This is a genomic window from Rhodococcus sp. 15-649-2-2 (assembly GCF_002258645.1).
In the GTDB taxonomy this organism is placed as follows: Bacteria; Actinomycetota; Actinomycetes; order Mycobacteriales; family Mycobacteriaceae; genus Rhodococcoides.
In genome coordinates, this window is record NZ_NPFM01000037.1 from 1 (window position 1) to 57,671 (window position 57,671).

Below are 57,671 nucleotides of genomic sequence, written 5' to 3' on the forward strand. Positions count from 1 at the left end.
GGGCTGGGGCTGGGCGCTGCGCGCCCGCCGCTGCAGGCGAAACGGCAAGCCGTTCCGAAGAACTCGCGGACTCGGTCGAAGCGCTGCGCGCCTTCGCGGTTGCATCTGTTATTCGATCGCGCTCAATTTGCAATTTGCAATCGAGAATTTTTCGAGGGCGGTCGAACCGAAACCGGCTCGCCGATGCATGGTGTATTCAGCGAAACCGGTTTCGGATCAATCGCATTCAAGTCATTCGTTACGGGATCGCTCGGATTCTGCATCGAGCGCAGCGGGCCGAATCTGCTCCCACAGCGCCGGGTTGATTCCCGCGTTGTATGCGCGTTCGAGCAGCTGCCCCAAGGAATGATCGGGGGCGAGCCCACGGGCAACGTTCATTGCCTCCCGCGCCGGCACCGCCTCCCGTCCGATCCAGTAACTCAGCGAAGCGAGGACGAAGGCGGGGCCTGCCTCGCTGGCGGGCAACACCGCGCCAACCTGCCGCCACAGTTCGCCGAGGACTGCGGCGTTGGCTTCGGTGAAGTGAACGAACAGCACATCGCGCACGCGCACGTCAGAGGCGGCGGCTGCGAGCATCGCAGCGTGGTAATCCGATATCTCGATTCCGCGGTTGCCTGAATCGAGATACCCGGCGAGTACCTCGCGGTGGATGGTCTCTGCGGCCGAGATCGGCCCTACTGCCGGGAACGCCCCGCGTGCAGCCCGCATCATGTCCACCACACTCGCGGCGCGTTCGGCACCGAACTGTTCGGCAACGAAGCCCGCGCGGATTTGGGCGCGAGAGGCCAGACGTACCTGCCCCTCGAGCAACGCTCCGACCACGTAGGGGTGAGCCGTCAGGTCGACCGCCTCGCCGACCTCGTGCGGTCCCGCCAGTACCCCGTTCATCAAGTAGCGGCGCGCACGTCCCTCGTGGAACTGGAACACAGCAACGTCATCGCCCGAGAACTCGTGGAGAACGGCCATCGATGCCGCATCGGCGTGTGTGTCACTGCCGAACACGACCACCACGCGCGGTCCGGATAGATCACGCACGGGGTGACCGCTGGGCACCAGCAACGGGGCACCACCGATCGGCGCTTCCTCCCCCAGCGGGCAGGCCATGACGGCCCCGCCTGTCGAGTTTGGGGTGAACACCACCATTTCGTTCTCGGGAACGTAGCGGACCAGCATCACGGCCACGGCAACAGCATCAGCGGGTGAGGAGATACGAAAAACAGAGGACATCGGACAAACCCCTTTCAGGGCACAGGGGCAGATGGTCAGTCCGCCCGATCAACAGAACACCCACAATCTAGCCGAGACCACCGACAAGAACGGCTCACGCGCAACACATTTGGTCCCCGGCGCACTCGGTGCCGGGGACCGCACCGAGTGCGCCGGGGCTCGGTGGGGAAAGACAACAGGCCCGCCCATGTGTTTCGCTGGGCGAGCCTGTTGTCGAACGTCTAGGGAGAAGCGAAAGGATCAGAGCGACAAAGGCTCTCGCTCTAACTCCTCGGGAGCGGAGTCGGCTTCCGAGGCCCATCTAGGGCTCACGTCCATACCCGACCACACTTTCGGATCGGTGTCGAGCCGATCAGGAGACGTTCGGATCAGCACACACGCCAGCAGCCGACATTGCAAGACGCGCCACACCGTCGATGATCAACGTATGGCATCCGTTCGACGCTGCGGAGGTGACCGGCCCTGGTACCGCGTACACCGCCCGCCCGAGCCTGTGCACTTCCCTGGCCACAGACAGTGCACGTCCGCGTGACCCGGCCTCGGGCACCACTACCGCATCGGAGAGAGCCGCCAGCAGCGCGCCACTCCCGTTGAATCGTTCTCGTCGAGGCTCTGCACCGAACGAGTACTCGCTCACCACCACACCCTGTTCCGCGACGCGCTCGAGCAACCGAGCGTGACCGGACGGATACGCCCGATCCAAGCCGCACGGCATTACCGCTACCGGTCCTGCACCGACCCCCAACGCTGCCCGCAACACCGCTCCCTCGATCCCGAACCCGCTGCCCGACAGGACCGCCACCCCACGCATCGCCAGATCCCCGGCAAATTCCGACGCGACATGCTCGCCGTAAGCGGTCGCAGCCCGGGTGCCGGTGAGCGCCACCGCCGACACATCAGCACCGGGCAGCGCGCCCTGTCCACGAACCCACAGAGCGACCGGAGTCGATCCCTCCAGCCATCCGGCCATCCGCAGCCGCTGCGGCCACTCAGCGTCCGCAGGAGTGACCAATCGTGCTCCCAGCGTTGCCGCCGTCTCGAGGTCTGCCTCGGCACCTGAGTAGTCCCACGAGCGAGCCGTCGCACGCAACAAGTCCTCCGACACCTCCCGATGCCGCACAGCCTCGGCTGCAGCCTCCACGCCCGATAAGGACACCGCCAGATGCACCAACGAGCCCTGCCCCCGCGCCACGTGAGCGAGATACGCCCACGCAACACGCTCACGCCACACCATCTCGCTACCCGACACCGCGTTCTCGCTCGACACACCGCTCACGACGAAACCCTCCCAGGGCTAACACAAGGGCAGATGGTCAGTCCGCCCGATCAACAGAACAACTCGAACCTACCCCGACACACCGACAAAAACAGCACCTGACAAGCGAAAATGTCCCCGGCGCACCCGGTGCCGGGGACAGCGGGTGCGCCGGGCGGTAAGTTCACGAAGCGGCCAAAAGAGCAGACCGAAGTGTCCTGTTCGAGTGATACAAATACCGGAGCAGATCTCACGGGCCGCCGACGAAAAACGCACCAACCGCGACGTTCGAGAGGGAAGCTGCACACATGACCGAGCCCGAGCCATGGCGTCGAAGCAAGACGCCGGCCCCGCTCCCCTCGAATTCCGCCGACGCCCGAGCGATCAGCGAACTGACGGACCCGGAACTGGCTGCGATCATTCGTGACAACCTCCTGCCGCGCTCGAACACCGCCGGCGATACAGCCAATTGGCGTGCATTCTGGAACACCCTCACTTTCGATCCGCAGCTCAACGATCGCGCAAACGCGATCATCGATGTCTACGTCGAGCAAGCAGCAGCAGCGCTCGATACCGGCGAACTCGACGACGCCCAATACAAACGTGCCGGCAAGTTCCACGACCTGTGTATCCACGCCCTCGACAGGCTCGACAAGGTGGTCGACGACCCCCTGGCCTGGGCTGGTGCGCGAGCTGCCGGATTCAATCCACGCTCTCGTGAGGTCATCAACACCCTCGTGCAGGCCATCGCCGATCACCGAGACGACGGCGACGACGCCAAGCTCTGGGCGATTCTCGCCGAAGTTCGTTTGGATCCAGGCCATCGACGCCGGTAAGCGCTCCGCTCAACATGGCCGCCCGCGGAGCCTCTGACCGATGAGCTTCTGGGATTCACTTGCGGCCGGCCTCTCGGAGGAGCCGCCGCGACGGGTGATCGTGTCGACCAGAACGCTCAGGTCGGCGATCGAGGACACCTTGATCTATGGGTTCTCGCGAGCCGCCCTCGAAGTGGTCCTACCCGACGAACTCGACCTGACGTGGGCAGGTACAGGTACCCCGGTTGAGGCCGACACCAAGCGGTCGCTGATCGATGGTTACCTCGTAGGATTCGAGATCCCCCAGCTCGTCGCACTGGCGCGTCGCGTGCTTGCAGAATGCGACGTCGCGGACCACGGGCTCGCGGTGCTGATCGCAGAGTACGAAAAGGGCTCCAGCGGTGTCGATTCTCCCGCAAAGAACCTCATTTTCGCGGCCAATGGTCCCAAACCGGAGATGGTGCTCCGCGACGCGGTCAGCAACGACATCCTGATCACCAAGAATGCTGAGTTCTGCCTGGTCTACGACAGACCGATAACCGAGGCCGGCCTGTCCTTTCAGGAGCTGATTCAGTGGTGGCGTGAGCACCAAGCAATGGCAGACACGGACGATCGCGATGTCGGGCGGTCACTGTACAAACGGCTGCGAGAGAGCCTCGGTAAGAACGAACCCGAGCGGATGGTCTTGGACGTCTACTCACGTCGATACGGAGAGCACGGCTTCGGTATTCCCGCTCTGATCCCGCAGGTCTACCTCCACTACGACCCGTACACCAAGTATCAACGCAAGGGCAGCAGTCCCCTCGAACGCCAACGCATGGACTTCTTGCTGCTCTTCAGTGCAAGAAAACGCGTCGTCATCGAGGTCGACGGTCGTCAGCACTACGCCAACGAAGACGGCCGCGCCAGCACGCAGCTGTACGCCGAGATGGTCACCGAAGACCGACGTCTCCGGCTAGCGGGATACGAGGTCTATCGGTTCGGGGGCAAAGAGTTCGAGAGCCCCGACGCGCCGTCGATGCTCGCAGCATTCTTCGACGAACTGAGCTCGCGAATGAAGTAGACCGACGGGGAACTCATGCCGGGGCGAGGTATCGATCCTCCTCAGAGCCGATCTGGAGTTCGTCCTCGGCGGCTGCGATGACTGCGTCGACGACCTCAATGGGTAGCCCGGTCTTGGTGGCCACTGCAGCGTGCTCGTGGCCTTCGCTGGCCAGTTTCAGGACGTGGACACACAGAACGGCTGTTTCGGCCTCTGTGGAGCTGTTCGGGGCCGAGTGACGCTGGTCGGTGCTGTCGTCTACAGCTGATGCTTCGAGTCGGACCAGCTGGATCATCAGGTGCGTGGTGACCAGCAGCACCAGCGGCGGCGCAGCAGCGGCCAGCGCGGCCACGGTGAAGGTCGAGCTGTAGTCCACCATCGAGACGTGCACGATGTTGCCGGCCGTCGATGCGATCGACCCGAGAATCAGCAAGGCCCACGCGAACCAGCGGTGTGAGGCGTCGACGACGAGCATGAGTGTTGCGAGGATTACCATTCCGTCGAGCACCAGTGGCAGAACCCATCCCAGTGTTGCCGGGTATCCGCTGGCAGTAGCGAGCTGCCACAACGATATTCCGCTCTTTGTGAAGGCGCTGATACCGATCACCGCATTGCCGATCACCGCGCAACGTTTGATGGTTGTCAGATTCCTCATCAATGTCCTTCGCTGGTGGTGATCGAAAAGTGGCCGGCCGCTGCCGTCGGGCGTGCTAGATCGGCGTGCTTGAGGGTGGGTGTGTTCGACAGTCGGTAAATCGACCACAGGGCGGTGAATGCGATACACCCGCCGATCACTATCTGAGCCGCGGTGTAGTCACCATTGTTCGCAATGACGAATGCATTCCAAGCTGTATGGGCCAGAACGAGTCCCGTGAGACTGCGGAGTCGATAGTAGACGTAGACGGCCACAGCGCCCCATACGAACGCCGACAACGCTTGCCCTGTTCCCTGGTACAGATGGATGGAGGCTCGAAACAGAGCTGAGCTCGCGATGACGATGCCGAGCATCCACGGCTGGACGCGCCAGACCAGTCCGACGACCCCGAAGAGCAACAAGACCGGAAGCGCACTGAAGAACGGTTCCTCGGCCAAGCCGGCGACGAGAAGGTGCGCACTGTTCCACCATTGTGCCGGGTTGCCGTAGTCACTGGTGCGCGAAAGGTTTTCGGCATCCTCGGGGGACAGCAACGAGGCCATGCACAGGCCGATGGGGAACAATCCTGCACTCATCAGCGTCCGCGCTCGCCACGTCCCAGGGAAGCTGTTCGGTTCGGTCTCGTTCGGTTCGATGAACCGGCGCACCGCCGCGACGAGAGCGAGACCGGCAACTGCGGCGAAGAAGAGAATTAGGAAGCCAATTTGAGCGCCGGGCATCGTCGGCGGGGTCGACTCGGTGACTACCTCGGATCCGGTACCGAGATGCCTCTGAACCGAGACTAATGCCTCGAAAGGCCAACACACGACTAGGTAGGCGGCAGCAAGCCCGAGCGGAACAGCAGCGATATACAGGCTTGAGTTCCAGTTGTTGTTGCGATTCATCGCGATTCACTCTTTCTTTGACATTCTCTCGTCGCGGCGACACAGGACAGTCATGGGTGCGGATACGAGTACTGAGCGTGGGTACGGCGGTCGAGGCTGATCAGTTGTCGAGTAGGCCCGCACCGCGGGCAATAGCGGGTAGGTCGATCGGTGGTGCCCATGCGGCCCACACGCGGGTTCGGCCGAGCTCGACGACACGGTCGTCCGGATAGAGCCGCCATGGGCCGACGCGGTCGAGCAGTTCACCGACGAGGGCGTCGGCGTGGAAACGGGTGGGAACGGTGACGAAGTCATCGAGCGGGCCCCGCTTATGTAGTGCCGCGACGGGGCGTGGTGCGCCTCTGGCGATCGCTACCTGCCGCAGGTCCGGAGAGCCGTGGGGACGGAGGATCGCCACGACATGGGGGTCCAGCCATCGTCGCTCTCGCCATTCCTTGCGGACACCGCGGCCACGGGGAAGATCGAGCCCGGTCAAGACAGTTCGTGCATTGTCGAGGGTCTGCTGTTCGACACGTCGGATTTCAGGAAGGGGAAATTGAAGTTGCTGCAACCGGCGGACGGGAACGGCCGCTCGAGCGCGAGGTGAGCCCTGCAGCCAACGCTGAACGGTACGGCGAGTCACCCCGAATGCCGCTGCGACATAGTCGATATCGACACCACCGTTGACCAAGGGGCCGTAGCACGCGGTGAATGCGACCTCGAGCTGTCGTTTGGTCCACCGCGGCCGCTTCGGGTTCATGTCGCTCTAATGGAGTGGTCCGAGAAAGACGCCGTATCCCATTTTGGCCTGCACAGCCATGCTGACGAGGATCAGACCCGCCAACGCAGAAACGACGCGGGTCTTCCACTGCTGAGACTTGGTCTCGAACATGTCTTTCTGATCCCTCCTGCAGAGCGCTGCCGTGCGCGATTCCACCGATACCGTAGCGGTTGCACCGGACACTCCGAACACCTGAACTCGCAGACTCTTATGGTCAGACCGGGTCGATGGAGATGTTGTCGATGCTCTCGAAGGTCCATCCGTCGACGTACCGATCGCTGGCGTAGCCGCTGAGCCACTTCGAGAGCGCTTTGTCGCCGCCGCGTTCGTACGCCGACCACATCGACTCGACATCGGATGGCGACATACCACTCTGATCCGGGGGGATCTGGATGGAACGATTGCGAATGTAGAACCCTCCCCCACCGGCGACGCCTTGTCGGCCCTTGATCTGTACGCGCGCACCGTATTTGGCGATCGACTTGCCCTGTTTGCTCTCTCGGACAGCTTTGATGGCGGCGCGCCGGCCCTGTTGCGTCGTCGCTGCCTGCCGCGACTTGGTGGTGAGCTTGCTCAGAGTCTCGGCCTTCGGCTTCGAGATTCGCTGGCGTCCCTCGGCGGCAACCCAGCGTTCCACCGTACGACGTGAGACTCCGAGATCGCGCGCAGCTGCGGCAGTGTTCACCCCGCCCCGAGTGCCCGGGCCGTACGCGGCGAGGAGCATCCCACGCATGTCAGGGGTGGTGCCGGCCTTGCCGGAGACATCGGCACCACGCCTGCCCGTCAAGCCCTGGAACAGTGAGCTGCGTCGGCGTTCGTCTGCTTCCAGGTTCTCTTTGAAGCCAGCATGCTTGCGCCCGGCCATTGGCTATTCCCCCTTGCCTGTCGTGGCATCCCAGTTCATCGTCAGCGCTTCCTTGCCCTTGTAGCGGCCACCGACGAGGAACTCGAGATGATCGCCGAGTCGAGCGGAGCCCTCCCACTTGTATTGGCCGAACCCTCGACCGAGCTGCTTGTCCTCCCCAGGCCAGGACGCGATCGGATCCGGATCGTTGCTGGTGTAGAGAACCGTGTCGTTCGTGATGGCCACCGGCCACCGGTCGGAGACGGTGCCGATCTTGACGATGCGACGAGTGATGTTCGCCCGCGCTTTGGCGATGATGTGATGGCGTCGCTCAGGCGAGAAACCTGCTCGTCCGGTCATATGAACCGAGGACCCCATCTGGCCGATCGTGCGCGTGTAGACGCCCTTGAGCAGATCTCTGGCCAACTGAGCGTCGACGTCGTCGACGTCCAAAGCTGTTCGTGCGTCCCGGATTCGCTCGTACCACGGATCGAGTACTCGGCCATGTTCGTTCCACACGTAGGCCTCGACAGGTTCGAGCTCGTAGCCGAGTTCTCCGGCGACCTGCAGACTCGGTGTGGTCACCCACAGCAGGCCCGGCCGGCCGCCGAGAGGCATCAATGGATGTGGGATGCGCCAGTCCCCTGCCTCGGGAACCTCTACCCGCCAATAGCCCGGCAGCTTCTTGTCGAACGCTCGCCCGTCTGGATGATGAGTGGCCGATCCGATCGGCATCTCCAAACCGGCGATTCCCGCAGCATGCGAGCCTCCTCGGTCGTACGCGTGGACGTAGATCATCGATGTCTCGTCGCTGGTCGGTTTGCGGGACCATGCGTAATCGTCCTCGAGGGAGCTGATGGTGGCCGGGCCGACGGGAGTCTGTGCCCCGAACATCCGCTCGCGGTCCTTGAATCGAGTCGAGATCATCAGGTCGAAACCTGTGGACTGCGGGGTGATCACCCACGGCATCTTCAACGCGCTGGCGAACAGCGACAATCGACGCGCGAGTTTGCTCGGGGACGGTCGGTCTCCGAGAATAGGGATATCGCGTGGATCGGCGTTCATGCCGGCAGCCAGGACGACCCACACACCGCGGTGCTCGCCCTGGGTGCGCCACACACGGGTCCACGCACCGAGCCGGTCACCGGGCTTGCCCAGGGTCCAACCGTCGGCGATTGCATCTGTGACGAACGCTGTGCCGGCAGTGGCCTCGCCGACGTCTTTGCGTCGCTGCGACGGATCGTCGCTCAGCGTGCTCAGATCCACCCCGAACTTCTCGGTCATCGCCGCGGTCACCCAGATCTGTCCCGGTTCGCTCTGCCACGACGAAGTCTGAGTGCCCAGACGCAGCTCCTGCACCAGCGCGGCGACATGACCGACGTGAGAGATGTTCTGTGGCAAATTGATTCGACTTCCGTCGGGCATCCAAATGCCATCGACGTCCAGGACGGCGGCAGGGGCAGCGAACGGGTTGGCCGCGGTCTTCGCGGGAGCTGAACGCCGAGGCTGCGTGGTCTCGAGCGGCGCACTGGGTTGCGCAACCGTAGGAGCACTCGACTCGGCGGCCTCGGAAGCAGCTCGACGAGCAGGTTCGTTCGACGGCCGCGGGCCAGTGGAGGCGGGTGCAGGCGGCTTCGCTGCGGCTGCGGTATCGGCAACCAGTGCAGCGCGGGAGGCAGCTGTGCTTCCGAACCAGCACTGCGCGTGCAGAACGTGGCCATCGAAGCGAAGGCCCGAGCCCACTCCGCACTTCACGCACGGGACGCTCGGCGAAATATGTTCTGCCACAGCGATATGGCCCTCGGCATCGGGGTAGCTTCCCACTGGAATGTCCTCCTGTTCGGAGTTGTCAGACGTAGCTTCCGCGTCGTTGGCACGAGAGCTGCCCGTCGTCGATGAGGTGTCGCTGTTCGATACCGAGAACAACGTCGCGAGGTCGGCCACTGCGGAGGTCGAACCCGGAACGTCGCTCGGTGTCGTACCGTCCGGTGCATCGTCGGGTCCGCCATCAGCGTCGAAGATGCCGATCTGACCGTCGTCGGGGCCGTCGCCGAGGATCGCCCACAGACGGAGAGCGGTCATCCGCTGCCGCCGTTCCTCACAATGGATGGTGCGTTGGACGGTGTAACGGGGTGTCTTGCCTGCGCGTTCCTCGGCGATCAGAACTCCCTCGTCGTAGAGGGCCCGCAGCGCCGTGCCTCGATCGATCTGTGGAGCATCGGACATCGTCGATGCCGCGGCTTTCAGAACCTGTTCGAGGGCAGTCGATTCGATCAACAGCTGCGCTTCACCGTCGCGTGGTCCGGGGTCGGTGAGCACGTACCCCAACCGGATCCCGCGTGCGTCTTCGCGGTACTTCTTGACGTCCTGATAGTCCGAGACCAACGTCCGTCGCCACCCCAACCGGCCGGCGAGCGGGCGGTCGGGTGCTTCACCGGTACGAACGTCGTCGACGTAGGCCAACCCGGTACGCAGTGCGTGCGCAAGGAGCTCGCGCACCCGCGCCCCGGTACGTGAAGGCAGATCGGGATCGGCCGCAGCGACGACCGCGTCGTGCAATCCGCCGTCGACGACGTCGAGAACTTGCTCGACCTCATCGGCATCGAGCGCGCCGACATCGAGCAGAAAAGCGGTGAACGCCTGCCACCCTGCCCACACTGCACCGACCGCTTCGGCCTGGCGCACGGTCTCACCCTGCTCACGTAAGCCCTCGGCGTAGTGCGCGCCCTCGTTGAAGACCTTTTCCCGCAGTTCCTCGAGGCGGGGGCACAACCACTGCAGGAACGAGGCCATCAGCAGGGCGCGTCCATGTCGAGACTGCTCACTGTCGAGTCGAATCAGCTCGTCGAGTTCGATCTCGTCGGACTGCAACGGCACCACCAACATGCGCTGAGCGCCGGACCCTGGTCGAGGCATGACCTCGGAGGTCACCATCGCGGACGATCGGGGGGCGGTGCCGTCGAGGATGCTCAACCCGTCGCGACTGGAACGGCTCCGTTGTTCGCCGTTGTGGACCATGCGCGCGAACTCTTCGAGCGCTTTCTGTGCAGCCCCCCAGTCTCGTGTGGGAGCGACATCATCGGCCCAGTACAGCGCATCTTTCGACGAATTCAGTTTGATGCGAAGCGCATTGAGAGTGTCACCGTTACCTGACATCGACGATGCCGGCCGCCGACGATCCCACAGCTCACCGAAGTGATGCATCGCGATCGACGCGATCGAGGTCTTGTACGAACCGGGCGAACCAATGAGCGAAAGAACCCAGGGGTTGGGTCCCAAGGCCGCGCGAAAGACGTGCCCGAGCAACGGAGCAGCGATTCGCACCGGCAGACGCGTCAGCATCGATCCCGAATCGACCATGAAGGCATCACGCAATCGAGGTGCATCGGCGATCGGGCACGGCAGGTCGTAACGCGAGAGCGGTCCACTGAGCAGAACCGGCGCAACACGGGCACCGGCAGCACTGATAGCGCCACCCGCGTGCACGTAGAACCACTCGTCGTTTCGGTCCTTACGCCAACCGGTGGAACGGAATCGAACCGTCCGGGCAATCGTCACTCCACCCGCCACTTTCAGGGCGTCGCGAAGTTTGGCGATTCCAGAGGGTTTGGAGTCGTACGTCGGCGGCCCGGGAAGAGAATCCGCCCAGGTGCAGTCCCGATAGTCCTGTGCGTCCACCCGCATACGCATGAACTCGCCCGTATCGGGATGGGTGTACCCGATGACGACAGCGGAAAGCTGTTCGGGCGACGGCGGATTGGCTTCCCGCTGCCCGACGATATCTTCGCGTCCGAGCAGGGTCGGTGCGTCGACGTCGAGGCCGTCGTCCTGCGATTCGAGGTATTCCATCTCCACGATCCGAGCATCGATGCTGAGCACCATTTTGGCGGTCTGCTCGCCATCTCGGTTGGTGACGATTTCGACGAGGCTTCCCTCTACGACCCGATACGTCGGTGCAGATATCTGAGCGCCGCGGGTGGCCGCCCCGACCAGGTGCAGTCGGGGTCCGTCAGGGAGCGGATGTGTCGATTCACCGGCGTCGATGTGGCTGGATCCGGTCGCCGGCGGCACCGCGTCGTGCTCGTCCTCGTCGTGCAGCAGCGGTGGAATCGGAGTGCGCGAAATATCGTGTGCGGCACGGGCAGCCGTGCGGGCAGTACGCCACACAGCGGTAGCGGCATCGACCGCTTCTTGCGACCACTTCGTGCCCTCAGCGGCAGCGAAACTACGCACCGCATCGACGGCTTCGCTCAACGGCTCGAACAGGCGCTCCGCCTCGACGGCCCAGCGCCCAGCGAGGCGGATCTCGTCTGCGCACTCATCCTGGTGACCTGATACTCGCCCGCGCTCGGCACGCGCAGCCGCTTCCTGAGCCGCCTTTTCGACCTCGGCGGCCTTGCCGCGCAGCTTGGCCAGCGCAGCATGTGCCGCAACCTCACCGACATGGACGGGAATCAACCCGTTCCACATATCGTCCGGATCCCACAGCTGGGCCTCGACGTGATCTGTGAAGTCTGATTTGTCATCTGTTGTGCCGGGTAGCAGCAGTTGTACCTCGGCATCAACTGCGCCGAGCAGCGACGCCAGTTCGATGCCGCGCTCGTATCCTGCGGCGTCACGATCGAGCACAACGCGCACTGCGGCACCGGCGAACACCTCGGCGAGCTGTGGCGGAAAGTTCAGGCCACCCTGGGCATTCGTGGTCGCGCACAGACCGAGACGCATCGCGGTCTCGACATCCTTTTCGCCCTCGAGCAGCCACACCGGCTGGCCGGCCGACAGCGCCGCTTGCAGCTGCGGCATCGCGAACAGGACCGGAGTGAACACCGCAGGCTTACGTTTGACGTACGTGCGATTCGGACCGACGAACAACTGCCGGAATCGTTTGTGTTTGACGCCGCACGAGGTGCACTCCTCGCGGATGACCTCCTGCACCAATACGCTGTCGGCATCGGTGTAGGGATAGCGCGCAACTTCCGACCAAGAGTGCTCGACCTCGGGCTCCGGCATCGGACCGGCAATCCGAGCAGGCAGACGCCCCAGACGCCCACGTCGTTTGCCCGCTGCCCGTTGCTGCGGGGATCTACCGACACGCGGTGCGCTCGGATCCCGACTCGGCAAGGGTTCGTCGAACAGATCGGACACACCGATATCGAGACGCTCGGCGATTTCTGCGGCCGTCGCTGAGCAGCCATGGCACCGCAGCAGCACCATTCCAGAACCGTGGTGGCCCGGAGTCCAGGTGACAGACAGCGAAGCGTGACGGTCGTCGTGAACGGGGCATCTCGCCTGAAACTGGGTACTCGATGTGGCTTTGAAGCCGCCGAGCTGCTCGAGGCGTGGACGGATGTTGTCCATCGACCACATGTGGCCGCGGTTGGGAGTCGGTGACGTCACGACTCACCGCCGACACGTAGATGTACGACGCGCGCTGGGTTCGGAGCGCAAATCACGGCGAGGCAGGGGTACTGAGCTATGATGTCAATACACCTCCTGTCGTGTTCGTGGTTGTTCCCGGTGGGTGGTTGGAGCGGAGCGATTCGCTCACTTGTGAATCCGGAAGACCCCCCTTCTCGCCGCCAAGCACGAGGGGGGTTTTTCACTGTCTAGGGGTAGGTCATCACGCGCCCAGCTTGTACTGTGCGGGATCGATTCGATCTTGGATGTAATGCGGCATGGGTAGATCATGGTGCAGCGCCATGACATAGACGTAGTAGTCGCTGAGGTCGAGGCCAAGGGCGTCGGCCTCGTTTTTGTAATGCGCATACTGCGTGTCGGGCGTGCGCACCATTGCGGGTATGCGAGGGCCCTTCGACTCTCTCCCAGGTTTGCTTCCAGCCATGCGATCACATTAAACGGATTCGGTAACAGAAACAGGGAGGCCGCGACATCCGGTGTGTCGCCTGCCTGTCGTGCCACGTTCACATGTTCCTCCGCACCTCGTCCGTACCCGCCCTCGCACCACACATGACAGGTAGATCCGTCTCGATCTACCTCTGTGACAGAAGTGGCGAAATCTCTCGACATTGTCTCTGCGGCACCGGACACGACGAACACCCCAGCTCGTCGAACCGACCCGCTGCGCAAGCCCCTTCATCGATATACGCGTGACCTTGGCTCTTTTATGTGGGGAGCATGGGGAGCATGGAGATAAGGGCAGCTCAAAGGCAAAAAAACGCTCCCCACCGGAGTGGGGAGCATGGTGGGGAGCACGGTGGGGAGCCAGGAGCAAGACGCTCTGGCCCGGCGGATCAAGAGATCAGATAGTCCTCAACGACCGCAGCAATCAGCGCGCTTCGTGAGGGGATGAGCGGACTTGCTTCTACCTGCTCGTCTATCCATCGGGTCTGGGCTACCCACAGATGTGGACGCACCTCCACTCCCCCGCTCGCGACCTTCGGGCGGGCCAGACGCGGCATGCCACCGCGTGGCGATTCGACGGCGCGAGGGGCGAAGAGGCGAACCAAGGTTTCCGGGGTGTGCGCGGCGAAGGCATCCTCGACGATCTCGCCGTAGGACTTCTTCTCCCGCTGAGATCGCGTCTTCCAGGCCTCTTTGACCGTCGCGGGAACGTAGACCGCGATCGGGCGCACATCTTCATCACCGACAATCGCAGCCAACGGCTCCGCTGTAGCGGTGTCGGCCCCGGTTTCGGGTGTGGTGGCTACGTCCTCGGTTGCGGCAGTGCTGCCCCCGGAGGGCGAGGCAGATGTAGCAACCTCGGTCGGAGGCTCTGGTGCAGGTGCTGCAGGAGCATCCGGTGCAGATGTCACGTCCGGAGCCTGTACGTGCGGCTCGTCGACGGCTCTTTCGGCAGCCACGTCGGTCGAGCGTGGTTCCACTGCGGCAGGCCTGGCGAGGGAACCCGTTCCATTGCGAGGGAAAATGTTGGCGAGGCCAGATCCACGGGGAGCGGGCTTGTCGAATTGGTCCGCCAGGCTGGGTCGCTTCTTGCGATCAGTGGTGCTCATGCGGGTGCTACCTCTTCTGCGTGATCGGCTTCGGCAGCAAGCTCGGCCAAGCGTTGCAAGACCTCAGCTGCTAGGGCCTCGTAGTCATCCGCCAACCCGGTTGCATCCCGAGAGAGCAGAAGGCTGGGTGGTTTCACCTTGTCCCTCAGCGCTTTCAACCGAGCCTTCTTTGCGCTAGCAGTAGCGCCTTCGAGTTCGTGAGCTAGGAGCCCATGCCGCCGCGCGTCGGCAGCGGCGCTCTCCATGTAGCGGATTGTCGTGCCGAAGATGGGGGCAATGGTGTCAGGAATGGCTTGCGTAATACTTTCCCTCACCTGGTCCTGGAGCCGTTGTGACCTACTGCCGACCGCAAACAGAAGCATGCCAGCCAATCTCAGTTGCGGATTGTGCTCCCGGGCACGCGCGAAGCGCTCGGCGACGCGGTCGAGGCCGTCGAGGCTGCCATCGTCGGCGCGAGTAGGGATGAGAACGGACGACGTGCAGTACAGCACCGCATCACCGATGATCACGTCGCCTGGCGGGGTATCGAAGAGAACAATGTCGTAGTCGGGAACGATCGGGGCAAGGACTTTGTGGAGGATCTGCCCCAGCGATTCGCCCCCGCGGCTGAGCCTGGAGAGCATCATGCCAGCAACGTCGACGAGCGCAGGACCAGCGGGAATGACGTCTAGACCGGGTCGGACGTCTTTGATGATCGGGGGTTGTCCGCCTGACATCAACGACATCAGAAGTTCTTCACCGGACTGCTTTTCGTAACCGAAATCGCGGGCCAGGTTGCCCTGAGGGTCGAACTCCCCGACGAGAACACGGTAGCCGGCAGCGGCGAACAGGCCTGCGAGGTTGGCAACAACCGTCGTCTTGCCCACTCCCCCTTTACCTTGGGTGACTGCGAGGGAATTTGATATTGCCATCGATAGAACCTTCCTTCCAGAGTCCTGGATCCGCGTGCATCTATTCGAGCGCTGCCGTGGAGAAGCGTGACCGGGAGGCGTTCACGGTGCCGAATCGGTACGTGCGAGCGGCTCGACTTGTCCCGCACGCTCTTGTGCGGGCGGATGCGCAGGTTGTCGTGCGTGGTTGTGTGCGCGAGAGTACGCCCAGTCACGCACGTCAGTCAACACGGTCTAAGTCGCGTAACACCATGCGTATCAATGCTCGCACTCTTACGCGGCAAAACACGCGCAATAAAACATGTAGTGCTGCGCCCTAGTAACAGCGTACCAATACGCACGTTAAGTCGCATATCAACACCCTTGTTAACACGTGAAGAAACACGGGCATTGATGTGCTGACCAAAACGGTATTTAACCCGCGTGTTGACGTGCGGAGTTCTACCCGGTATTGCATGCGTAGTATTACGCGTATTAACCAACGGTGTAACAAGCGTATTTGTACGCCCTCAAACACGCGGTTTAGTACGCGATGAAACTAACGCTTTACTGTGCGAGGAGTACTACGAAGTGCTACGCCCATTGTGTTGGGATGATTGCCCGGTAGACGGTAACGGAGGTAGGGGAGCAGAGCACTGGGATGATGAACGGGATCGAGAGTGGGTAGTTATGTCGGATCAACAAAGCGTCGATATGTGCGAATCAGCGTGCGATTCGAGCTGCGATCATGGCCGCGACTCCCAATCCGCAGGCTCTGCTGGCTTCGCGAAGGCTCAAGCGAAGTGTTGAGGGGAGAGGTATCGGTAGGGGAGTGCGAGGATTGCTACGTAGTTCGACGCGAGCCTGGCACGAATTTCACATAAGACGCCAGGTCAACGGGGGACTGTTCGCGTTCCAATCAGCGTAGATCCGAATAGCTCTGACGCAGTCGGCGGCGGGGATCGCCAGGCTCTCCGCGGGTCGTTCGCTGTTCGGCTATCCGTTGTTCCAGACCGATCTTCGACGCCATTTGGGTGGCCCACAGCAGGGTGGCGTCAGGGACTGATTCTGAGAGTTCAACGGTGAGATCTACAAGGGTGTCTTCGAGCAGTGTCTCGGCGGCTCGGTAGAGGCTCCACAGGTGGCTCAATTCCCAACTAAGAATGAGGGGATTTCCGAACATCATGCGCTCACAGGAACGTTGAATGCGCCGGACTTGAGGGTTGCTCAGAGCTGTCGGATCGTGCGGGTCGGCCCAGGTCGCAAGGTAGCTGCTCTGCTCGCATGTCCACGGCAACAGCAGGAGCGCATCAGTCGCGAAAGTCCAGCTCTGCGTGTCGAGAACGTGTTGTGACTGTTTGAGGGCGCGGCCCAGGGCTCGCTGGCAGGTCGTGGTGTAGTCGGCGAGCGCTAGCCGACATCGCTCCAGTTGTGCCAGGTCGTGCACTGTGTGGAACTGGTCCTGTCCACGAGTGAATTCGGTGGCAACGAGCGCGGCCTCGGTGTCCCACCAGCGAAACTGGGACTGACGATGGAACTCGCGGTGCCATCGTAGGTCGTCGAGCGTTCGGGCTGCGACGCCGCTGCCTGGCGCGGTGGCGGTGTCGGAGAAGCTCATCGTTCAATGGTTGCAGGTAAATGGTGGTGTGTCACCACCCCTCTGGCATCAGTTCTATGACTGTGCCCACGGCCGAAGAGGTAGATGTGGTGGTTTTCCTGGTGAGCTCTGCATGGCGATCGGTTCAAGATCGTCGGTGAACGACGCTGCGTTGAAGAAACATTGGCGGCAGATTGTGGACACACATGAAAGCCATCAAATCAAATAGCACTGAGTCACGAGAACCACATCAGTCCGACATGAGTGTCAAACGATAACAAAATCGTGTTGTGATCACGTGGCAGTGATCATAATCCAACTTGTCTTGGAGTCAAGAGGCAGCGCCGAGTGCAGTTCGGTTGAGAGTCAGTCAACGGCCCGTAGAAGTTGCAGAGGACATTGCTTGCGGCACGGACCGTCAGGGGTCGGTGCCGCGCCGCGTTTGCTTCGGAACTGAACGAGTGCGCGATCGACTACCTTGTTACTGAAATGTTATGTACCGCGTGTTGATCACCACTGTTGTTGAGGTGGAGATAGCCTTTGTCCTGGTGGGGAGGGGATGGGGTCCTCTTGCGGGACGAACACGGGGTTCGTTTTGCAGGGTTCGGTTCGGATCGACGCTGTTCGCGGTGTCCGGGAGACCCGGTATATCTCGTACGTCGCACTCAAGCCTGCGACTCAGGTACACGGGGACATCGGAAGGATCGTGAGTGAGGACCGACAGCGCTGAGAGTGCGAACGTGCCGACATCTCCGCCTGCGCGACAGTCGCTCGGGGCAGCCTTCATGCCACCGCCGCCGGCCGGATCGATAAGTGCTATGTCAGCGGAGGTGGTGCAGTTGAGTTCAAACGAGGAGGAGACATCCTCTGGTGCAGCTGAATTGGGGCACGACGACACGATTGTGCCGTCGACGGTTCATCTTGCTGTCGGGGTTGCACACGGTCTGGCGAAGGAGAGCAAACGGACAGGGAGAACCCACGGCGAGGTGGTCATCACTGCTATCGAGGATGTCCACAGCGATCTCGAAAGCCTTCTGTTTCCGGGAGGCAAGGTCGGCGGAGGTCTGTTCCGCGCCAGGGGAGTAGGTGGGAAGCCGTCTGAGGGTAAGGCGGAGAAGAAGGGAGTCACGGTCGGGTTGTACGCCGATGACTGGGTGATCATCGATCAACTGAAAGACCAGTTCAAGGCCCGTTCCCGCAGCCACCTCATCGGAACTGCCCTCAAAGCACATCTCGGCCTCGACGCCACGACACAAACGGAAAGTGACTGAGCTATGCCCATGTTCGGCAATCTCAAAGAAAAGACATCGACCGCCACAGTGGGGGAGCCGCGCAGCGCAAGAGAGGCATCTCCTAAGCCGGGCCATGACTTCACCGAAGTCGTATCCACCACCAAAGTGCGCCGTCGACGGTCGTACTGGATCGCGGGAGTCGCCTTGATGACCGTCGCAATCGTAGGAGCGGTCTTTTTGGTGAACGCCATGCGCGCCACCACGACAATTCTGGTGCTCGCCCGCGACGTGCCACAGGGGGAGACGATCACCACCGACGACCTCAAAACCGCAGAGGTCAACAGCGATGCGACCATCGCGACCGTTCCTGCCACAGACAAAGCATCGGTCGTGGGCCAGAGCGCAGCAGTTCCGCTCCTGAGCGGATCGGCACTGAACCCATCGTCGTTCACCAACGCCGTAATCCCCAGCGGGGACAACACTTTGGTCGGCATCACCGTCGCAATCGGCAAACTTCCCGCAGAGCCACTGCTCGCAGGCGACAACGTCCGGATCGTCGACACTCCCCGAGATCAAGACGATTCCCCGGTGCAGGGTCCGGTCACCGCGAACGCACAGGTCGTTGCCGTGAAGGACATCCCCGAGACCGGACAGACGACAGTGGACGTTCTGGTCAAGAAAGACGAGGCCAGCTGGATCGCCGCCCGAGCCGCCACCAACCGCGTCGCCATCGTCCTCGACTCCCGGGAGCGCTGAGCCATGCTCGTCACCCTGACCTCGATCTCCGGCTCGCCAGGCGTCTCGACGACCGGCCTGGGCATCGCTCTCACCGCAGACTCCCGCAAGCTGCTGTACATCGAGGCCGATCCGATCGGATCGTCCCCGACGCTGGCCGGGTACTTTCACGCGCGCCGCCGGCACGACCGATCGATCATCCAACTGGTCGAGCCGAACAGGCACGGCCGAATAGGCCCAGCCTTCCAGCACCAAATAGTTAGAATCGGGCCGTTCGATCCAGAGGAGCCGACCAAGGCGCAAGGATGGTTCGTCCCCGGCCTGGTCAATGCAGCTCAAACGGAATCGATGAAGTCGACGTGGGGCCCGTTGGGGGCACATCTGGCGTTGTTGTCGAAACAGGGCGGCGGTGACCTGCTCGTCGACGCCGGTCGCCTCAATCTACGGTCCGGACATCAAGACCTGATCCGTCACAGTGACGTTATCGCCATAATGCTCAGACCGACCAGGACCGCAGTGGCAGCGGTTCGTGCTGGCTTGGGCCCACTACAGCAGCATCTGGAGAATACGAAGTCGCCGGCCAGCATCGGCCTCATTGTCAGGGGTACCGAGCCCTACAGCGCAGCCGAGACCGCCGCGGCGACCGGCCTCGACGTCATCGCAGTCCTTCCCGAATCACCGGTACACGCGCAAGTTTTTTCCGAAGGTGCCTCGCTCAGTAATTGGCGGCGACGTCGATCAAGCTATCTACGCGCAATCGACGGAACCTGGCAAAAGATCGAGCGCTTCCACGAAACGCACCAGCCCGTATGGATCGCCAACTCGCCATACAGCTCACAGCCCGCGTAACGAGCCGACAAGGCCAAAGGGAGAACACCCGCATGACCAACAACGCCCCCGACTTCGACTACGACGAGCGACCAGCCCTACCCGACCTACCGATGTTTGCCGCCGATCCGATCATCCTCGACGATGGCGACAACGAGATAACTCGTTACAGGAGCGGGCAATACGGCTCCTCATCTGCAGGTCTGCTCGCCGCAGCCGGCAAGGACGGTCGCCACTCCCACCCGGAACCCGAGCGACTCGAGACGGTCCCGTTCACATCGCCATCACCATTTCCAGCTGAGCGGTCGGACGTCGCGAGGACCAACCACCAATTGGTCAAGCAACTGACCAAAGAAGCATCCGAAATCCTCTCTCTCCGTAAGACCCAACGAGCAGATCAGGCCCTCAACCCTGAGCTGGGCGTCACTGCCATGACCCCGGACGAGGAGCGTGAGTCGGGCAGGCAGATCGTCATAGATCTCGTCAGCAAAGAAGTGCAGTCCGCGATCGACACCGGTCACGAACAGCTGAGCGTCCAAGAGGAACAGACGCTGGTCAAAGCGGTCTTCGACACGCTGTTCGGACTCGGCCCACTTCAGCCGCTCGTCGACGACCCGAACGTCGAGAACATCCTCATCAACGGCGACAGCGTCATTGTGATGTACCCCGACGGGAGTCTGCAGGCACGACCGCCGATCGCGGACAGCGACGAAGAGCTCTACGACTGGCTCACCAACCTCGCGCAGCGCGCACCCGGTGGTGGACGACCGTTCTCGCAGGTCAACCCCAACCTCCGCCTCAATCTGCCCGGCGACATCCGCTTGTCCGCGATGGGCTACTCGGTCCGCCATCCCAGTATCGCCATCCGCATGCACCGCCACAAGGATGTGACCATCGACAAGATGGTCGAAATGGGTGTTATGCCCCAACTGTTGTCCGAGATCCTCAGCGCCGCAGTCATCGGTGGTGCCTCCATCGTGATCTCCGGGCCCATGGGATCAGGTAAAACAACCAACCTTCGTGCGCTCGCCAACTGCCTTCCCCTGCAAACACGGATCGGCACAGCAGAGACAGAGTACGAACTGTTCCTCGACAAACTCGACGGTCGCAGACCGTATGTTGTTGCAGCCGAGGCAATCACCGGCGGCGGCGAACGAAACGAGCTGACCGGAGCGCTACGCGGCGCGACGACGCTGTCCGACATCCTTTACCAGTTCGTGCGAATGCAGCTCGACCGTGTCATCGTCGGAGAGGTAGCCGGCGGCGAGATCATCGACATGTTCAAAGCAATGCAGATGGCCAAAGGCTCCCTGAGTACCACGCACGCCGAGCATGCCGCCGGCGCGATCGACCGCCTCGTCACCTGCGCCCTCGAAGCAGGAGTGCCGGTCGAGTACGCCTACCGCCAAGTGGCACACCACATCAATCTGATCATTCAGCTGCAGACGGACTACGAATTTACCGACACCGGCGAGAGGCGTCAGGTCCGATTCGTCAGCGAGGTCATCCATATCGAGGCCGGCGAAAACGCCATGCCCGCAGTAACCAAAATTTACGAAGGAAAGCCGGGCGGGACCGGCGAATACGGAACTTTGCCCCCAGCTTTGCTCCGCAAGCTCTACGCAGGCGGTTTCAGTCCGAACCAAATCCCCATCAACACGATCACAGGTGGTGGGCTCTGATGTACACGTTCACGGCCGTCGGTATCGTCCTTGTCTTTGCCGCCGGGATGTGGTTTTTTGCCAACGGAATTCGCGATCGCCGCGACCCGACTGCGCCGACACGCCACCGCACCTCACGTGCGCGGATTGCCCGGCGGACAAAATTACTCCTCGCCATCGGAACTGCCGTCGGCCTTGCTGCATGGCTCCTCAGTGGATGGTTCGTACTCTTCCCCATCATTCCGATCGCAGCAGTAGGCGTCCCCTACCTACTCGGATCGTCAGCCGCCGCCGACGACATCGAACGCCTCAATGCCCTCGAAGAATGGGTGCGCAACCTGACTGGAGTGCTCGCAGCAGGATCCGGCCTCGAACAGGCCATCATCGCAACGCACAGGGGAATGCCTCAAGCATTGCGTCCGGAAATTACGAGCCTCATCACGCGCCTGCGTGGCAATGTGTCGATCGACGAAGCGTTGCTTCGGTTCGCAGACGATCTCGACGATTCCACCGGCGACTACGTGGTCGGTGCACTGCGGCAGGCAGCTCGCCTGCGCGGCTCCGGACTCACCGCAGCCTTGAAGCGACTTTCAGAATCGGTGGCAGAGAACGTGCGCAACCGCAGAACGGCCGAAGCGGAACGGCAAGGGCCCCGCACGACCGCTCGCGGGGTCACCGTCATCACCGTCGTTGTCATCGTTGGGTTGTTCCTGTTCACCAACTACATGGACCCGTACAAACAGCCCCTCCTCCAGCCCGTTCTGTTCCTCGAATTCATCGGTTTCGGCCTGGTGCTCGGGTGGATGAAGCGATACACCTTGCCAGTGAAATACCCCAGGTTCATCGGCACCAAGGACCGCGACGCAGCAAACACCGCACGTGAGAGGAGCGCAGTATGAACAACTTCGAGCTCTGGGCGATCGCCCTTGCCGCTCTCGCCGCTCTCGGCTTGATCCTCCTCGTTCTCCGCATACTGCCGGCCGACCCAGCACTCGGCGATGCCATGGAACGACTGTCCGGTGCAGCCCCGGACCCGTACACCGTCGACACCCGCGGCGGTGACGACCTCACCGGTTCGGATGCCCTGTCCTACAAGGTCGGTGCCCGCTTCTACCCGCGGCTGCGATCGCAGGCGTGGTTCAGGATCCCGACCGCGGACCTGGCGATCCTCCGAGAAACTCCACAAAAGTTCATCGGAGACAAAATCCTTTCCGCTGCAATAGGTCTGATCATCGCGCCGATTTCGATCGCACTCCTGGCGCTGTTCGGCATGGCAGTGCCCCTGACTTTTCCCGTAGCCGGTTCCCTCGTCCTGGCGCTGGTGGGATTCTTCGCGCCCGACGCCGACGTCAAGACTCGCGCCGCTAGTGCCCGACTCGAATTCACCCGAGCATTGGCGGCGTTCATCGACTTCGTTTCGTTGAACCGAAGTGGCGGCGTCGCTGCATTCCAAAGTCTCGAACGCGCTGCCGCAGTGGGCGATAGCTGGGTGTTTCTACGTCTGGATGCCGAGCTTCAGAAAGCGTCCCTCGCCGGACAGGCACCATGGGCTGCTCTGTCCAATCTTGCAGCCGAACTGGCGCTGCCGGAGTTGGGAGATCTCGCGGACATCATGACCTATACCGGCGACCAGGGAGCGAGCGTGGCCGACACTCTTGCCGCGCGGGCCGGAGCGCTCCGCAGTGCCCTGCTCTCGAAAGAACAAGGCGAAGCAGGAGCCAAAACGAAGAAGATGGACGCACCTCTCGGCACCTTGGCCGTGCTGTTCATGATCATGCTGATCGTGCCGGCCGGAGTGAACATCATGGGCGGCGTCTAGACCGAACAACCCGAATGCGTTGTCATTCAACGATCAACTACCAAGTTTGAGCTGTGCAAACACCGATCCGTGCACTTCACCTGCTCGAAGTGTCCGGTCTTGGCGATAGTCTGACCGGCATCCAGAACCGTCATAACCAGGGCTTTTACATATCGAAGGGAAACGTCACATGGCAGCATCGCGCACAATCGCAAACCGGATCGCAGCAACCACCGCAACACTGTTCGCATTGGCACTGTTCTCCTATACCCGGATGACCGAGCGCGCCGGCGGACGCAAAAGCGACAAGGGCTACAGCATGGAGACCGTCGTCATCACCGCCGGCCTCGTCATCCTCGCCATCGCTATCGTCGCCGGAATCACCGTGGTTGCACAGCGCTACCTCAACCGAATCCAGTAACCCCACCACTCGCCCAACGAGACAGGGGAGGACCAGCGTTGCTCACCGACACACATGTACCACTACGCGAATGGCTCACCCGCATACGTCGAGACGACCGCGGCGCAGCCCTCGAAACAGTCGTGGTATTCGGCGTCGTCCTACTGCTCTTCCTCATCGCAATCCAGGCAGCTCTCTACGCTCACGCACGGACCGTAGCGATTTCGACCGGTGAAGAAGCTCTACGACAAGCGCGATCGCAATTCGGCAGCGCTGCGGCCGGAACAGCGGCGGGCTACGCCTTCGCATCCACCGCCGGCCCGACGACCCTTCGAGCACCCGTCATTGTCGTCAACCGAGGCTTGCGAGAAGCAACTGTCCAGATCACCGGACAACCCATCCGCCTCATCCCCTTCTTCTCCCTCGACATCAATGTCAGCGAGACGCTTCCCGTTGAACGAGTCACTGCCCCAGGAACCAGATGAACACCGCGAACAAACTGCGCCAGCTGGCAGCCGCAGCCAGAGCCGACGACCGAGGATCGGCCCTGCAGACTGTCATCGTCGCCCCCGCCACACTGTTCCTGATCGCACTGATCGTCACCTTCGGCGTTCTCGCGCAAGCGCACCAGAAAGTAGTCCACGCCGCGAACGAGGCCGCGCGTACCGCCTCCATCGCGCGAACGGCGTTCTCCGCAGCCCCCGATGCGCAAGCAGCCGCGCGAAACGACCTGGCAGCACGAGGGCTCACCTGTTCCGCTCTCAACGTCAACACCGACCTCGGCGGATTCAGAACTCGCCCCGGCGTCACGGCTTCCGTCTCGGCCACCGTCACGTGCGTCATCTCCCTCGACGCACTCGGATTCCCGCAAGTCATGGGCTCACGGACCATCACAGCAACCGCGACTTCACCCGTCGACACCTACCGGGAGCGCGCCTGATGACCGAAGCACTACGCCGGGCGGTGGCCGCCTGCACACGGCGAGACGCGCACAACGACGCCGGAACCATCGCCATGTGGAGCGTCATCACAGCCATGGCGTTGCTGATCATGATGGGTCTCGTCGTCGACGGCGGCGGCAAAGTTTACGCCAAGCAGCGCGCCGAGCAAGTCGCTGAAGAAGCAGCCCGCGGGGCAGGACAAGCCATCATCGAACCACTCGCAGTCCGCGGTACCAACGTCGTCGTCAACCCGCTGACAGCCCAAGCCAAAGCCACCAAATACCTTGCCGCAGCAGGAATCCCCGGCGTCGTCGTGCAGACCGGACCGACAACACTGCTGATCACCACCACAACGACCTACCAACCCCGTGTCCTCGGTTTGATCGGCGTCGGGCCACAGCAGATCATCGGAACAGCCACCGTCAACCTGAACCGCACCAACCTCGGAATCCCCGGCACACCATGACCAATCGACCGCAGAGCAGACGAGTCGCAGAACTCCACGAGAAGACGGAGGACGTGATTCGACAGCTCGCGGCGCAACGCTGCACGACCCCGGCCACCCTGCAGCCATCGGAAAGGACACCCGCATGACCACCATCCGACGGCGCTTGACTGGTTTGCTCTACCTGATCGTCCTACTCGTCCTCGTCGTCGGAATTCCGCTCGCACTGTGGACATTCCGCGGCAACCCAATACCGACGACGCTGCCCGATCTCGACCAGATCAAAACAGCTCTGACCACCCAAGACGACGGATCACTCTTCCTCGGATTCGTGACCTGGATCGGCTGGCTCGCCTGGGCCACCTTCACCTTCAGCACCGTCATCGAACTCGTCGCAGCACTACGCGGCATCAAAGCACCTCAACTCCGAGGCCTCGGCTTCCAGCAGCGAAGCGCCTCCGTTCTCATAGGCGGAGCGCTCATGCTGGTAACAGCGGGCACCGCCACAGCCCAACCCCTCACCGCCACAGCACTACCGCTCTTCGACGCCCCTGCCCACTCGGCACCGATCCAAGTAACGCAACAAAGCCAACCGCATCCAGCAGAAGCCCCCGCCCGCCCCATCAACGGGGAAACCATCACGGTGCAGCAGGGCGACAGCCTATGGAAACTCGCAGAACGCCACCTTGGCGATGGCTTTCGATACACCGAGATCAAGCAACTCAACGCCGACGTCCTGACCGTCGACGGATGGCTGCAACCAGGATGGAAACTTCAGCTCCCCGCCGCCGCACCCACAACCGTCGACGGGGCCTACACAGTTCGAGAAGGCGACAGTCTCTGGAGCATCGCCGAGCAACATCTGGGTGACGGACACCGCTACAAAGAAATCATCAACGCCGACGGAACTGCACCGTCGACAATCATCCACGTCGGCCAGCAGCTCACCGTCAACGATCAAACCGCCGAGACCGTCACGCCCGAACCGGGTCCGGTTGCTTCCCCCGACCCGGCCCCGGTTGCTGCCGCTCCTGTACCTGCTGCTGTGCCCGAACCGACCGTCGCTCCTGAACCGGCCCCGGTCGCTGCCGCTCCCGAACCGGCTCCGGCTGCCGCTCCTGAACCGGCCCCCGCAGCAGCGCCTGAACTGTCCTCCGCTGCACCTCTCCTGGGTGGCACCGACGTTCCGGAACAAGCGGAGATGGTTCCGGGCGGTGACGAACAGGCTCAGGCAGAAGCGCAGGCCGCTGCCGCCGCCGCTGCGAAGATTTTCGGCATCGAACTCAACAGCGCTTCGTCACAGCTACCTGCTCCGACAGCGGCGGCTCCTGAGCCAGCGCCTGCTCCAGCAGCCCCTGAGCAGGCAGAGGCCCCCGCCCCGTCGGCGGTTCCTGAGCCAGCGCCTGCTCCGGTGGCCGCCCCTGAGCCAGCAGAGGCTCCCGCCCCGGTGGCAGCTTCCGAACCTGCTGCTGAGTCCGCGGGCGCAGATGTTGTGGCACCCGGGCCGGCACCCGCTCAAATGCCTGCTCCAGCGCAGACGTCGTCACCCAGTCCTGCTGCAGCTCCCGCCCCGACTCAGCCAGCCACCCAGATCCCACTGAATACATCGACGACAGACCCGGTATATATCGCCGCCACTGCGCAGCCAAGCGATGTCTCCGAGGATCAGAACAGCACATTGTGGCTCGGTATCTCAGCCCTAGCGGCCATCGGACTGGCTGGGGCCTTCGGGCTGCGCCGGCACCGTCAACAGCACGATCGCCGCAGAGGCGAGACCCTCCCTCAAACCTGGGGCGCTGCAGCAGTTGTGGAAGAACAGATTCATTCTGCAGCGGACAACAACGTCCTCACGCGGCTCGACGAAGCACTGAGGACTATCGCCGAACACGCTCGGACACAGGGCAACGCACTGCCGGCATTACTCGGCGCATTCATCGGTCCCGATGCGGTGGAGCTAGTAATCCTTGATGACTCCGTACTGCCGGACCAGTGGCTCAGATCAGAGACCGGCACCTGGACCCTCCCCGCCGACGTCCGGATCGCCCCAGCACCCACCACAATCAGCCCGTACCCCACGCTCGTGACACTCGGTTCCACAGACGACCGAACCCAAGTTCTTCTCAACCTGGAAGAACTCGGCTACCTCGGCGTCTCAGCTTCACCAGAGCACGCCCGCGGCACTCTCCAGGCCCTGGCCCTCGAACTCGTCGAATCCCCGCTCGCCGACAATCTGCACCTGACGCTGATCGGTTTCGGACAGGAGCTCCCCGAACTGTTCGGCAACGGTCGAATCGAGCACACCGACCAACCAGGCGAAGTGCTGGCCAGACTCGCCCGACAAGCCGAACGTGACCAAGACACCCTCGTCGAACAACACATCGACAGCATTGCAGCGGCCCGTTCGATCTACGACACAAGCGAAATGACCGCCCCCGAAGTAGTTCTCATCGCGAGTCAGTTGACGGCCGACCAACAGCAATCACTCGATCAGATCCTGGCCGCCACACCGCGCGTGGCGTTCGCTGCCGCCAGCACCGCCAGCACCGCCAGCGAGAACACCCAGGCCGCGTGGACACTCGACATCGTCGACCGCAACACCGCAAGCCTTGTCAAACGAGACACCGACGGCGGCTTCGCATTCCAGCCAGCATTTCTCGAGCCGGACCAATATGAAGGCATTACCGCCTACCTCGCGACCGCCACACAGCCAGCTATCCCCACAGAGTCGTCCATGCACGACCCCTGGGCTGCAGCCGAAATCGACGCACACCTCACCGACGCCGAAAGCGCTGAGACCTTCCTCGACTCCGTCACCACGATCGACCCCACCGACCAGCTGCTGCTGAACGGAACTACCGCATCGGAGACCGCCCCCGACGTCACAAACGTTCCGACCTACAGCCCGGACGCCGCGCAGTGGACATCCCCAGAAGCGATCAGGTACGACGACCAGGCCCCACCCATCGCTCCTGTCGCTGGTGACGTACCGGCCCCGGGACATCTCTGGCTCCATCTTCTCGGGAAACCAGCAGTCACCACCCCGACCGGGGAGCCACCCAAGGACGGCCGTGAAGTACTCCTAACCGAGATCGCCGCTCTTCTCTCCATCCACCCGGGAATCAAACACGACTCCATCGACAAAAAGATCTGGCCTGCAGACAATTTCGACAAACTCCCTCTGGAGGATCAGCCGAAAAAGAAGGCGACACGACGCCAGAACTACCTCTCGAGACTGCGAAATTGGTTGGGAGAGACAGAGAACGGTGAGCAGGCATTTCCGAAGCACGGCGACCGCACCGGCCGCACCGGCTACCGACTGCACCCCGATGTCCGATCGGACTGGGACTACTGGCAACAACTGATCGACACCACTCCGGCCGCCGCCACCGATGCGGAATTGCGGACGGCTGCAGAACTGGTAAACGATCAACCATTCGCCGGGACACGGTCAGACCGTTACGGGTGGGCACGAAACCTACAGCAGCACATGATCTCGACCCTCGCGGATGCCCTCGAAGAGCTCGCCACCAGACAAATAAAGACCGGAGATCTTTCCGCCGCGCTCACCACCGCAAACCGCGGCGTCACCGTCGAACCGTTCCGAGAAGGTCTCTGGAGACTGGCGATCATCGCTACCCACGGGAGCGACGAGATCAGCAAGACCCAGGAGCTGATCGACCAACTGCTCGCGAACCTCGCCGACATCGATGTCGACCCAGAACCCGAAACCGACGAACTCTTGCGCGCCCTCGCGCAATTCCACAATGGCGGCAACGCCCTCTACCGGATCGGAGCAATAGCCAGTTGATAGCAGTCGCGTCAATCGAGGTGTCTGAAGTGTCCGGTAAGCACGTTACGGTCCAAACAGCCGCACCATTATCGTTATCGCAGTACAACGCACAGAACAACGTAGGGGGTCCACGATGATCAGCACACGACGTCGCACAGGCGCGGCAATCCTCGCAGTAGCAGCCGCTGCAAGCATCAGCGTCGCATGCGGGAGCGGTGACATTGAGGCGACCCCCGTAACGACCACCACGCAGCCGGTCCTCACGGGACCAGAGGGCGTCGAAAAGTCCCCGGAACAACAGGCGACCGAGCAGGCAACAGCAAAGGTGAATGAGTTCTTCGCCGTTCTCGCGAAGGTCGAGAGCGATCCTGCTGTAGACATCAACATGCTGGACTCTGTTGCGAGTGGAAAGATCCTCGATCAGTTGAAGGCAAACGTGAACCTGCGCCGATCTCAAGGAATTGTCTCCACGGGTGCTGCGACTGTCGCAGATGCATTCGTGACGGAACTGCAGGCACCAAAGGATGCTGACGGGAACCCAATTAAGGAAGAAGCGTCGGCAACATTGCGAGTCTGCATCGACAGCTCGAACTATGACCAGATCCGTCCGGACGGCACGAGTGTGCTCCCTCCTGACCGAGTCCGGCGGGAGCTGGGCAAGCCGACTCTGGAGAACGTGGCGTGGCCAGATTCATCAGGCTGGCGCATTGTTTCCGATGCAGTGACTTCTTCGGGTACCCCATGCGACGCACCATGATCGACGGTTTGGCAAGTAGGCAACTGGAATCCATAAGGGCGGTGGGTCATGCGTAAGCCGCTTGGGGTTATCGCATCAGTGCTTCTAGTTGGAGTGTTCAACGCGAACCCAGTATTTGCGCAGCCGGGGATCGGCACCGGAACTGGCGGTGCCTTCGGCGGAGGCTTGGGTGGTTCGACAGTTGTGGTCGAAGGTACGTACACGAGTGTGCCGTCAGGGGGTGGAACGACTGGATCCGCGCCAGCTGCTGTGGGCGGGGGAGGTGGTGGGAGCGCCGCGCCGTCCGGACCGCCGCTCGAGTTCGTTCCGTCGACTGACGCCGCCAATATGACGCTTGTTCGAAATGCTGATAGTGGTGCCCCGATGGCAGTGAACGTCGTTAATGATGACGGCACAACATGGTCCTGCGAAGCGGCCGGTCCGTGTGTTCAAATTCCGGACGTTGGGGTGCCGGCTACGCCTCCGGTGGTCGACGTTATGACCGTTGTCGGCCAAGCGGTTACGGCAATGCAGTTGGATCCGCCCGGAATAGGCATCACCCCGAACCCCGCAAACACAGGTGCTGTCGGCCTGGTTGGTCTACCCGGCTGGTTCTGGGTCGCTGACCCACGGGAATCGACAGTCGGCCCCGTGACCAGAACTGCAGCAGGACCGGGTGTCATAGTTTCTGCTACAGGGGTCAATACGTCCGTGGTCGTCAATTGGGGGGACGGATCCGTGCCGTCGGTGTGCCCAGGTGCGTTACTGCCCTTCACGCCGTATACCGATGTTGCACAAGGGCTTCCAAGTCCGACGTGCGGCAATATCGTTTATCACAAGACGTCCACTACCGAGCCCGGTGGGACATTCAAGGTCTCCGCGACATCGAATTGGCTCGTCACGTGGACAGCGACGACACCCAACGGGACGGTCGGTGGAGTCATACCCACGCCGCTGACTTCGCGTACTGAAGTTCGGATTGGTGAACTGCAGGTCCTGGTCACAAATTAGAGCCGTGCGCCCCCGCTCCTCGGGTGCGAAATTGAGTCACTCCAGGCTTACCGGTTTGTAGGCTGGTGGAATGCCTGAACGGTTGACTGTCAACGTCACGATGCCACCGGAATTGGCTGGGGGGCAAGTGCAGGCCTACCTGGAAGAGTTGGGGTTCGAGGTCGCCCACACGTCCGCGCCCGATGTGTGGGCGTTAACCGAGCCGGCTGCCAGCATGGACTGTGTCGATTTTATGACCGTTCGCACCCTGTCGGGTTCGGAAGCGGACGTCGATGACGAGCTCGTCGACCTCCCGCAAGACCCTTACGTCTCCAGGCTGGACCATGGGCGAGTCGTTGAGGAGCGCCTTCGCGCGATCAGACAGATGAGCGCGGGTGCGGTGGGATCGTTCCTGTACGGACTCCAGCTACCTGTCATCACCGCCAGCGATCGAGCCTTGTCCGCGGCAGTACAGGACGCGAGTAGGGAGTTGGCCGGAACTTCGGACGACGATGACGAGCATCCGTTCGACCGGCATGCTGTCCACGTTGTTCGCTATGGCAACGCCACGCACCGTCGGATCAGGTTTCCTGGTTTCGTGTTACGTCTGAATCAGGACCCCGAACTTCTCGACGACATACGACGCGGGCCGATCGACGTCGATGAGACCATTTTCGCGTCGGGATCGTCGATCCTGAGCAGTGTCTTGATTCCCGCGAGCCATCTCGGTCCGTTGTTGGCCGCACGGTCTCCATGGGTATGGGCGTTTCAAGCGAACAGGGTGTCGGGTGCGGTGATTTTCACTCTCGGCACAGATATTGTCGGGAGGTCTCCTGTTCCGTACGAAGCGCATCAGGTACTTCCCCGATCACCAGTGGGTCGCCTTCCCCAGCGGCAGGAGCCGCCGGCACCGGAGGCGTGGGGTGCGGCCGTCGCTTGGTGGGTTGCTCAGATGAACTCTGTTCTCGGGCATCTCCTGAACCCATGCCTGTTCGCAGATGCTGACGGTGACTACCTCCCCTATGCGCAGCAGAACCGGTTGATGGAATTTGCGGATCTTCTGCAACGAGTTACCTCGACGCTGCTATCGCTGCACGACGACTACGCAGCCGGAGTTCTGATGTGGTCAGCAATGGACCTGATCGAGGCGACCTGGCTTTCATGGGATCTCACGGCACTGTGCAAGCCCTCGGTTGCGGCGAAAGCGCTGCAGCAAGTTCGAGAACGTATGCCTGCTGATGTTCAGTCCGTCCTGCTTCCGTACGCGGCTTTTGGTGTGGAAGCGTTGACCGAAGTGGGGGACGGGTTCTTCATCAAGAATTACCGTAGGTCGGAGAAGGTAATTCTGAAGCTGCCCGGTGGAGCGGACAAATCCCTGTCACTCGATGACGCAGTGAGTCAGTTCATGCGTTTGCGCAGGAACACTACACACGGGTTCGACAAACCTGATCCCGTCCGTGACCGACTTTTCGCGCAACACAACGGCCGGCTGCCGGCGACACTGATGTACCTGCCGCTGCTGTACTTGATGTACATCATGTCCGATCCTGATGACCTGAGACGTCGTCTGCTCCGTCGATCCGCTCGAAGACGCAGGACGCAGTGAGAGGTGTTCACACACGTTGCCGGTGGTGTGCTGAGACAATATTGCGGTGAGTGTCATGGTGCGCCGGCTGATGGGTGCGGTGTGGCCGACGAGGTTCGGCGCAGCCGAAATTGATGTCGAAAAGGGGGCGCTAGCAGTGGAATCGAACGACCGGGGTGGGCGCGAAAATGCTTCACCGGACTCCGCTGCTGGCGAAGAGATGGCGTCCGAGCTCAACCCGGTGAGTGTCGAGCTGAATCCGGCGGCAATCGAGATGGTGCACGCGAGCATCGAACGGACGCTGGATTCTCAGGAACGCCGAGTGACGAGCATCGATCAGCGCGGGGGTGTGCTGCTGGGATTCGCGGGCATTCTGGTGGGGATCGTGTTGCGCAATCCCGCGGGGATCGGTGTGTGGGAGGTTGCGGGTGCTGCCCTGGCCGGTGCGGCGGCAATCATGGCGGCATTCGTGATTGCACCCAATACCGCGTCGGGGCTCAATCCGGAAGTGGTGTTGGAGGAGTATTCGACAGTCGATGAGACGACGGGCCGGTTCGAGATCGCGTCGACACTGGTGTCGATTTATCAGGTGACAGAGATGCGGCTTCGGAGCAAGCTGATGCGGTTGCGGATCACGACGGGTCTGTTGGCTGGATCTGTGCTGGTGTTGCTCGTGACGGCTATCATTCGGATGTAGGAGGACATCATGGCTACGGTGAACGAGCAGCAGAAACCTGATCGACCGGTGGGCTCGGCGAGCCCGGCGACGGCGTCGCGGCGTCGCAAGGTGGCCTTGCGTCCCAATCCTCGGCTGGTGGGCAACTACGAGGGCAGTTCCCGCACGATCGACGAAGTGCGACGCCAGATAGAGAAGCAGCAGGGGGCGTCGGCGTGACGGCCTCGAAAGATCAGAATCCGCCGGCGGGGTCGTCGGCTCCACGTGCCAGCGCGCGCCCTGTGGTGGTGGTCCCGACATCGGCTGCGGGTGATCGCACCATTGTTCGGGCAGCACCCAACGAGAGAGCTATCCGCAGCATCACTGCGGGGGCTGCACCTCAAAATGTGCGGTCCGCTGTCCGCCGCGAGCACTAATTTCGCGCGCACGCCTTTGCGCTGTGTCGTAGATGATCCAAAATTGGGCTAGCAGACGGTGCCAAACGTGTTCGTCCAGGTCGCCGATCTGCAGCGTCGACTGTGTCTGCTCCCGATCACGCTTGGCCGTTACCTGGGCAGCTGTGGTGATCGATGCAGCAGCGGGGGAGGGCTTACGATGCGGCCACCGACCCGCGTCGAGTGCTCGATGTAGTAGTCGAGCATCGGGTGAAACTCGGCAGGGTAATCCCTTAGCCAAAAGCTTGCACGGTGTTCGACGAATTTCGACGCAAACCCCGCGACACTCAGACAGCGGTGGTGTGGGCAACCGGACCGCATGTATGGATCTCATAGCGATACTCCATTGCCGCGTGTCCGAACGGCGAGGACCAAACGTGGCACAACCAGCCATTGCTTACGACTTTGCGACGGACTCCTGTCACGGGCGGCGAAGTAGCCCTGCAGGTGTGGAAGCGTACGCGGGGTCGTTGAACACGGCGCTGTCTTCGCCGACATGCTCCGCAACGCCAGCGGGGGGTGGCCCGAGGATTTCAGTTTTGATGCAGCCTTTGGTCGAGTCGAGCCAGGTACGGGAATCGGCCCCAAGTCGAAATGGATGGGCCATGTCGTTGGAAATGATGTTGCGCATGATGTTGTACACCGCCGAATTGGGTTGCCGGGCCAGGAGCTGATTCATCAGCGATTGCCGGGTGGGCACCAGGTATTGCGGTTTCTTTCCTGTTGGGGACATGCACTCGAGCATCACGTTGGTCGATGCAATCAACTTCACGAGCTGGATAGCCGTTGCTCGCTTTTCCTGGGCGATGGCCACATTGACGGAAAGTGCGTCGGTATAAAGCGGTATCCCCACTTTTTCGATAGGTTCGGAGCTCAGCGGCATGACTGAATAGGTCGAGGCGTCGACGTTGTCGATGAAGTGGAAGATTTCGGTCAAGCCTACGAAGGCTCGACCGATCCGCTGGTTCCATTTCGTGATTCGGTCGTAGCCCGAGTCGGGATATGTCGCCTGGGCGTACCCGGCGATGTTTCGCAGCACCTGCATGTCGGCGAGGCCTTGCTGATCGAGTCCTGGACAGGGGGGAAGGGCGGGAGTGAGCGGAAACTGGCCCGACTCCTCCATGACGGCCTGCTCGTACATGCACGCGACGGTCGTTCCCCCAGTAAAATCCAACAGCATGCCTTGACCCTGCGCGGGCCAGACTGCTTTCGGATCCCCGTCGCCGAGGATTTTGTGTAATTCTTCGACAGTCATCCCCGGCGCACCCAGTGCTGCGTCAGTGAGACGGCGAATCAAAATTTGCATGCACCCTAAATACGGTATTCCTTGATACTCCGAGGATTCCGTTTTCAGCGATGCGAGAGACCACGGGTAAAAGTCTGCGGTGCCGTCGATATCGAACTCGACACAGAACTGACGCATGTGATCAGCGAAGATGCAGTCGTAGGCAAAAACGTCCACAGTGGACGGCGGATCGCCTTTGTAACAGTCGTAGGTGTAGACGAAATTGAGAGCGACATCCGGTTGGACGCTGTGCCACGCGGCTCTGATGGTGGACTCGAACCATTTCGGTTCGGGCGTGTACGGGTACAAGGCGACGTTCAACGTGGATGCGTCGCTGGCTGGAGGTGGCTGGTTGGTGGGGCCGGAATCCTTGTTCAAACTGCGTCCGAACTCGGTACTGGTCACTGCACACTTCCCGTCATCACACTGTCTGCAGGGGAACGGCGATTGCCTCATACAGTCGCATGATTTTCCGAAAGTGGCAAGGATCACATTTACTTACCCTCGATCCACGGACTGAGGTGACCCACTGTGGTCGATGACCGAATTGTGGGGTCGGGACTGGTTGGGCGTGTTTCGTCCGCTGGTCTACCCAGCATTTCCACGATTGTCGTTGCTCGGGCCGAGTCGGCGGGTCGGGTGAGGATCAGGCGGGTGTGGGTGGGCTGATGCCAATGATGTTGCGCCATAATTGAAGCCACGCATCGAGCCACGGCCAGTGTCGCGGCAGGTGCAGTGTGGGTGTGCGTTGTGGCCGCACGAAACGCGCGGCAATGTTGACGATTTGCGCCGTAGCGTTATTCCGCGAGCTTTCGCGTGACGCCCGCCGGAGACGGTTCCGGCGGCGCGCAGCAGGTTGTGGGCGATCGCTGCGCACTGCACCCAGGCAGAGCTCGCGCCAAACGATCCTGACGGCATGTGCGCGAGCGGTCCGTCGATCAGATCCGAGAACACAGTCTCGATGACCGCGTGTGCACGGTGGACGACATCTGCGGTCGTCGTCGGCAGGGTGCTGTTGGTAAAAAACGGGTGATACCGCCACACCGGAAACAATGCATCGCGGTAGCGGGCGTCTTTGACCCGCCGCACGATCAACCGTGCAGAAACAGGATACGCGGTGGAAGAGAAAGCGGTGAACGATGTTTCGGCGACCTCGGCGTCGGAGATCCAGCCGTCGGTGTCGGGGTCGCGGACCGCTCCCGGGTAGCGCACGGGCGTCCACGCGGTGTCAGGGATGGAGGCGATCGCTCGTTGGACGATTCGGTTCTTGATCAGTACGAACGAGAACTTGATGCAGGCGCGTACGACGCGGCTGTTGCCGTAGGCGGAGTCGCCGCGGACCATGATTTTCCCGCTGGCGAGACTGGATGTCGCAGCTCAGCCCTAGTCATCCGGGCGAGCACGGGTGGCCCATTCTAAGTCGACTCTCAGCCCGGTCGCCTGCCCTCCGTACGATCAAGGGGGTGCTGACCGATCCACTGCCGAATTCCGGCTCACTTGAGCGCTATGAGGCTTTGCCCACGATTCTCCAGCTGAGGAGCTACCTCTCGGAGATCCAGGCGGAGCCGACCGAGTGGATCTCGGTTCTACGGAATCGAGGGAGCGGAATCAAGTACAGCTCGCTTCAACCTCTTCTGGTGGCGACATCGGACCAGCGCAAATTCCTCGCCACTACCGATTGGTCCATCAACGACCTCGGCGAGCCCAGTTACAGCTCTGATCGCCTCCCGGCCTTCCGCGACGGCTTGACCTCCAACCCTGATGGCTACGACCTTCATCTGTTCGTCAACGTGTCCTGGGTGCCATCGGCAACCACAGAACCCGTTATCGAATTCACGCCGTCGTTCGTATGGTGGTTGGGCCTGATCACGCGATCGAACGAGACAATGTATCGAACTAATCACGCGGGCCGCGATGAGGAGGTCGTCGAGATCGTCAGACCGAATCCTGGTGAATACGAGGTTCGAGTCAATGCACGGCACCTCCGAAAGTATCTCGCGGCCCGGAGCATGAGCCTGGTGATCCAGCACGCCCATTCTCGGGCTGACGACAGCGTGCATGAAGCTCGGATCGACCTTGAGATTCGCACCAAAGACGCAGCGTTCGCCTACACGGCGTGGGACGCGTATCGGGGGCCTGGTTTCGTAGCGCAGTTGGTTGGGAAACAGGCAGTTTTGCCGTTCGCGTCCGCTGGCGAGCACCCCGACGATCTGCAAAGGCCTGAGCGGTTTCAATCGTTCATCGTTGACATCGACCCCTCGACCGGCGACGAGGTTCGTTTGAGTTGCGAGCGCGATGAAGCGAACTACCTCACCCCAGTCTTCTTCGACACGGATGTTCTGACCCGATACCGCGACAACCCAGACCGCTACACGGTGCTGCGGACCGATGTCTCGTGCCACGGTCGGTGGGCCATCGATGTCGACATCAACGGTGCCAACCTCGTCCAGGTGTGGCTGGGACACCTCATCCGGCTACCCGAGACCGAGCGAGAGCACTGGCTCACACACAACGTCCCGCCGAACGGTGGAATAACCATCACACGTAGCGTGCGGGACCTAGCGGGCCAGTGGGTAGAGGACGAACGCCCTGACCCTGCTCGGCTGAGACGAGCTAAGGCAGAACTCATCGAGGCGTTCACTGGCTACTTCGGTGAGTCGTTGTACAAGCAACTCGGCCCGGCTGACCTCCGTGCGTTCGATGCCTTGGCATTGTGTACCAATCCAACCGAAGGCCAAAGCGACAACGGTGTCATGGTTCTGTCGAAAGGGATCGTGGATGCACTCGATGTCAAGACTCTTCGAGAGTCCTCGGGCGCGGACACGAATAGTCCTTCGCTTGCCTGCCTACAGCTACTCGTCGAGAACTTGGGTGCCGACCCGAATGGTCTCGTCGGACCCCTACGCCAGCTTCAGGGAATCCGATCGGCAGGCTCGGCCCACATGAAGGGCACGAAATTTACGACTGCGCTGTCGGCCGCAGGACTGAATTCTCTTCAGCCGGACAAACAATTCGAGACAATCGTAGATCGGGTTACGATGGCTCTGCAGGGCTTGTCCGAGCTGTTCCGAAGGACGCCCCCGCAAGTGTGATGGTGCCGGTCATTTTGTTCCAGTCTCGCTCTGATCATGGGTTCGCATTGATCTCACCCCACGCGTCTAACGCGTGTTGGTAGGTCGCCACAGCACCCGATTCAGTCGGAGCATCGCAGAGCGCGATCGCAGCCCTGGCAAGCGACGCGAGCGCAAGATCTCCCAGATCCAAGATCGCGTCGTCGCCATGACTGAGCAGAGTAAGCATCGTGGTAGCCATCATCTTCGGATGTTCCAGGACTTCAGCGGGCTGAGGCTGGCCCAACTCGATCAAGGCCAGCGCTTCGAGAAACATCGGTACAGCGAACGCCACCCTCGGATTGATTGCGCTCATAGCGTGAAGGTTAGCAATCGGCCGAATACCGGATGTTCTGGAGAATCTCTGAGACGGTGGAGGTATGACATCGAAACGTACCTCCGCCGGCGACAAACGCGCCCGCAAGGTCCAGCAACGTCGAAAGCGACTTGCACAGCAAGGGGTCTCACGTGAGCAGCACGCTGCGCTGGTGCTCGAGCGCAGCGGTGATCCCTCGTTCGTGCAACGGCGCACCAACGCCGACGGTGGGCGCACTCTGTCGTGGAGCAAGGACATGGTGGGTGGTGCGGAGCTCAACGACTCTCTCGAAGAGCAGCGACAGGCGTTTCGGGACAAGTTCGGCCGAGATCTCGGGCCGAACGATCCATTGTTCTTCGACCCAGCTGCTGACACGCCGCAGGAGATCAGTGAGGAGAACTTGTTGGCGGACGTGGACTCCCTGATCGACAAGGCCCGCGAAGCAGGGGAGAACCCCGCCTACTTCCAAGCATGGCGCGACACCGGGTTCTTGCTCACCGAACACAACATGCATCTGTTCTCCGCGTCGGATATCGACGAATGGAACGCGGCGCTCGAACGGCATTGGGACGAAGCGGCATTCGGGCCGTTCGACGATGCATCTTAGGACCTACGGCATGTTCGGGCGGCTGCAGCGAGTCCGAGAGCGGTGGTGAAATTCCCACGCCGCTGACCGCGCGCACTGAAGTCGGATGGGCGAACTTCGGGTTTTGGTCACCAGTTAGTGCTGTGTCGCGTCGAACGGCAATTGCACCCTCGCACTATTTGCGCTCTAATTATGTACATGACTACTTTGCCGGTCGCGGATGCGCGTGCGCGTCTGTCCAAGATTGTGGACGATGCAGAACAAACCCACGCCCGGTATGAGATCACCCGTAATGGGCACCGGGCTGCTGTGTTGCTCGCTGCCGACGATTTCGATGCGCTGCAGGAGACCATTGCAGTGCTATCGGATCAGGAACTGCTGACATCTCATCTTCGGGGCGTGGCGGAGCTGCCTGAGGGTGACAGTCTCGATGCGAAGGAGTTGGCCGAGGTCATGCGGGTCGCTGGCCGGTCTACCCGCGCGTGAGTGAGCCTGAAGCGCCGTATCGGCTTGTGATTGCTCGATCAGCGTCTCGCGCTATCAGTCACACTCTTCCCGAGAAGGTCGCCGCTGCGGTGTACGAGTTCATCACCGGAGCATTGCTGGAGAATCCGCAGCGGGTCGGGAAGCCCCTGGCCCCGCCGCTTTCGCCCGCCTACAGCGCCCGCAGAGGCACCTACCGGGTTCTCTATCTGATCGACGCCGGGCAGCGCATCGTGCAGGTCACCGCGATCTCACACCGGTCAGATGCCTACCGCTGAGAAGATTGCGTAGCTACCGGATTATGTTGCGGAGATCAAGCCTCGTAGGCGTAAGGCTTCCACCAATGGTGGGTGGGTCGCGGTCTCCATCCAACCAGATTTTCGGTCCGCCTTGCTGCCGAGTGAGTCGGATACTGCGCTTCGCAGAATTCGGAGGGCATCTTCGATCGCCTCGCGATCGGCGTGATCGCGATCGAACCAACTCATGTCCGCGCCGATGACTCGTTCGTACTGCACCAGGGCACCATCCTTGTTCACTCCCGCTGTCTCCATCAGATCTAGTGAACCGATCGAGAAGACCAGAGCCCGAGTGATCGTTGTCGGCATTCCGCGCCGGTTTGCTTGGTAGACGGTCGGATCGACAATCCGGCCCATTGCCGGAATCCACAACACTAGGTGTCCTGTCCACCATGTGTCCGACTCCCATTTCGGTGTGCGGCTTCCCAGCTCCACCCACTGCTCGTCCGACCACGCCACCTGCCCGTACACGACCAACGGCTCAGCCTCGATCCCGTAGTCACGCAATGCCGGAATCAGGCAACGCACCGCAGCAATGCAGGTGCCGGAAAAACCGCCCTCGGTGTAGGCCTGCCAAATCTGGCAATGCCGGTCGATGATCTGCACTTCTGCCGGTGCAGTCACGCCAGGATTCGCAGGGGGACGGATCCCCGCTACCGGTGGTGTGACGTACCCGGCCCGCTGCGCCCATTCTGGCAATGCAGCGGCTCCCGGACCGCTACGCGATCGCCCTGACCCCTTGCCTGCACCCTTGCGTTTCTTGCTCACCGGTGACATTTAGACGCTCCCAACCCACCTCGACTCTCTGCCCCGTCGCAGGAGTTTCGCGTCCCGACCGTACCGGCCAGGTACGACACTTCCCGCACGCTAACGATCACATCCCTGTATTCAGGTTGACATGGTTGACATGACGCGAACAGCCGGGGATGATCAGGGTATGTCCACTGTCGAGAAGGATTTCGAGGTCATGGCGCACCGGCTGGTCGAGGCCAGTGGCGCGCCGGACGAGCGTGATCTGGCGTATGCAATAGCGGGCCTCGGCGGCATCGTCAACGGCCTCAAGGCGCGTCGCGCGTGGAGTGAGCACGTAGGGGAAATCTTGACCCCCAGTCAGGCCCTCGACGTTGCGGGTTGGACGCGTGCTGCCTTGAGCAAGGCTGTGAAAGAGAACCGCGTTCTTCGGTTGACCGGCAGCAACGGCAAATACGGCTACGCCGCCGCAGGCTTCACCGATGCCCAACCGGCGAAGCCGATTCTCGGCATCCAAGAGGTGCTGCGTGTGTGGGCGGGGCAGGACCCGCGTGGATGGTTGGCGGTCGCGTGGCTGACTACCGAACAGCCAGAGCTCGACGGCCGTACACCTCGGCAAGCACTTCTCGACGGGGACGTTCCTACGGCTGCTCGCGCTGCCCGGGCTGCGGTCAGTCGGCTTGCGGCGTGAGCGCTGAACGCGCCGTCGTTCATCTGTTCGAGCCCAAGCCCGTCGGTGAATTGGCGGAGCGATTTCCGTCGTGCGTCTACCCGGCTGGGGCCGAGCTGTTTCGATCGCATCAGGCCAGTCTGGGACCGTGGTGGTACTCATCGAATGGCGGCGGCAGGTTCGACCTCGAAGCCCCTGATGGGACTTGCTACCTGGCCGAAGACGAAGTGGTCACTCTCCTGGAGATTTTCGGTGGCCAACAGGTCGTGCCGAGATACGAGGTCGATGCGCGTGCAGCGTCGACGATCACGTTGGATGCTGATATCAGGCTCGCTGATCTGACTGCGAACACCGGTGTCGCGCTCGGAGTCACGGCAGAAATCTTTACTACCGCCGACTATCCGCTGACGCAGCGGTGGGCGGCCGCGTTACGGGAGGCCGGGTTCGAGGGTCTGCGGTACTGGGCCCGCCACGACCTCGAACATGCCCGGCGGTGCATTGCACTGTTCGGGCAAGCGGGGGTGGCAGGCGAGGAGCATCGTCATACCGTCCAGGCCACGGTCACCCTGTCTGAGCGAGCGGACCTGCTGGAGCGGTGGCGTGAAGAAACTGGTGTCGCGATCTTGGACGTACCAGATCTGTTGTAGCGATCGTGGTCAACCGCCCGCAAGGTATTGCTAACGAAACTTACAGTAAGTACTGTAAGTCTCATGAAGATCAGCGCACGTCCTCTGCTCGACAATTCCGTCGACGCCGAACTGTTCGTCGGCCGGCGAGACGAACTCGCCGCGATATGGGACGGATTGAACGCTGAGCTCAACGTTCTGGTGACGGGGGACCGCGGCACAGGCCGAACGTCGCTGCTTAGACAGCTGCAGCTCGACAGCCGAGAGCCGTTCACCGGTGCCCGCCGCGAAGGCGACTTCCCGATGAGCTTCGTTCGGGTCGAGGGGATCTCGGACGGCCGTGACGTGCTCGCCCGCGTCGTAGAACAGGTCACCGGCGAACCGGCAGTCGACAGTGACGGGCCCGACGTCTTGCTGCGGCGATTGAGTGACTTTCGCCTGCAGTTCATCGACGCCACGCTTCGGAGGTGGGCAGCAGAAAGCGACGACGGCACTGCTCCGCTTGGGACGCGGCTGTATCCGGTGATCATCGTCGACGACGTCACCGCATCGGCCGGGCACGCACTGTTCGGGCGGTACCGCGATGAGGTGTGGGCGACGGGATACCTGTGGGCGGTGTCGGTGCGTGAAAGTGACCGTCAAGGTCTCCTGACTCCGCCTGCAGATGCATTCTTCGAGAAGATCGTCGACGTACCCCCGCTCTCGAGAACGGAAAGCATCAAGTTGATCACTCGCCGCGCGGGAATCGACATGGAACCGCAAGCCAGCACCCTCGCTGATGCGGTAGGGCGAAACCCCCGAGATCTGGTAAGTGCTCTGCGGGGATTCCTGCAGGACCCCGGGTCGTACGAGGACAACTACCTGGCCCTCGCCGATAGAGACAATGCGCTCTGGGCTTTGGGTCGCCCAGCGTCGATGCTGGCGGCCGAAATGAAGGTGCGGGGCCCGGTCAGCGCATCGGATGAAGACTTGCTGGCCGCGTTGGGGTGGACGCGTCCTCGTGCTGTACAAGTCTTCAAGCAACTTTACGAGAAGGGGCTGGTCCGGAGCAGCGAAGTCTCGTCAGGTCCCGGGCGGCCGCGGCGGGTGTACGAGTTGACTCCGCCGGCGGAATGGCTGCGGACCGAACACGCTGATCCGGAGGACCAGAAATGAGTGACGCCCTACTGCGTCAATTGCGGGACTCGAAGGCCTTCGACCCGTCGCCGGATCCGGATCGTATGTGGCAGGTCCATGTGCCGTTCGACGTCCTCACTGGCCCCGTGAGTGGTGACTACGAGCAGCGCTTCATGGACGCTGTTCGGCGGCGTGAGCGTGTGGCTCTGATCGGTGCCAGTGGCTCGGGTAAGTCCTCGATCACCGAGTACGTGATGGACGCTCTTCACTCCGAAAACGTTGCAGCACTGAGGATCAGGATGGGATTTCAGACCGACTCCCTCGTCTCCGATCCGGCTGAATTCCCGCGTCTGTTGGTCAACACCATCGCCAAACAGCTCGACGAGAACCGGGCAGTCCAGAAGATTGCTCGGGAAATGCGTGGAGGTTCCCCACATCGACCGGTCAAATTCTCGGTTGGTCTCCCATGGTTGGCCGGCAATCTCGCGATCGAGCTCGGCAGCGTGGTGAACGAACCATCGCAAGGTGAGGATGTCGTGGATCAGGCCATCAGGGTCCTGGAACTGATTTCGCGCAGTGGCTTGATTCCGACGCTCGTGCTCGATGACACGGACCAGTGGATACGTCGTCCAGGTATCGGCGTCGATCCGGAGCCGCGGATCGCAATGTTCTTCGGCTTGACTCTGAGGATGATCGCCGAGCGACTTCCGGCAGCATGTGTCGTCGCCGTCCATAACGACTACATCGACAGCCCCCACTACAAACAGGCTCGCGAATACCTGAACACGCGAATCACCCTGCCCGCCTTAGCTAATTCAGCCGCGCTGGGGTCGATCATCGGTAGGCGGGCCCGCCAGGCCGCGGGAAATCCGAATCTCGGCGCGGTCGACGTCATCGACGCTGACGCCCTCCAGCATCTCTTCGACCACTACGGGGCCGGTCGCAGTGTCCGCCGGGAGCTGGTCGTATTGCAGGATGCGTTGGTACGAGCGTGTTCTGCAGTAAGTGAGACCATCGCCGCAGCTCACGTCGTCGCTGCGATCGCTGCAGGCTAGGACACGACTACCGGCGTAGGTAGTTCGCAAAATGCATCGCCTGAACTGCAATTCGGGTTTACCAACCCCTTTGCAGCTTCAGTAGTAGGTGTGAAACTGCTTGGCCCTGTCCACCGCATCGAGGACCTCAGCGTCGAGGCCTTGAGCTTCTCGTTCGATCGCGTTTACCCGTCGCTTCATGCCTGCTCTGGCGAGCCACGGCGACCACATCAGTCGACTGAGCTGCGCTGCTGACAAGCGCACACATCGCCCCAGCGCAGTGTTGATTCCCCCGGCTTCTTCCTGACCGTCTTTCTGCTTTACGTCGTCGTCGCTCGTCAGGCGCGCCACAGTGGCCAGTTGGATGTACAAACGCAGTGGCCGTCGCGGAACCCGTGCAATGATCGCGGCCGTCTCAAGCTCGCGGACACTGTCCTTGAAGTGCTGAAACGACGGATCAGTGGACGACGACCCTGCCCATCGGGTGCGTTCGGTGCTCGCCAAGTGCCGGAGAACCTCGCTACGCAGTTGACGGCGTTGCTGACTGCCGATCAGGTACTGGCCCGCAAAGGATCCGATACCGAGAGCTCCGATAATCGAGGCCACACCACTGATATCCATTTCGTAACAGTATTCGGATCCAGAACTTGGGGTCGGTTGACGCAACGTGAGTGGTGAAAAAGGAGAGATTTTTCCGTACCTATTGCGCCTCACGCGGCAGCAGATGTTCCGACTCCCGAATATTTGCCGGTGCTCGAAGTGTCCACCTCCGCAGGCATAATCGTGGACTGTTGGAGCCGATCGACTTTGGAATGGCGAAATTCCTCGCCTAGGGACGGTAGTGCTTCGGTCGCCGACAGATGGTCGGATCCGCGCGTGCGAATCGGAGTAGAAGGCAGTCCTATGTGGCGATGGACCGGAGAGAGTGTGACATGACGGTTGCCGATCAGAAGGTTTCGGAGCGGGAGAATGCCGAGCATCGCGCGCGTCCTCCGCAGAAACGTGCGCAACGGACCCGTGACGCGTTGATTACCGGTGCGGCTCGAACCATCGCATGTGGGGGAAGCGGCGTCACGGTCAACGACCTGATACAGGCTGCAGGGGTGACCAAAGGGGGCATGTACTTCCACTTCCCATCGAAGGACGCTGTTGTTCATGCAGTGGTCGACCAGGCTGCTCGACAATGCGAGTTCCTCCGGGCGCATCGCCCGTCTACAGGAGACACTGTGGCCGATGTTCAGGACTTGCTCGGCGGCTACTTCACTCATGCGAAACGGTATTGGTCTCTGAGGGCAGCAGCGGTGTTGTGGACCGACCTCCACTACGAGGACGTCGCACGGGCCGCGACCTACCACCCTCTCAGGGCCGCGGTCCTGGCCCTTCTGACCAGCAACGGCAGGCTGCCGACGATATCGGTGGACACTGCCGATGCTGTCATGGCCATCGTGTGCGGCGTGACGACCACCGCCGGGCCGGGGGGCTTCGGTGACGGCGGCGATCTCGACACCGTCCTGCGGTTGACGGGGCCCGTGATCGCGGCTGCCGGTGCAGTGGCGGTATGAACAGCGGTGGCGGGGACTCCGGGAAGCCTTGATCTCCGCCGGTTACCCGCGGCCGGTAGTGGGCGACGAGCCGGGCCAGCTCACGTTGTCGTGGGGCACCGGTGTCGGCGTACGAGAGATGTGTGTGAGCCCTTCAGGGGTGGTCGCCCGGACACCGGACGCGGTCTTTGCCTTGGGCCTGTTACGTCAGTCGGCAGCAGACTGGGTATCGCCGCTGCACCCGCTGATCGCAGAGCCGATCGTGCGCACATCCGAATCGCCCTTTCGGGTAGTCGAGCCGGTGACCAACATCGTTCGGAGCGCGTCGGTGATCCGGCGTTCGATGACGTGCCAGGTGAGTTTCCTGGGCTGTCAGTGTGCGGCGTTGTACGCCTCTTCGATGTCGGTGGGGATGCGGCCTCGATCGCCGATCTCGTGACCGTTGTCCGCCGCCCACTGCCGAATTGCGCGAGTCTGCGCCGGGTCACGCTTGGCCGGTGTCCCGGCTGTCGAAGGCGTCGACGCGGTTGCGGGGAAGGGTTTACGTTTGCGTCCGCCAACCCGCGCGGCGTGCTTGATGTAGTAGTCGAGCTTTCTGTGAAACTCGCTGGCGTTCTTTGCTTTCAAGTCGATCACGTACTCGACGCCCTGGACCGCGAACTCGATCGTTTCACCGGAGTCGTCGATGACCGATCCGTCGATGTCGTCGACCAATTGAATCGTTTCTAGCTTGGCCACAGTGAAGAAACCCTCTCGCAAAAATGTATGGAAGACAGCTAAGTGAGCGTATAACGGGTCTGCGTGGTCGTGACAACTGTGGGTGCGGCGCGCGTGGTTCGGATGCAGGATCGAGAGAGTGCGATTATGGGCAGCGCTCCATTCGTGGTCGGCGATGAAGCCCAAGTTACTAGTCGGGCGATGACGTCGACGCCGTCGAATGTCTGGTTGTGCTGTTCTGACGACCGTTCGATCAGGGAAATGAGGCGGACCAGCCCTTCCGCGTATCGGGCCAGGGTCCGCGGCGAGAGGTCGTAAAATCGGTACACCCATATCGTCCCGGAAGTGGCCTCGTTGAGAACGCGCGCGGCCGTGCGCGGATCGATGACAACGCTGCCGCCTACATCAGAGGGGTCGTATTCGCCCGTGTCGGCGGGTCCTTCGACATTCTGCGCGTAGTAGCCCACAACGTTGGTCGCGTCTGTGTAGCGGTACCTCTTCGCTTTCAGTGCGCGGAGCAGGAAGCCCTCGTAGATGTAGTTGTCACCACGCTTGGTGGGGTAGACCGTGCCGTCGTTGTATCCCTGATACGCACTACGCTGATCATCAGCGACATCGACGCCGCCGAACCCCCTGATCAGGATTAACGGTCGGCATTTTATTTCGCCCATCTGAACCTCCACGAGTGTTCGTCGCAGCAGGCACATGCCCCCGCTGTAACTCGTCGTCCTTGACTCAAATCGACGGGTGGAGATACCTGAGGTGCAACCGCGAACCCGCTGAGCTGGTCGTTGCGGCCAGGCCGCTTCTGATGGTCCTCGTGTTGGGGGGCGATGTCACTGGTAGTTAGGGCTGACAACCGTTTGAACGGCAGACCCGTTGGCCTGCGGATGAGAATTCGAGCTGTTCGTGGTGTCCGGTCCTGACGCTAGTGTGCATCGACAGAGACAGCCAACAGGGGCCTTGGCCTATCGGTGGGGGTGAATGATCATGCGAGACAAGAGCGGTGGAGATGTGAACGTCGACGGAAGCGGGGACGCCGTAGGACACGTCGTGGACAGGTTCGCCGCGGTGATGACCGAATTCGACGTCGATACTGCCGGCGTGGGTGTGCCGTGTATCGATTCGGTGTGGCAGGGGGAGTTGCGGGGATGAGGGGCCGGCAGCTCGTCGTTGTTGACGTCCACACCACGGGGCCGTCGTTCGAGGCTCACGAGGCCTTCGAGCTCGCCGCGATCGACGGTGCATCCGGGAGGGTGTGGGATCTCGCGCTGCCTTTGACATCGGCACAGCTCGAACGGGCGGATTCAACATTCCTGCAGCTCAGCGGATACCACCGTCGACGGCTGGTGGAAAAGGCGCAGCATGACGCGTTGACCATTGGAACGGAGCTCGCGGCGCTCAGTGATGTGTTGGCTGGAAACACGCTCGGCGGCGCAGATCCGGAGATCCATGCGGCATTTTTGAGCAAGGTCTTTCACCGGCATGGTGTCCGGTCGCGTTGGCACCACCTGCCCGCAGATATCGCGGCGTTGACCGCCGGTGCCCATGGGATCCCCGCAACCAACATTCCGCGGCTGGAGGTGTGCTGCGAATTGTGGAATGTGCAGCTCGCGGAATTTCCTTCGGCGCTGGATCGGGCGCACGCTGTCGCCGATTGCTTCGCGGCGTTCGACCGCAGAAGCGGACGGGAATCGGTGTCGGCAACGCTCAGAGGCGAGTAGGTGTTGAAGCAGCCGCTTATTGCGCTGGGCCACACCTGAGCCCCGCAGTTCTGTCTCGGTAGTCACGCTATCGCAGGCGGCGAATCCAGACGAATGGTATTCTACGAGTTAATACTCGTATTTGATGGCAGCGGCCGTCACCGTTGGACGTGGGGATCTGATGGATCTGTTCATCGATGTCATAGCCTCAATCGCTTCCTGGTGTGCTCCGATGGTTCTGCTCGTGGCTGCCGCAATCCTCTTGGTGGAATCCGGCTTGCTCGTCGGGTTTCTCCTCCCGGGTACTGGCACGGTTCTGGCGGTCGGTGCTCTCGTGGGGCTGGGCGAACTTGATCCCGTCGTGACGGCGATCGTCCTGATCGCTTCGTCGACAGCAGGGGCTCAGCTGGCCTTTCGGTCCATCAGGCGTGGATCGTGTCGCGCTGATATCGCCGGCGCAGGCCGCTTTGCGCGCCTGATCAACAGGGTGCTTGCTCGGGCACGTCAGTTGTTTTCGGGGGATGCGCGCGTCGGGACAGTGACCACGCATTTCGTCGGAGGCGCGAGGACCTTGGGGCCACGTCTCGCTGCGGGTTCCTCGTTGTCGTTCTCGAGGTTCGCGGTGTTGAATATCGTCGCCGCAACCGTGTGGGTCACTCTTCTGTTGACCACGGGAAGCGTGTTGGGAGCCAACCCCGCGTGGATCCCCTGGGCCACTGGCGCTTTCGTCGTGGCCGTAGTTGGAGTCATCGCAATTCGGGCATTTCGGCGCAGTGACGCTCCGGTTCCCGGCGGCACAATTCCCGCCCGTCGATCTGATCGACGGGGCGGGAATGCGGCTGTGCCGTGCAGTTGTGCCCGTGTCATTCGCGGCCGGCTGATACCCAACTCATGTCGGGTGCTCGGGTTCCGGTGACGGCGTCGGCGAGGGTGTCGAGGACGGCGAGCTGGTCCGCGGTGAGTTCGATGTGCACCGAGCCCGCGTTTTCGGTGACCCGATCCGCATTCCGAGTGCCGGGTATCGGAACGACGGGCAGCGCGAACTGTGTACCTTTCACCCGTAGCCACGCCAATGCGATCTGGGCGGGCGTGGATCCGTGCTGTGACGCGATGTCTGTCAATGGGGCGAGGGCGTCGGTGTTCGTTTCGAATGCGTCGAGTTGAAAGCGGGGTAGATACCGCCGAAAGTCGTTGTCGCCGAGCTGTTCCTGTTTCACTTTTCCGGTGAGCATTCCGCGTCCCAGTGGGGAGTAGGGAACGAATCCGATGCCGAGTCGAGCTGCGGTCGGGACGATGGCGTTCTCGACGTCGCGGCTGAACAAGCTCCATTCGGACTGGACCGCGGCGAGCGGATGGGTCCGGTGCGCTCGTTCTAGTTCGGGGGCGGTTACTTCCGATACTCCGATGTGCCGGACTTTTCCGTCGGCGATGAGCTCGGCCATCGCTCCGATGGTGTCGTCGATCGGGATGTGTGGGTCGACCCGGTGAAGGTAGTAGAGGTCGACGACGTCCACGTCGAGGCGACGCAGGCTGTTGTCGATGCACTGGCGGACGTAAGCCCTGTCTCCGCGGCTTCTGCGGCCGGGTTCGGTTACGGAGGTATCGATACCGAATTTGGTGGCGACGGTGACCTCGTCGCGACGGTCGGCGAGGAGTCTGCCGATCAGTTCCTCGTTGGTCCCGAGGCCGTACACATCTGCGGTGTCGATGAAGTCGATGCCGAGGTTGACGGCGTGATGCAGGGTCTTCAGTGCTTGGTCGGGGTCGGATTCGCCGTACATCGAGGTCAATGCCATGCCGCCGAATCCGAGTGCGGATACTTCGAGGCCTGTTCCGAGGTTCACGTGTGGGAAGTCGGTCATGATGCTGTCTCCTTGGAGGCGCTCGTTTCGGGTCGACCGCGTTCGACTGCCTGTGTGTCCGCGGGTCCGGCCACTGCGGTGAGGTAGGTCCGTATGGCTGCAGGGTTCTGCAGCGAGCCGGTCATGCCCACTATGCGGTCGGGACGCACGACAGCGACACCGCCCTGTCCGAGCTCGCTCGAAACGATCTCGTGGGTGTCGATCACGGTGGGAGTTGCGCTCAGAAGTGTGGTGGGGGAGTGGACCACGACCACGACGTGCAGCCGCGACCCCCACGAGTCGAGGATGGCATGTAAGGCCCGGAGTTCGTCGATACTGGTGATGGTGGCCAGCGCCAGGACTCGTCGGTCATCGAGGAGGTCGGGCAGCAACTTGTCGACCTCTCCGTCGAACTGGACGGGATGCGGGGGCAGGAACTTGCCCGGCGAGATGGTTCGACCGCGCCCGCCCCCGCGGGCCACTGACGGGCCGTAGGCCGTATCGATCTGCGCCAGTTGAGGAACGACACGCCGGGTGAGGAGCCCTGTCGCCGAGAGGATTCCGAGGATTCGGTCGCGGATCCACCGCGAAACGGCAGCACGAGTTGTCCACAGTTTCGTCTGAAGATCGGTCATCGCGGCGACCGATTCTGCGACGGGTCGTCGTTCGAGTTCATATGTTTCGAGTAGTGCTGCATCGGCTCCGTCGACCGCTACTGCTGCAAGTTTCCACGCGAGATTCGCCGCGTCCTGTATTCCGGTGTTCATACCTTGACCTCCCGCAGGACTGTGAATATGTGCAGCGTCGCCGGCAAGGATGAATCGGCCCGACACGTAGCGCGAGGACAGTCTCCGGTGTACTCGAAAGTCGCTCTGCCAAAGCACATTACTGACCCGGAAGCGGCCGAGGCCGCGTTGGCCGAGCATGATGTTGGCGCGATCGGTGATCTGAGTCGGCGGTATGAGCGCAGGGGAAGCGGACTGACGGTGTCCGAGAAATACCCGGTGTCCACCACCTGGGAGCGGGACGACGACCGTCACCCCGTCCGGGTGGAGATGGTACTGAGCCTCCCCGACCGACCCATCGGTTTCTAGGGTGCCGTCCACCAGCAGAAAAGCGTCGTCGTAGCTGTCGCCGTCGAAGTCGATGGCCGCTGTTTTCCGCACGGTGCTGTGTGCACCGTCGGTGCCCACGATCCACTCTGCTGTTGTGGTGAAGCGGATTCCGCTCGGACCGACCAATGACGCCCTCGCCCCGTCGCTGGGCCCGGCAGGGTCCGGATCGAGGGCACCGAGGAACTTGTGCCGCCAGCGGACCGTACCTCCCAGCGCCTGGTAGAGCTCGAGGAGAGCTGCCTCGACGAGGGGCTGCGGAAGGGACAGTGGTTTGTGCAGGCCGGGCTGGTCGAGGCCGGTGAAGTCGACGTGGCCGATCTGTGACCCTTTCGACCAGTACGACGCTCGGTCGAGAGTGACGCCGGCATCGAATACCGCGGGATCGACACCGAGGATGCGCAGGCTCTCCTGGGCGGCACTCCAGAGTACGAGGGCTTTCGGTTCGGTCGAGGGCCCCGACTTGCCGTCGATAATCATGTGGTCGACGTTCCTGCGGGCGAGCTCGCAAGCAAGCGTCAGACCTGTGGGGCCCGCGCCGACGATGAGGACGGTGTGCTCGGTCATGTCCGGACTCCTGACGGGCGAGGCGGGGCGAGGCTGGATTGTTCGGCCGAGATCACGTCCTCGTATCCGGTGGACGGCGCGTCGCGGGGTAGGGGAGAGGCCGCTGCGTGCGGGTCTGCTGCCGCGGGGTCGACGAGGAAGTCCTTGCGTCTGATGAGGGTGAATGCCGCGATCGCACCGATGAGGGTGACGATTCCCGCGATCGTCGTGACCTGATGCAGCGCCGAGATGAACGCGATTTCTGCTGCCACCCCAACGTCCTGCCCGGTCTCTTGCAGCGCCGCGACGGCCCCGGAGGCCACGGCGTCGACGGTGGCGTCGAGCTGGGCCGGAGTCAGGGCGGATCCGTACGCGGTGTCGAGTTCGGATTCGATGGTGCGATGAGCCAAAGCTCCGAGTACCGCCACGCCCAATGCCGCACCGACCTGCTGGAATGTCTCGTTGATCCCAGCTCCCATCCCTGAGTCTTCGGCCCGAACGAGAGCCACTGCCGCGCTCGCACGGGGTGGATTGTGTAGTCCCATACCGAGTCCCGCGATCACAAACCCCGGTAACAACGCCGTCCAGCTGTCACCGACGTCCGCGAATCGAAACAACAGAAACCCGATTCCTGTGCACAACAGCGAGATTCCGATCAGAATCGATGTCGAGATCCGGGCGCTCAGTATTCCGCCCACGGCACCGGATATCAGCAGGACGCCGGTAAGCGGCAGGAACCTCAATCCGGTCTCGATAGCCGAGTAGCCCAGCACGCCTTGCATCCACAGCACCGAGAACAAGATGGTGGCCGTGACGGCGAAGTTGATCGCAAACGTTGCCGCGGACAGGCCGTTGAAGGAACGGTTTCCGAACAGGACCATGTCGAGCATGGGATTGCGGACGCGGCGCTCGACCACAGCGAAGCCGAGGAGGGCGAGCACACCGACCGCCAACGCTACCGCGGTACGTGGGTCGGTCCATCCCACGACGGGTGCCCGGATGATTGCAAAGATCAACGCGAACAGACCTGCGGAGAACAGTGCCAGACCGAGGGGGTCGAGACCGCGGCGCGCGGTCGATGTCTGGTGGTCCCGGACTTTCAGAGCGACGACGGCCAGAATGATCAGTCCCACAGGGATATTGAGGTAGAACACCCATCGCCAGTCCACTTCGGTGAGGATGCCTCCGATCAACGGTCCCGCAGCGATGGCGATGCCCGAGGTGGCCCCGAAGATGCCGAAGGCGGTTCCTCGTTGGCGGCCGTGGAACGTCGCTGCGATCATCGCTGGGCCGACGGCGTACATGATGGCCGCGCCGAGGCCTTGAACTCCACGTGCTGCGTTGAGCAGAGTTGCTGACCCAGCGAGACCGCAAGCCACGGACGCGAGGGTGAAGGCCAGCGCGCCGACGGCGAAGATCCGGGTGCGGCCCAGTCTGTCCGCGATCGAGCCGGCGGTGAGCAGAAACGCGGCCAGTGCCAGGGCGTAGGCGTCGATCACCCATTGCAACTGCTCGAAGCTGGCCGAGAGGTCTCGTTGTATCGCGGGCAGTGCGACGTTGACGACGGTGAGGTCCAAGAACAGCATGAATGTTCCGAGGCAGACCGCTGTCAGCGTCCACCAGCGTTCGGGGGCCGACTGCAGCGGTTCGGGGGTGCTCATGCGGACTCCTCGAGGAGCGCGTCCGCGGTGGGTTGCGCGGCCGGCTGCTGGCGTCCGAACCAGGCGTCGATTGCCTCGATGGCTCCCGCGGTGTCGGTGAAGTGATGTATCTGCATTCCGTGCGCTCGGGCGGCTTGGCAATTGCGTAGGTCGTCGTCGACGAACAGGCATCGAGCGGCAGGGACGCCGAGTCGTTCGGTCGTCCGGCGGTAGATTTCGGGTTCGGGTTTGCGGACACCTTCGTTCGCGGAGACGACCTCGACGCTGAACAGGCCTGTGGGGACGATTCCTCGCCACTCGGGTTCCCATTCTCGGACGTTGTTGGTCAACAGTCCCAGAGTTCGTCCTTCGGATTTCAGCGTGTGCAAGTAGTCGAGAAGTTCCGAGTTGGGGACCCGGCCGGAGAACCATGCCGGCCGGAACTGTGACAGGTCGATAGCGCGTCCGGTCATGGTTTCCAGTGCCGATCCGACTCGGTCGAGGAAGGCCGCTTCGGTGATTTCGCCGCGTTCGAGCGGGGCCATGATCGTTTCGTCCGGGTCATCGTGCGCGGTGAACAGGGCACCCATCAGGTCCTCCGGTTGCACGGACATGTACTCGGTGAACGCCGCGATGGTGTCGGCGATGGGGTTGGTCAGGACGCCGCCGTAGTCGACGACGAGAACGAGGGGACCGGTGTCGATACTGTTGTCGGACATCGTCATCCCACCTCGACCTGCGAGCGGACGATGACGACGTCACCCTGGACGAGTTCGAAAGATGCGACGATCCCAGTCCCGGACTCGGTGGGTGCGGTGTCGATCAAGCGGCAGTAGACAGGAAGCTCGTGTTCGGCGAAGTCGAGGAACTGGATGTCGTAGCGCACCGGGGAACCGACCGACGATTCCGGCAGTGAGTGGGTGTCGAGGACGGCGCACACCGATGCCTGCCTGCACGCTTCGGTCAAGAGCATCCCCGAGACGTGGTCGACCTTGTGATCGGAGAGCGACGGGTGGTTGTTGTCGACGACGACCTCGTACGTCGTGTCGGGGTGTTCGGTGCCGGTGGAGGCGATGACGACGTTCTTCGAGTCCCGCCGGGCAACGCGTGCAGGCGGAAGCGGAACGGCGGCAGAGGTATACGGCTGATCGGGGGTGTTCTTCGCTGCCCGCCCGGCCGCGCGCATCTCGGCGAACATCTGCTTGGGCATGAAGCTCAGGGATCCGACGAATTCGCCGACAGGCACGCCGTCGAGAACGGTCTGGTACCTACCGACTGCCCCGGTCAGGTACCCCTCGACGTGGAACCGCTTCTCGAATTCGACTCGGATGACCAACCGGCCCGGTGTTTCCCCGACCTGGAGGGCAGCGAGGTCGGTCACCGACACCGAGGCCTTGCGGAAGACGAACGCCCAGTCCTTGGGTACTCCGTAGAACTGGTGACTGATCAGGATCGAGGCCTGCCTGCATGCCTCCACGAGGATCATGGGGTCGTACCGGTCGTCGAGTCGGTCGCTGTAGAGGGCATGCCCTCGCGGTAGCTGCGCGGCGACGACGAATCGGTTCTCGCCCGTCGCAGCAGCGTCGGTGAGGAAGACCTCGCTGACAGCTGCGCGGTGGACGAGGCTTCGCGGCACAGTGCGATCGAATGTCAGTTCACTGGCGATATCGAACGGTGGTGTGGTGACAGTCATTTCTTCCCCCAGGAAGGTGGTCGCAGATTTTCTGCTTTGTGCGAAACGCACCGATCGGTACGTGGTTTCAAGTACAGCGCCACGTTTTCGATAAGTCAATTCTTTTCACGTTAATTCCAAATGTTCGGAAAGTGATTCCCGTAACAATATAATTTCAGTTCGAGCGCAGATATACCGCCAGTAATTCGAGCACTATTGTGAGCCTGTGCACACGGTTAAGTGCACAGGCTCGCAATAGTGCGTTCAGCTATTTGATGCCGATCTGATGCGGTCAGTGGGGTTGTCGGGCGTCGAGCCACTGGTCGAGCGAGTCGAAGACGATGGCGGCGTTCCGTGCGTGGCCCATGTAATGGCCTGCGTGAGGAATCGTGATCGCCTTTCTGTCCGATGTTCCGGTGAACGATGCAATATGTTCGTCACCGAATTGCACGCGTGCGTCGTCCTGTCCGTAGAGGCCGAGAACTGGAATGTCTATGCTCGACATTTTGGCCAGGTCGAGAAGAATTCCGGGGCCTTGTGAAAGCATGTCGCCGCACGGGTGTTGGTTCTGATAGGGCGCTGCTGTATCGATTACTTGTTGTTCGGTATCGGCATAGTTTCCTGTCACGAATTCAGTGGTTCCTTGGTCGTAAAAGGTGTAGCCCTTGGCGGCGGGATTGTTTTCCGATGCCGAGCCTCCGGTGAGGCAGCGTGGTGTGGCGGCGAAGAATCTGACGTAGGCCTCGGGTGTCAGTCCGCGATCGGCCCAGTCCATGACGACGAGAGCGTCGACGTCGTCGAAGGTGTAGGCCTCGATCTGGACGATCTGCCCGCCGTTCGACTGGCCGGCGAGGGTGATGTGCCCGAAGGTGGGGGCCGTTCCGGATGCATCCCATTGATAGGTGCCGGTACGCAGCGCTTGGACGATCTGATGGGCCATCGTTGCTTGGGACCCCACGCACATGGCCCCGCCTGCCGGAGCGTCGCTCGTGTCGTATCCGAGTCTGTCGATCGTCAGTGAGGTCTGTCCGCGAGCGGCCATTTCGTAGGTGTGGTGGTATCCCTCGACTGGAAGACGCCAGTACCATTCGCCGGCTGCGATGCCGTGTTCGTAGAGGGTGATGGCGTTGCCGAAACCCTCTGCGGGAGCGGTGAGATGGCCACGGATGGTGTAGGTTCCGCCGTCGGCGGTGCACGGGACGGCTGTGTCGTTGGTGTTGCGGACTGTGAAGGACACCGGTACGTCGATCACGTCCGATCGGGTCGGCTGCGCGGAGGCGATGGCCGTTCCACCGAGAAAGATGGCGGTCGACGCGACGGTTATCGCAATCGCGGCGAGGAGCCGTGAGAGGGGGTGATGGCGGCTGTCGAGCATGGGGTACTCCGATCGGGGCGGGGATGTGGTGGCTGGGAGCGTGCGAGTGCAGTGCTCATACAGGGGTTTTGGGTCTTCCAGGGTCGACTTCGGTACCAGGTGTATCGACGCGTGGAGCATCGGTGATGCCGATGAGCTGGTGCAGGCGTGCCAGTGGGCGCGGTGCCCACCAGTTCCAGCGGCCGGTCAGGGCCATGATGGAGGGGACGAGGATCGCTCGGATGACGGTGGCGTCGATCAGGACCGCCAGTGCCATGCCGATTCCGAGTTGCTGAAGGAAGGTCACCCCGGAAGTGGCGTAGGTGGCGAAGGATGCGGCCAGGATGAGAGCTGCTGCGGTGACGACGGGTGCGGAGCGTGAGATGCCATCGATGATGGATTGGCGATTGTCTCCGGTACGGTCGAATTCTTCTTTGATGCGCGAGAGCAGGAAGACTTCGTAGTCCATCGACAGGCCGTAGGCGATGCAGAACATCAGGATGGGGATGCTCGGCTCGATGGCACCGGTAGGGGTGAAACCCAGCAGCCCAGCAAGATTGCCGTTCTGAAAACCCCACACCAGGACACCGAACATGACCGTCAGTGACAGCAGATTCAGAATGGTGGCTTTGATGGGGGCGATGATCGATCCGGTCATCACGAACAGAATGGCGAAGGTGATCAGTGCAATGAGCACGGCCACGAGCGGGAGCCGGGCGGTGACGCCGTCGGTGTAGTCGTCGAGCATCGCGGGTGAGCCGCCGACGAGTACCTGGCCGGGAGGCTCCACCGACCGTACCGCGGAGACGAATCCGGCTCTGTCGTCCAGTGATTCGCGAGTCGGTACCACCGAGAGGTAGCTGCCTGCGGTGTCGGGAGTGAAACGGACGGCGCCGTTCGGTGGAGCAGTGAGCGCCCTGTCGGGTTCGACGGTGCCCAGTGCGCTGTCCACTCGTAGCACCTGGGGCAGTGCTGCGAGATCGGAGGCGTACCGAGCGAGGCCGTCCGGTGCGATGGTCGGTGCGACGAGCAGAATTGCGTCTGCATCCTCGCTGGCGTAGTCGTCGCGGATGGTGTCGTACAGGGCGCGGACCGGAACCGACTGCGGCAGGATGCGATCGTCCGGTGCGCCGAACCGAACGCCTAGTACCGGCGCTCCGAGCAGTATCAAGATCACCACACCGGCGATCGCGAACACTGCAGGTCGGCCGGTCGTGGCCACGGTGATCCGCCGCCACACGGTACTTCCGTCGGTGTCCGGTTCCTTGCGCCGTAAGGCGCGGTGCCCGAGCAGCACCAATGCGGCCGGGAGTACGACCGTAGCGGCGAGCACGGCGGTGGCGACGACGGCTATCCCGGCGTAGGCGAACGAGGCCAGGAACGGGAACGGGAAGACCAGCAGAACGGCCAGTGACGCGGCGACGGTGGCGCCGGAGAACATGATGGTGCGTCCGGCTGCCTGCGCTGCTCGCTGCACGGCCAACGTCAGGTCAGCGGTGCGGCGGGCTTCCTCTCGGAAGCGGTAGATCAGGAACAGTCCGTAATCGACGCCGAGTGCAATGCCCATCACCAGCGCGATGTTCGCCGCGAAGGTCGATACTTCGGTGAAGGCTGCCACCACGCGCATGATGGCCAGGGTGCCGACGACGGAGAACAGTCCGGTTGCGAAGACCACTGCGGCGAGACGGAGCCGCCGTAGGACGGCCCACAACAGTGCGATCACCAGCGGGGCGATGATCAGCTCTGCTCGGAGAAAGTCGGTCCTGGATTGTTCTGCGACGGAGCGGAACACCTCGTCGCTGCCGCCGAGAGCGATGTCGATGTTCGAGGTAGCCGACCGGCTGAGTGCCTCGTCGAGAGCGGGAAGGACCTGTTGCCGGATTTCGGTGGCGTCGCCCGGTGCCCACGCCTGGATCAGCGCCGAGCTGCCGTCCCCGGCGGCGAGGGTCGGAACCTCTTCGGTCCAGTAGGACCATGTGTCGTCGATGCCGGGGAAGGTGTCGACGAACTCGGTCAGACGTAACCCGTCCGCGGCGACGGCCGAGCTGTCGACGTCGCCGGTCTTCGCGGTGACGAGGATGGTGATGTTGGGTGTGCCGGTCT

General features: G+C 62.1%; 53 protein-coding genes and 1 pseudogene (1 of these 54 running past the window's edge). 28 read left to right on the forward strand and 26 right to left on the reverse strand.

Features of this window, described 5'->3' with window-relative positions; genetic code table 11:
• Positions 1–231: 231 nt before the first annotated feature.
• The gene (locus tag CH305_RS26940) at positions 232–1,227 is read right to left on the reverse strand and encodes a DUF4192 family protein (protein ID WP_015586055.1); all 996 of its coding nucleotides are present in this window, start codon (positions 1,225–1,227) and stop codon (positions 232–234) included.
• A 352-nt stretch (positions 1,228–1,579) separates the two neighbouring features.
• A complete protein-coding gene (locus CH305_RS26945) occupies positions 1,580–2,503 on the reverse strand; it encodes a DNA processing protein DprA (protein WP_052047799.1) in 924 nt (307 codons plus the stop codon).
• A 287-nt stretch (positions 2,504–2,790) separates the two neighbouring features.
• Here CH305_RS26945 and CH305_RS26950 point away from each other — a divergent pair, with 287 nt between their 5' ends.
• Together CH305_RS26950 and CH305_RS26955 are read left to right on the forward strand one after the other, a co-directional pair.
• Positions 2,791–3,318: a hypothetical protein gene (locus tag CH305_RS26950; RefSeq protein ID WP_015586057.1), complete on the forward strand. Its 528-nt coding sequence runs from the start codon at positions 2,791–2,793 to the stop codon at positions 3,316–3,318.
• 40 nt (positions 3,319–3,358) lie between these two features.
• The gene (locus CH305_RS26955; RefSeq protein WP_072692241.1) at positions 3,359–4,360 is read left to right on the forward strand and encodes a hypothetical protein; all 1,002 of its coding nucleotides are present in this window, start codon (positions 3,359–3,361) and stop codon (positions 4,358–4,360) included.
• A 13-nt stretch (positions 4,361–4,373) separates the two neighbouring features.
• On the opposite strand, the gene CH305_RS26960 is transcribed toward CH305_RS26955, so the two are convergent.
• The 10 genes from CH305_RS26960 to CH305_RS27000 form a co-directional block, all read right to left on the reverse strand.
• Positions 4,374–4,994, reverse strand: coding sequence for a DUF2637 domain-containing protein (locus CH305_RS26960; RefSeq protein WP_015586059.1), 621 nt, complete (start codon positions 4,992–4,994; stop codon positions 4,374–4,376).
• The gene (locus CH305_RS26965) at positions 4,994–5,878 is read right to left on the reverse strand and encodes a CPBP family intramembrane glutamic endopeptidase (RefSeq protein WP_015586060.1); all 885 of its coding nucleotides are present in this window, start codon (positions 5,876–5,878) and stop codon (positions 4,994–4,996) included. The genes CH305_RS26960 and CH305_RS26965 overlap by 1 nt, the downstream gene beginning before the upstream one ends.
• A gap of 100 nt (positions 5,879–5,978) precedes the next feature.
• Positions 5,979–6,617 carry a hypothetical protein gene (locus tag CH305_RS26970; protein WP_094705648.1) on the reverse strand — a complete coding sequence of 213 codons (639 nt, stop codon included), beginning with the start codon at positions 6,615–6,617 and terminating at the stop codon, positions 5,979–5,981.
• A 6-nt stretch (positions 6,618–6,623) separates the two neighbouring features.
• Positions 6,624–6,749 (reverse strand): hypothetical protein, encoded by a 126-nt coding sequence (locus tag CH305_RS29590; protein WP_254924250.1) that lies wholly within the window; start codon positions 6,747–6,749, stop codon positions 6,624–6,626.
• Positions 6,750–6,852: 103 nt separating this feature from the next.
• Positions 6,853–7,503: a helix-turn-helix domain-containing protein gene (locus CH305_RS26980; RefSeq protein WP_015586063.1), complete on the reverse strand. Its 651-nt coding sequence runs from the start codon at positions 7,501–7,503 to the stop codon at positions 6,853–6,855.
• Between the two features lie 3 nt (positions 7,504–7,506).
• Positions 7,507–12,879 (reverse strand): telomere-binding protein, encoded by a 5,373-nt coding sequence (locus CH305_RS26985; protein WP_032364989.1) that lies wholly within the window; start codon positions 12,877–12,879, stop codon positions 7,507–7,509.
• A gap of 223 nt (positions 12,880–13,102) precedes the next feature.
• Positions 13,103–13,273, reverse strand: a complete 171-nt coding sequence (locus CH305_RS29220) for a hypothetical protein (RefSeq protein ID WP_015586065.1) — start codon at positions 13,271–13,273, stop codon at positions 13,103–13,105.
• Between the two features lie 460 nt (positions 13,274–13,733).
• Positions 13,734–14,453, reverse strand: coding sequence for a hypothetical protein (locus CH305_RS26990; protein WP_015586066.1), 720 nt, complete (start codon positions 14,451–14,453; stop codon positions 13,734–13,736).
• Positions 14,450–15,364 carry a ParA family protein gene (locus tag CH305_RS26995; protein ID WP_015586067.1) on the reverse strand — a complete coding sequence of 305 codons (915 nt, stop codon included), beginning with the start codon at positions 15,362–15,364 and terminating at the stop codon, positions 14,450–14,452. Before CH305_RS26995 ends, CH305_RS26990 begins: the two co-directional genes overlap by 4 nt.
• Positions 15,365–16,241: 877 nt before the next feature.
• The gene (locus CH305_RS27000; RefSeq protein ID WP_015586069.1) at positions 16,242–16,940 is read right to left on the reverse strand and encodes a hypothetical protein; all 699 of its coding nucleotides are present in this window, start codon (positions 16,938–16,940) and stop codon (positions 16,242–16,244) included.
• A gap of 689 nt (positions 16,941–17,629) precedes the next feature.
• On the opposite strand from CH305_RS27000, the gene CH305_RS27005 reads away from it, so the two are divergent.
• The 15 genes from CH305_RS27005 to CH305_RS27075 all read left to right on the forward strand — a co-directional run bounded on the left by CH305_RS27005 (position 17,630) and on the right by CH305_RS27075 (position 32,955).
• Positions 17,630–18,190, forward strand: coding sequence for a hypothetical protein (locus CH305_RS27005; RefSeq protein WP_139278540.1), 561 nt, complete (start codon positions 17,630–17,632; stop codon positions 18,188–18,190).
• Positions 18,191–18,199: 9 nt separating this feature from the next.
• Positions 18,200–18,907 (forward strand): SAF domain-containing protein, encoded by a 708-nt coding sequence (locus CH305_RS27010; RefSeq protein ID WP_015586072.1) that lies wholly within the window; start codon positions 18,200–18,202, stop codon positions 18,905–18,907.
• 3 nt (positions 18,908–18,910) lie between these two features.
• A complete protein-coding gene (locus CH305_RS27015; protein WP_015586073.1) occupies positions 18,911–19,735 on the forward strand; it encodes a hypothetical protein in 825 nt (274 codons plus the stop codon).
• Positions 19,736–19,767: 32 nt separating this feature from the next.
• A complete protein-coding gene (locus CH305_RS27020; protein ID WP_015586074.1) occupies positions 19,768–21,396 on the forward strand; it encodes a CpaF family protein in 1,629 nt (542 codons plus the stop codon).
• Entirely contained in the window at positions 21,396–22,274 is an 879-nt protein-coding gene (locus CH305_RS27025) for a type II secretion system F family protein (protein ID WP_052047795.1), read from the forward strand. The genes CH305_RS27020 and CH305_RS27025 overlap by 1 nt, the downstream gene beginning before the upstream one ends.
• Complete coding sequence (locus CH305_RS27030) at positions 22,271–23,194, forward strand: type II secretion system F family protein (protein ID WP_032364991.1); 924 nt, start codon at positions 22,271–22,273, stop codon at positions 23,192–23,194. Before CH305_RS27025 ends, CH305_RS27030 begins: the two co-directional genes overlap by 4 nt.
• A gap of 169 nt (positions 23,195–23,363) precedes the next feature.
• Positions 23,364–23,594 (forward strand): hypothetical protein, encoded by a 231-nt coding sequence (locus CH305_RS27035; RefSeq protein WP_015586077.1) that lies wholly within the window; start codon positions 23,364–23,366, stop codon positions 23,592–23,594.
• 38 nt (positions 23,595–23,632) lie between these two features.
• Entirely contained in the window at positions 23,633–24,058 is a 426-nt protein-coding gene (locus CH305_RS27040) for a type II secretion system protein (RefSeq protein WP_015586078.1), read from the forward strand.
• On the forward strand, positions 24,055–24,513 hold the full coding sequence (locus tag CH305_RS27045; protein WP_015586079.1) for a TadE family protein: 459 nt from the start codon (positions 24,055–24,057) through the stop codon (positions 24,511–24,513). Before CH305_RS27040 ends, CH305_RS27045 begins: the two co-directional genes overlap by 4 nt.
• Positions 24,513–24,980, forward strand: a complete 468-nt coding sequence (locus CH305_RS27050) for a pilus assembly protein TadG-related protein (protein ID WP_015586080.1) — start codon at positions 24,513–24,515, stop codon at positions 24,978–24,980. The genes CH305_RS27045 and CH305_RS27050 overlap by 1 nt, the downstream gene beginning before the upstream one ends.
• Positions 24,981–25,104: 124 nt before the next feature.
• Positions 25,105–28,767: a LysM peptidoglycan-binding domain-containing protein gene (locus CH305_RS29715; RefSeq protein WP_015586082.1), complete on the forward strand. Its 3,663-nt coding sequence runs from the start codon at positions 25,105–25,107 to the stop codon at positions 28,765–28,767.
• A gap of 115 nt (positions 28,768–28,882) precedes the next feature.
• The gene (locus tag CH305_RS27060) at positions 28,883–29,506 is read left to right on the forward strand and encodes a hypothetical protein (RefSeq protein WP_015586083.1); all 624 of its coding nucleotides are present in this window, start codon (positions 28,883–28,885) and stop codon (positions 29,504–29,506) included.
• A gap of 1,060 nt (positions 29,507–30,566) precedes the next feature.
• Positions 30,567–32,081 carry a hypothetical protein gene (locus tag CH305_RS27065; RefSeq protein WP_015586085.1) on the forward strand — a complete coding sequence of 505 codons (1,515 nt, stop codon included), beginning with the start codon at positions 30,567–30,569 and terminating at the stop codon, positions 32,079–32,081.
• Between the two features lie 46 nt (positions 32,082–32,127).
• The gene (locus CH305_RS27070; RefSeq protein WP_139278539.1) at positions 32,128–32,757 is read left to right on the forward strand and encodes a hypothetical protein; all 630 of its coding nucleotides are present in this window, start codon (positions 32,128–32,130) and stop codon (positions 32,755–32,757) included.
• Positions 32,758–32,766: 9 nt separating this feature from the next.
• Positions 32,767–32,955 carry a hypothetical protein gene (locus CH305_RS27075; RefSeq protein WP_015586087.1) on the forward strand — a complete coding sequence of 63 codons (189 nt, stop codon included), beginning with the start codon at positions 32,767–32,769 and terminating at the stop codon, positions 32,953–32,955.
• 636 nt (positions 32,956–33,591) lie between these two features.
• Here CH305_RS27075 and bcmE read toward each other — a convergent pair.
• Both bcmE and CH305_RS27085 read right to left on the reverse strand, forming a co-directional pair.
• Positions 33,592–34,860 carry a thiamine pyridinylase gene (gene bcmE / locus CH305_RS27080; protein ID WP_032364993.1) on the reverse strand — a complete coding sequence of 423 codons (1,269 nt, stop codon included), beginning with the start codon at positions 34,858–34,860 and terminating at the stop codon, positions 33,592–33,594.
• A 241-nt stretch (positions 34,861–35,101) separates the two neighbouring features.
• Positions 35,102–35,808, reverse strand: a pseudogene (locus tag CH305_RS27085) (transposase); the annotation flags it as partial.
• Between the two features lie 284 nt (positions 35,809–36,092).
• On the opposite strand from CH305_RS27085, the gene CH305_RS27090 reads away from it, so the two are divergent.
• On the forward strand, positions 36,093–37,547 hold the full coding sequence (locus tag CH305_RS27090; protein WP_141215921.1) for a hypothetical protein: 1,455 nt from the start codon (positions 36,093–36,095) through the stop codon (positions 37,545–37,547).
• A 34-nt stretch (positions 37,548–37,581) separates the two neighbouring features.
• Here CH305_RS27090 and CH305_RS27095 read toward each other — a convergent pair whose 3' ends face one another.
• On the reverse strand, positions 37,582–37,881 hold the full coding sequence (locus tag CH305_RS27095) for a hypothetical protein (RefSeq protein ID WP_015586093.1): 300 nt from the start codon (positions 37,879–37,881) through the stop codon (positions 37,582–37,584).
• 64 nt (positions 37,882–37,945) lie between these two features.
• Here CH305_RS27095 and CH305_RS27100 point away from each other — a divergent pair, with 64 nt between their 5' ends.
• From CH305_RS27100 to CH305_RS27110, 3 genes are all read left to right on the forward strand, one after another.
• Positions 37,946–38,488 (forward strand): hypothetical protein, encoded by a 543-nt coding sequence (locus CH305_RS27100; RefSeq protein ID WP_015586094.1) that lies wholly within the window; start codon positions 37,946–37,948, stop codon positions 38,486–38,488.
• A 177-nt stretch (positions 38,489–38,665) separates the two neighbouring features.
• Complete coding sequence (locus tag CH305_RS27105; protein WP_230591632.1) at positions 38,666–38,953, forward strand: type II toxin-antitoxin system Phd/YefM family antitoxin; 288 nt, start codon at positions 38,666–38,668, stop codon at positions 38,951–38,953.
• A complete protein-coding gene (locus tag CH305_RS27110; protein ID WP_015586096.1) occupies positions 38,950–39,228 on the forward strand; it encodes a type II toxin-antitoxin system RelE/ParE family toxin in 279 nt (92 codons plus the stop codon). The genes CH305_RS27105 and CH305_RS27110 overlap by 4 nt, the downstream gene beginning before the upstream one ends.
• A 21-nt stretch (positions 39,229–39,249) precedes the next feature.
• On the opposite strand, the gene CH305_RS27115 is transcribed toward CH305_RS27110, so the two are convergent.
• Positions 39,250–40,014 carry a hypothetical protein gene (locus tag CH305_RS27115; protein WP_141216543.1) on the reverse strand — a complete coding sequence of 255 codons (765 nt, stop codon included), beginning with the start codon at positions 40,012–40,014 and terminating at the stop codon, positions 39,250–39,252.
• 169 nt (positions 40,015–40,183) lie between these two features.
• Between CH305_RS27115 and CH305_RS27120 the strand changes: the two genes are divergently transcribed.
• From CH305_RS27120 to CH305_RS27135, 4 genes are all read left to right on the forward strand, one after another.
• On the forward strand, positions 40,184–40,687 hold the full coding sequence (locus tag CH305_RS27120) for a hypothetical protein (protein WP_015586098.1): 504 nt from the start codon (positions 40,184–40,186) through the stop codon (positions 40,685–40,687).
• Positions 40,684–41,313, forward strand: coding sequence for an RES family NAD+ phosphorylase (locus CH305_RS27125; RefSeq protein WP_015586099.1), 630 nt, complete (start codon positions 40,684–40,686; stop codon positions 41,311–41,313). Before CH305_RS27120 ends, CH305_RS27125 begins: the two co-directional genes overlap by 4 nt.
• Positions 41,314–41,376: 63 nt before the next feature.
• Positions 41,377–42,447, forward strand: a complete 1,071-nt coding sequence (locus CH305_RS27130; protein WP_015586100.1) for an ATPase AAA — start codon at positions 41,377–41,379, stop codon at positions 42,445–42,447.
• Positions 42,444–43,463 (forward strand): ATP-binding protein, encoded by a 1,020-nt coding sequence (locus tag CH305_RS27135; RefSeq protein WP_032364995.1) that lies wholly within the window; start codon positions 42,444–42,446, stop codon positions 43,461–43,463. The genes CH305_RS27130 and CH305_RS27135 overlap by 4 nt, the downstream gene beginning before the upstream one ends.
• A gap of 78 nt (positions 43,464–43,541) precedes the next feature.
• Here CH305_RS27135 and CH305_RS27140 read toward each other — a convergent pair whose 3' ends face one another.
• Complete coding sequence (locus tag CH305_RS27140; protein WP_015586102.1) at positions 43,542–44,063, reverse strand: hypothetical protein; 522 nt, start codon at positions 44,061–44,063, stop codon at positions 43,542–43,544.
• Between the two features lie 311 nt (positions 44,064–44,374).
• Here CH305_RS27140 and CH305_RS27145 point away from each other — a divergent pair, with 311 nt between their 5' ends.
• Complete coding sequence (locus CH305_RS27145) at positions 44,375–45,004, forward strand: TetR/AcrR family transcriptional regulator (RefSeq protein WP_015586103.1); 630 nt, start codon at positions 44,375–44,377, stop codon at positions 45,002–45,004.
• A 351-nt stretch (positions 45,005–45,355) separates the two neighbouring features.
• On the opposite strand, the gene CH305_RS29610 is transcribed toward CH305_RS27145, so the two are convergent.
• Together CH305_RS29610 and CH305_RS29615 are read right to left on the reverse strand one after the other, a co-directional pair.
• Positions 45,356–45,721: an Lsr2 family protein gene (locus CH305_RS29610; RefSeq protein ID WP_015586104.1), complete on the reverse strand. Its 366-nt coding sequence runs from the start codon at positions 45,719–45,721 to the stop codon at positions 45,356–45,358.
• 38 nt (positions 45,722–45,759) lie between these two features.
• Entirely contained in the window at positions 45,760–46,383 is a 624-nt protein-coding gene (locus tag CH305_RS29615) for a hypothetical protein (protein WP_230591901.1), read from the reverse strand.
• A gap of 307 nt (positions 46,384–46,690) precedes the next feature.
• On the opposite strand from CH305_RS29615, the gene CH305_RS29225 reads away from it, so the two are divergent.
• On the forward strand, positions 46,691–46,855 hold the full coding sequence (locus tag CH305_RS29225) for a hypothetical protein (protein ID WP_155289035.1): 165 nt from the start codon (positions 46,691–46,693) through the stop codon (positions 46,853–46,855).
• A complete protein-coding gene (locus CH305_RS27155) occupies positions 46,852–47,424 on the forward strand; it encodes a hypothetical protein (RefSeq protein ID WP_015586108.1) in 573 nt (190 codons plus the stop codon). Before CH305_RS29225 ends, CH305_RS27155 begins: the two co-directional genes overlap by 4 nt.
• 842 nt (positions 47,425–48,266) lie before the next feature.
• Here CH305_RS27155 and CH305_RS27165 read toward each other — a convergent pair.
• The 7 genes from CH305_RS27165 to CH305_RS27195 all read right to left on the reverse strand — a co-directional run.
• Complete coding sequence (locus tag CH305_RS27165; RefSeq protein WP_015586110.1) at positions 48,267–49,265, reverse strand: aldo/keto reductase; 999 nt, start codon at positions 49,263–49,265, stop codon at positions 48,267–48,269.
• Positions 49,262–50,923: an FAD-dependent monooxygenase gene (locus CH305_RS27170; RefSeq protein WP_015586111.1), complete on the reverse strand. Its 1,662-nt coding sequence runs from the start codon at positions 50,921–50,923 to the stop codon at positions 49,262–49,264. Before CH305_RS27170 ends, CH305_RS27165 begins: the two co-directional genes overlap by 4 nt.
• On the reverse strand, positions 50,920–52,563 hold the full coding sequence (locus CH305_RS27175) for an MFS transporter (RefSeq protein ID WP_015586112.1): 1,644 nt from the start codon (positions 52,561–52,563) through the stop codon (positions 50,920–50,922). The genes CH305_RS27170 and CH305_RS27175 overlap by 4 nt, the downstream gene beginning before the upstream one ends.
• Positions 52,560–53,261 (reverse strand): HAD family phosphatase, encoded by a 702-nt coding sequence (locus CH305_RS27180; protein WP_052047793.1) that lies wholly within the window; start codon positions 53,259–53,261, stop codon positions 52,560–52,562. Before CH305_RS27180 ends, CH305_RS27175 begins: the two co-directional genes overlap by 4 nt.
• 2 nt (positions 53,262–53,263) lie before the next feature.
• Positions 53,264–54,235 (reverse strand): ScbA/BarX family gamma-butyrolactone biosynthesis protein, encoded by a 972-nt coding sequence (locus tag CH305_RS27185; protein WP_015586114.1) that lies wholly within the window; start codon positions 54,233–54,235, stop codon positions 53,264–53,266.
• A gap of 271 nt (positions 54,236–54,506) precedes the next feature.
• Positions 54,507–55,589 (reverse strand): alpha/beta hydrolase, encoded by a 1,083-nt coding sequence (locus CH305_RS27190; RefSeq protein ID WP_015586115.1) that lies wholly within the window; start codon positions 55,587–55,589, stop codon positions 54,507–54,509.
• 55 nt (positions 55,590–55,644) lie between these two features.
• Positions 55,645–57,671: the 3' portion of an MMPL family transporter gene (locus CH305_RS27195; protein ID WP_052069823.1), read on the reverse strand. 175 nt of this gene lie beyond the right edge of the window; only the last 2,027 of its 2,202 coding nucleotides appear in the window; the start codon falls outside the window, past its right edge — the gene reads right to left on this strand; its stop codon occupies positions 55,645–55,647.

Excerpts from the sequence above, each read along its gene's own strand:
- CH305_RS29590 (WP_254924250.1), bottom strand. The coding sequence starts at position 6,749 with ATGTTCGAGACCAAGTCTCAGCAGTGGAAGACCCGCGTCGTTTCTGCG.
- CH305_RS27185 (WP_015586114.1), bottom strand. The coding sequence starts at position 54,235 with ATGACTGTCACCACACCACCGTTCGATATCGCCAGTGAACTGACATTC.
- CH305_RS27155 (WP_015586108.1), top strand. The coding sequence starts at position 46,852 with ATGAGGGGCCGGCAGCTCGTCGTTGTTGACGTCCACACCACGGGGCCG.
- CH305_RS27030 (WP_032364991.1), top strand. The coding sequence starts at position 22,271 with ATGAACAACTTCGAGCTCTGGGCGATCGCCCTTGCCGCTCTCGCCGCT.
- CH305_RS27000 (WP_015586069.1), bottom strand. The coding sequence starts at position 16,940 with ATGAGCTTCTCCGACACCGCCACCGCGCCAGGCAGCGGCGTCGCAGCC.
- CH305_RS27140 (WP_015586102.1), bottom strand. The coding sequence starts at position 44,063 with ATGGATATCAGTGGTGTGGCCTCGATTATCGGAGCTCTCGGTATCGGA.
- CH305_RS26970 (WP_094705648.1), bottom strand. The coding sequence starts at position 6,617 with ATGAACCCGAAGCGGCCGCGGTGGACCAAACGACAGCTCGAGGTCGCA.
- CH305_RS27190 (WP_015586115.1), bottom strand. The coding sequence starts at position 55,589 with ATGCTCGACAGCCGCCATCACCCCCTCTCACGGCTCCTCGCCGCGATT.
- CH305_RS26955 (WP_072692241.1), top strand. The coding sequence starts at position 3,359 with ATGAGCTTCTGGGATTCACTTGCGGCCGGCCTCTCGGAGGAGCCGCCG.
- CH305_RS29220 (WP_015586065.1), bottom strand. The coding sequence starts at position 13,273 with ATGGTGCGCACGCCCGACACGCAGTATGCGCATTACAAAAACGAGGCC.
- CH305_RS27100 (WP_015586094.1), top strand. The coding sequence starts at position 37,946 with ATGACATCGAAACGTACCTCCGCCGGCGACAAACGCGCCCGCAAGGTC.
- CH305_RS27145 (WP_015586103.1), top strand. The coding sequence starts at position 44,375 with ATGACGGTTGCCGATCAGAAGGTTTCGGAGCGGGAGAATGCCGAGCAT.
- CH305_RS26940 (WP_015586055.1), bottom strand. The coding sequence starts at position 1,227 with ATGTCCTCTGTTTTTCGTATCTCCTCACCCGCTGATGCTGTTGCCGTG.
- CH305_RS27120 (WP_015586098.1), top strand. The coding sequence starts at position 40,184 with ATGTCCACTGTCGAGAAGGATTTCGAGGTCATGGCGCACCGGCTGGTC.
- CH305_RS29715 (WP_015586082.1), top strand. The coding sequence starts at position 25,105 with ATGACCACCATCCGACGGCGCTTGACTGGTTTGCTCTACCTGATCGTC.
- CH305_RS26965 (WP_015586060.1), bottom strand. The coding sequence starts at position 5,878 with ATGAATCGCAACAACAACTGGAACTCAAGCCTGTATATCGCTGCTGTT.
- CH305_RS27130 (WP_015586100.1), top strand. The coding sequence starts at position 41,377 with ATGAAGATCAGCGCACGTCCTCTGCTCGACAATTCCGTCGACGCCGAA.
- CH305_RS27010 (WP_015586072.1), top strand. The coding sequence starts at position 18,200 with ATGTTCGGCAATCTCAAAGAAAAGACATCGACCGCCACAGTGGGGGAG.
- CH305_RS27020 (WP_015586074.1), top strand. The coding sequence starts at position 19,768 with ATGACCAACAACGCCCCCGACTTCGACTACGACGAGCGACCAGCCCTA.
- CH305_RS27165 (WP_015586110.1), bottom strand. The coding sequence starts at position 49,265 with ATGACCGACTTCCCACACGTGAACCTCGGAACAGGCCTCGAAGTATCC.
- CH305_RS26995 (WP_015586067.1), bottom strand. The coding sequence starts at position 15,364 with ATGGCAATATCAAATTCCCTCGCAGTCACCCAAGGTAAAGGGGGAGTG.
- CH305_RS27015 (WP_015586073.1), top strand. The coding sequence starts at position 18,911 with ATGCTCGTCACCCTGACCTCGATCTCCGGCTCGCCAGGCGTCTCGACG.
- CH305_RS26990 (WP_015586066.1), bottom strand. The coding sequence starts at position 14,453 with ATGAGCACCACTGATCGCAAGAAGCGACCCAGCCTGGCGGACCAATTC.
- CH305_RS27060 (WP_015586083.1), top strand. The coding sequence starts at position 28,883 with ATGATCAGCACACGACGTCGCACAGGCGCGGCAATCCTCGCAGTAGCA.
- CH305_RS26960 (WP_015586059.1), bottom strand. The coding sequence starts at position 4,994 with ATGAGGAATCTGACAACCATCAAACGTTGCGCGGTGATCGGCAATGCG.
- CH305_RS27045 (WP_015586079.1), top strand. The coding sequence starts at position 24,055 with ATGAACACCGCGAACAAACTGCGCCAGCTGGCAGCCGCAGCCAGAGCC.
- CH305_RS26980 (WP_015586063.1), bottom strand. The coding sequence starts at position 7,503 with ATGGCCGGGCGCAAGCATGCTGGCTTCAAAGAGAACCTGGAAGCAGAC.
- CH305_RS29225 (WP_155289035.1), top strand. The coding sequence starts at position 46,691 with ATGCGAGACAAGAGCGGTGGAGATGTGAACGTCGACGGAAGCGGGGAC.
- CH305_RS27050 (WP_015586080.1), top strand. The coding sequence starts at position 24,513 with ATGACCGAAGCACTACGCCGGGCGGTGGCCGCCTGCACACGGCGAGAC.
- CH305_RS27170 (WP_015586111.1), bottom strand. The coding sequence starts at position 50,923 with ATGACCGAGCACACCGTCCTCATCGTCGGCGCGGGCCCCACAGGTCTG.
- CH305_RS27105 (WP_230591632.1), top strand. The coding sequence starts at position 38,666 with ATGACTACTTTGCCGGTCGCGGATGCGCGTGCGCGTCTGTCCAAGATT.
- CH305_RS27065 (WP_015586085.1), top strand. The coding sequence starts at position 30,567 with ATGCCTGAACGGTTGACTGTCAACGTCACGATGCCACCGGAATTGGCT.
- CH305_RS27095 (WP_015586093.1), bottom strand. The coding sequence starts at position 37,881 with ATGAGCGCAATCAATCCGAGGGTGGCGTTCGCTGTACCGATGTTTCTC.
- CH305_RS27180 (WP_052047793.1), bottom strand. The coding sequence starts at position 53,261 with ATGTCCGACAACAGTATCGACACCGGTCCCCTCGTTCTCGTCGTCGAC.
- CH305_RS27025 (WP_052047795.1), top strand. The coding sequence starts at position 21,396 with ATGTACACGTTCACGGCCGTCGGTATCGTCCTTGTCTTTGCCGCCGGG.
- CH305_RS26950 (WP_015586057.1), top strand. The coding sequence starts at position 2,791 with ATGACCGAGCCCGAGCCATGGCGTCGAAGCAAGACGCCGGCCCCGCTC.
- CH305_RS27075 (WP_015586087.1), top strand. The coding sequence starts at position 32,767 with ATGGCTACGGTGAACGAGCAGCAGAAACCTGATCGACCGGTGGGCTCG.
- CH305_RS27175 (WP_015586112.1), bottom strand. The coding sequence starts at position 52,563 with ATGAGCACCCCCGAACCGCTGCAGTCGGCCCCCGAACGCTGGTGGACG.
- CH305_RS27035 (WP_015586077.1), top strand. The coding sequence starts at position 23,364 with ATGGCAGCATCGCGCACAATCGCAAACCGGATCGCAGCAACCACCGCA.
- CH305_RS27135 (WP_032364995.1), top strand. The coding sequence starts at position 42,444 with ATGAGTGACGCCCTACTGCGTCAATTGCGGGACTCGAAGGCCTTCGAC.